49 protein-coding genes and 1 pseudogene (2 of these 50 only partly in view) are annotated in these 56,636 nt (G+C 66.7%); 26 read left to right on the top strand and 24 right to left on the bottom strand.

Annotated features, from left to right (window positions below; all coding sequences use genetic code 11):
* From QFZ47_RS07970 to QFZ47_RS07930, 9 genes are all read left to right on the top strand, one after another.
* Window positions 1-941, top strand: the 3' portion of a protein-coding gene (locus tag QFZ47_RS07970; RefSeq protein WP_307655133.1) for an ABC transporter substrate-binding protein. It extends 25 nt beyond the left edge of the window; only the last 941 of its 966 coding nucleotides appear in the window; its start codon lies beyond the left edge, outside the window; its stop codon occupies window positions 939-941.
* Between the two features lie 12 nt (window positions 942-953).
* The gene (gene chvE, locus QFZ47_RS07965) at window positions 954-2,024 is read left to right on the top strand and encodes a multiple monosaccharide ABC transporter substrate-binding protein (RefSeq protein WP_307655132.1); all 1,071 of its coding nucleotides are present in this window, start codon (window positions 954-956) and stop codon (window positions 2,022-2,024) included.
* Window positions 2,025-2,032: 8 nt separating this feature from the next.
* Complete coding sequence (gene mmsA, locus QFZ47_RS07960; RefSeq protein WP_307655131.1) at window positions 2,033-3,607, top strand: multiple monosaccharide ABC transporter ATP-binding protein; 1,575 nt, start codon at window positions 2,033-2,035, stop codon at window positions 3,605-3,607.
* On the top strand, window positions 3,594-4,817 hold the full coding sequence (mmsB, locus tag QFZ47_RS07955) for a multiple monosaccharide ABC transporter permease (protein ID WP_307655130.1): 1,224 nt from the start codon (window positions 3,594-3,596) through the stop codon (window positions 4,815-4,817). Before mmsA ends, mmsB begins: the two co-directional genes overlap by 14 nt.
* Before the next feature lie 4 nt (window positions 4,818-4,821).
* Entirely contained in the window at window positions 4,822-6,345 is a 1,524-nt protein-coding gene (locus QFZ47_RS07950) for a sugar ABC transporter ATP-binding protein (protein WP_307655129.1), read from the top strand.
* A gap of 145 nt (window positions 6,346-6,490) precedes the next feature.
* Window positions 6,491-7,525, top strand: a complete 1,035-nt coding sequence (locus tag QFZ47_RS07945; protein ID WP_307655128.1) for an ABC transporter permease — start codon at window positions 6,491-6,493, stop codon at window positions 7,523-7,525.
* Window positions 7,522-8,547 carry a galactofuranose ABC transporter, permease protein YjfF gene (gene yjfF, locus QFZ47_RS07940; RefSeq protein WP_307655127.1) on the top strand — a complete coding sequence of 342 codons (1,026 nt, stop codon included), beginning with the start codon at window positions 7,522-7,524 and terminating at the stop codon, window positions 8,545-8,547. Before QFZ47_RS07945 ends, yjfF begins: the two co-directional genes overlap by 4 nt.
* 27 nt (window positions 8,548-8,574) lie before the next feature.
* Window positions 8,575-10,323: an IlvD/Edd family dehydratase gene (locus tag QFZ47_RS07935; protein WP_307655126.1), complete on the top strand. Its 1,749-nt coding sequence runs from the start codon at window positions 8,575-8,577 to the stop codon at window positions 10,321-10,323.
* Between the two features lie 7 nt (window positions 10,324-10,330).
* Entirely contained in the window at window positions 10,331-11,248 is a 918-nt protein-coding gene (locus QFZ47_RS07930) for a dihydrodipicolinate synthase family protein (protein WP_307655125.1), read from the top strand.
* A 52-nt stretch (window positions 11,249-11,300) separates the two neighbouring features.
* Here QFZ47_RS07930 and QFZ47_RS07925 read toward each other — a convergent pair.
* Window positions 11,301-12,167, bottom strand: a pseudogene (locus QFZ47_RS07925) (LysR family transcriptional regulator); the annotation flags it as partial.
* 120 nt (window positions 12,168-12,287) lie between these two features.
* On the opposite strand from QFZ47_RS07925, the gene QFZ47_RS07920 reads away from it, so the two are divergent.
* Entirely contained in the window at window positions 12,288-13,067 is a 780-nt protein-coding gene (locus QFZ47_RS07920; protein ID WP_307655124.1) for an SDR family NAD(P)-dependent oxidoreductase, read from the top strand.
* Window positions 13,068-13,095: 28 nt separating this feature from the next.
* On the opposite strand, the gene QFZ47_RS07915 is transcribed toward QFZ47_RS07920, so the two are convergent.
* The 5 genes from QFZ47_RS07915 to QFZ47_RS07895 form a co-directional block, all read right to left on the bottom strand.
* A complete protein-coding gene (locus QFZ47_RS07915; RefSeq protein ID WP_012746204.1) occupies window positions 13,096-13,350 on the bottom strand; it encodes a hypothetical protein in 255 nt (84 codons plus the stop codon).
* Window positions 13,351-13,517: 167 nt separating this feature from the next.
* On the bottom strand, window positions 13,518-14,033 hold the full coding sequence (locus QFZ47_RS07910) for a hypothetical protein (RefSeq protein ID WP_307655123.1): 516 nt from the start codon (window positions 14,031-14,033) through the stop codon (window positions 13,518-13,520).
* A gap of 80 nt (window positions 14,034-14,113) precedes the next feature.
* Entirely contained in the window at window positions 14,114-14,527 is a 414-nt protein-coding gene (locus tag QFZ47_RS07905; RefSeq protein WP_307655122.1) for a hypothetical protein, read from the bottom strand.
* Between the two features lie 169 nt (window positions 14,528-14,696).
* Window positions 14,697-17,264: a cyanophycin synthetase gene (gene cphA, locus QFZ47_RS07900; protein ID WP_307655120.1), complete on the bottom strand. Its 2,568-nt coding sequence runs from the start codon at window positions 17,262-17,264 to the stop codon at window positions 14,697-14,699.
* 16 nt (window positions 17,265-17,280) lie between these two features.
* Window positions 17,281-19,527 carry a cyanophycin synthetase gene (locus tag QFZ47_RS07895; protein WP_307655119.1) on the bottom strand — a complete coding sequence of 749 codons (2,247 nt, stop codon included), beginning with the start codon at window positions 19,525-19,527 and terminating at the stop codon, window positions 17,281-17,283.
* A 139-nt stretch (window positions 19,528-19,666) separates the two neighbouring features.
* Here QFZ47_RS07895 and QFZ47_RS07890 point away from each other — a divergent pair, with 139 nt between their 5' ends.
* The 3 genes from QFZ47_RS07890 to queC are packed head-to-tail and all read left to right on the top strand — an operon-like array spanning window position 19,667 to window position 23,192.
* Window positions 19,667-21,946: a cyanophycin metabolism-associated ABC transporter gene (locus QFZ47_RS07890; RefSeq protein ID WP_307655118.1), complete on the top strand. Its 2,280-nt coding sequence runs from the start codon at window positions 19,667-19,669 to the stop codon at window positions 21,944-21,946.
* Window positions 21,946-22,422 (top strand): cyanophycin metabolism-associated DUF1854 family protein, encoded by a 477-nt coding sequence (locus tag QFZ47_RS07885; protein WP_307655116.1) that lies wholly within the window; start codon window positions 21,946-21,948, stop codon window positions 22,420-22,422. The genes QFZ47_RS07890 and QFZ47_RS07885 overlap by 1 nt, the downstream gene beginning before the upstream one ends.
* Before the next feature lie 56 nt (window positions 22,423-22,478).
* On the top strand, window positions 22,479-23,192 hold the full coding sequence (queC, locus tag QFZ47_RS07880; protein WP_307655114.1) for a 7-cyano-7-deazaguanine synthase QueC: 714 nt from the start codon (window positions 22,479-22,481) through the stop codon (window positions 23,190-23,192).
* Here queC and QFZ47_RS07875 read toward each other — a convergent pair.
* Window positions 23,189-24,985: an ABC transporter ATP-binding protein/permease gene (locus QFZ47_RS07875; RefSeq protein WP_307655113.1), complete on the bottom strand. Its 1,797-nt coding sequence runs from the start codon at window positions 24,983-24,985 to the stop codon at window positions 23,189-23,191. The two genes, queC and QFZ47_RS07875, sit on opposite strands and share 4 nt — an antisense overlap.
* Before the next feature lie 148 nt (window positions 24,986-25,133).
* On the opposite strand from QFZ47_RS07875, the gene QFZ47_RS07870 reads away from it, so the two are divergent.
* Window positions 25,134-25,268 (top strand): hypothetical protein, encoded by a 135-nt coding sequence (locus tag QFZ47_RS07870; protein WP_307655112.1) that lies wholly within the window; start codon window positions 25,134-25,136, stop codon window positions 25,266-25,268.
* A 103-nt stretch (window positions 25,269-25,371) separates the two neighbouring features.
* Window positions 25,372-26,625, top strand: a complete 1,254-nt coding sequence (locus QFZ47_RS07865) for an MFS transporter (RefSeq protein ID WP_307655111.1) — start codon at window positions 25,372-25,374, stop codon at window positions 26,623-26,625.
* A gap of 9 nt (window positions 26,626-26,634) precedes the next feature.
* Here the strand turns inward: QFZ47_RS07865 and QFZ47_RS07860 are convergent, their stop codons facing one another.
* The 14 genes from QFZ47_RS07860 to gspG all read right to left on the bottom strand — a co-directional run bounded on the left by QFZ47_RS07860 (window position 26,635) and on the right by gspG (window position 41,376).
* Window positions 26,635-28,839: a phosphocholine-specific phospholipase C gene (locus QFZ47_RS07860; protein WP_307655110.1), complete on the bottom strand. Its 2,205-nt coding sequence runs from the start codon at window positions 28,837-28,839 to the stop codon at window positions 26,635-26,637.
* 26 nt (window positions 28,840-28,865) lie between these two features.
* Window positions 28,866-29,060 carry a hypothetical protein gene (locus QFZ47_RS07855; RefSeq protein ID WP_307655109.1) on the bottom strand — a complete coding sequence of 65 codons (195 nt, stop codon included), beginning with the start codon at window positions 29,058-29,060 and terminating at the stop codon, window positions 28,866-28,868.
* Between the two features lie 201 nt (window positions 29,061-29,261).
* A complete protein-coding gene (locus QFZ47_RS07850; protein ID WP_307655108.1) occupies window positions 29,262-30,161 on the bottom strand; it encodes a 5'-nucleotidase in 900 nt (299 codons plus the stop codon).
* A gap of 24 nt (window positions 30,162-30,185) precedes the next feature.
* Window positions 30,186-31,421 (bottom strand): type II secretion system inner membrane protein GspF, encoded by a 1,236-nt coding sequence (gene gspF / locus QFZ47_RS07845; protein WP_307655107.1) that lies wholly within the window; start codon window positions 31,419-31,421, stop codon window positions 30,186-30,188.
* 18 nt (window positions 31,422-31,439) lie between these two features.
* The gene (locus QFZ47_RS07840) at window positions 31,440-32,831 is read right to left on the bottom strand and encodes a GspE/PulE family protein (protein ID WP_307655106.1); all 1,392 of its coding nucleotides are present in this window, start codon (window positions 32,829-32,831) and stop codon (window positions 31,440-31,442) included.
* 612 nt (window positions 32,832-33,443) lie between these two features.
* Window positions 33,444-35,750, bottom strand: coding sequence for a type II secretion system secretin GspD (gspD, locus tag QFZ47_RS07835; protein WP_307655105.1), 2,307 nt, complete (start codon window positions 35,748-35,750; stop codon window positions 33,444-33,446).
* A 2-nt stretch (window positions 35,751-35,752) separates the two neighbouring features.
* Window positions 35,753-36,553, bottom strand: coding sequence for a type II secretion system protein N (gene gspN, locus QFZ47_RS07830; protein WP_307655104.1), 801 nt, complete (start codon window positions 36,551-36,553; stop codon window positions 35,753-35,755).
* A 10-nt stretch (window positions 36,554-36,563) separates the two neighbouring features.
* Window positions 36,564-37,097: a type II secretion system protein M gene (locus QFZ47_RS07825; protein WP_307655103.1), complete on the bottom strand. Its 534-nt coding sequence runs from the start codon at window positions 37,095-37,097 to the stop codon at window positions 36,564-36,566.
* Window positions 37,094-38,305, bottom strand: coding sequence for a type II secretion system protein GspL (gene gspL, locus QFZ47_RS07820; RefSeq protein ID WP_307655102.1), 1,212 nt, complete (start codon window positions 38,303-38,305; stop codon window positions 37,094-37,096). The genes QFZ47_RS07825 and gspL overlap by 4 nt, the downstream gene beginning before the upstream one ends.
* A 136-nt stretch (window positions 38,306-38,441) precedes the next feature.
* The gene (gene gspK, locus QFZ47_RS07815) at window positions 38,442-39,443 is read right to left on the bottom strand and encodes a type II secretion system minor pseudopilin GspK (protein ID WP_307655101.1); all 1,002 of its coding nucleotides are present in this window, start codon (window positions 39,441-39,443) and stop codon (window positions 38,442-38,444) included.
* On the bottom strand, window positions 39,440-40,123 hold the full coding sequence (locus QFZ47_RS07810; RefSeq protein WP_307655100.1) for a PulJ/GspJ family protein: 684 nt from the start codon (window positions 40,121-40,123) through the stop codon (window positions 39,440-39,442). The genes gspK and QFZ47_RS07810 overlap by 4 nt, the downstream gene beginning before the upstream one ends.
* On the bottom strand, window positions 40,123-40,500 hold the full coding sequence (gene gspI / locus QFZ47_RS07805) for a type II secretion system minor pseudopilin GspI (protein WP_307655099.1): 378 nt from the start codon (window positions 40,498-40,500) through the stop codon (window positions 40,123-40,125). Before gspI ends, QFZ47_RS07810 begins: the two co-directional genes overlap by 1 nt.
* Window positions 40,497-40,961 carry a GspH/FimT family pseudopilin gene (locus QFZ47_RS07800; protein ID WP_307655098.1) on the bottom strand — a complete coding sequence of 155 codons (465 nt, stop codon included), beginning with the start codon at window positions 40,959-40,961 and terminating at the stop codon, window positions 40,497-40,499. Before QFZ47_RS07800 ends, gspI begins: the two co-directional genes overlap by 4 nt.
* Window positions 40,936-41,376, bottom strand: a complete 441-nt coding sequence (gspG, locus tag QFZ47_RS07795) for a type II secretion system major pseudopilin GspG (RefSeq protein ID WP_047783707.1) — start codon at window positions 41,374-41,376, stop codon at window positions 40,936-40,938. Before gspG ends, QFZ47_RS07800 begins: the two co-directional genes overlap by 26 nt.
* A 49-nt stretch (window positions 41,377-41,425) precedes the next feature.
* Here gspG and QFZ47_RS07790 point away from each other — a divergent pair, with 49 nt between their 5' ends.
* Window positions 41,426-42,070, top strand: a complete 645-nt coding sequence (locus tag QFZ47_RS07790) for a type II secretion system protein N (protein ID WP_307655097.1) — start codon at window positions 41,426-41,428, stop codon at window positions 42,068-42,070.
* An 18-nt stretch (window positions 42,071-42,088) separates the two neighbouring features.
* Here the strand turns inward: QFZ47_RS07790 and ilvA are convergent, their stop codons facing one another.
* Window positions 42,089-43,702: a threonine ammonia-lyase, biosynthetic gene (gene ilvA, locus QFZ47_RS07785; RefSeq protein ID WP_370880629.1), complete on the bottom strand. Its 1,614-nt coding sequence runs from the start codon at window positions 43,700-43,702 to the stop codon at window positions 42,089-42,091.
* Window positions 43,703-43,751: 49 nt separating this feature from the next.
* Between ilvA and QFZ47_RS07780 the strand changes: the two genes are divergently transcribed.
* Window positions 43,752-44,882 (top strand): site-specific integrase, encoded by a 1,131-nt coding sequence (locus tag QFZ47_RS07780; RefSeq protein WP_307655095.1) that lies wholly within the window; start codon window positions 43,752-43,754, stop codon window positions 44,880-44,882.
* A 91-nt stretch (window positions 44,883-44,973) separates the two neighbouring features.
* Here QFZ47_RS07780 and QFZ47_RS07775 read toward each other — a convergent pair whose 3' ends face one another.
* Window positions 44,974-46,116, bottom strand: a complete 1,143-nt coding sequence (locus tag QFZ47_RS07775; RefSeq protein WP_307658899.1) for a porin — start codon at window positions 46,114-46,116, stop codon at window positions 44,974-44,976.
* 267 nt (window positions 46,117-46,383) lie between these two features.
* On the opposite strand from QFZ47_RS07775, the gene QFZ47_RS07770 reads away from it, so the two are divergent.
* Window positions 46,384-46,833 (top strand): OsmC family protein, encoded by a 450-nt coding sequence (locus tag QFZ47_RS07770; RefSeq protein ID WP_307655094.1) that lies wholly within the window; start codon window positions 46,384-46,386, stop codon window positions 46,831-46,833.
* Between the two features lie 11 nt (window positions 46,834-46,844).
* Here the strand turns inward: QFZ47_RS07770 and coq7 are convergent, their stop codons facing one another.
* Entirely contained in the window at window positions 46,845-47,474 is a 630-nt protein-coding gene (gene coq7 / locus QFZ47_RS07765; RefSeq protein ID WP_307655093.1) for a 2-polyprenyl-3-methyl-6-methoxy-1,4-benzoquinone monooxygenase, read from the bottom strand.
* A gap of 282 nt (window positions 47,475-47,756) precedes the next feature.
* Here coq7 and QFZ47_RS07760 point away from each other — a divergent pair, with 282 nt between their 5' ends.
* From QFZ47_RS07760 to ygiD, 8 genes are all read left to right on the top strand, one after another.
* Window positions 47,757-49,001: a porin gene (locus tag QFZ47_RS07760; RefSeq protein ID WP_307655092.1), complete on the top strand. Its 1,245-nt coding sequence runs from the start codon at window positions 47,757-47,759 to the stop codon at window positions 48,999-49,001.
* Window positions 49,002-49,167: 166 nt separating this feature from the next.
* Entirely contained in the window at window positions 49,168-50,148 is a 981-nt protein-coding gene (locus tag QFZ47_RS07755) for an ABC transporter permease (protein WP_307655091.1), read from the top strand.
* A 1-nt stretch (window position 50,149) separates the two neighbouring features.
* The gene (locus QFZ47_RS07750) at window positions 50,150-51,415 is read left to right on the top strand and encodes a M20 aminoacylase family protein (RefSeq protein ID WP_307655090.1); all 1,266 of its coding nucleotides are present in this window, start codon (window positions 50,150-50,152) and stop codon (window positions 51,413-51,415) included.
* Between the two features lie 33 nt (window positions 51,416-51,448).
* On the top strand, window positions 51,449-53,035 hold the full coding sequence (locus QFZ47_RS07745) for an ABC transporter substrate-binding protein (RefSeq protein WP_307655089.1): 1,587 nt from the start codon (window positions 51,449-51,451) through the stop codon (window positions 53,033-53,035).
* Window positions 53,036-53,118: 83 nt separating this feature from the next.
* Window positions 53,119-54,030, top strand: a complete 912-nt coding sequence (locus QFZ47_RS07740; protein ID WP_307655088.1) for an ABC transporter permease — start codon at window positions 53,119-53,121, stop codon at window positions 54,028-54,030.
* A 22-nt stretch (window positions 54,031-54,052) separates the two neighbouring features.
* The gene (locus QFZ47_RS07735; protein ID WP_307655087.1) at window positions 54,053-55,123 is read left to right on the top strand and encodes an ABC transporter ATP-binding protein; all 1,071 of its coding nucleotides are present in this window, start codon (window positions 54,053-54,055) and stop codon (window positions 55,121-55,123) included.
* Window positions 55,120-56,148 (top strand): ABC transporter ATP-binding protein, encoded by a 1,029-nt coding sequence (locus QFZ47_RS07730; protein WP_307655086.1) that lies wholly within the window; start codon window positions 55,120-55,122, stop codon window positions 56,146-56,148. Before QFZ47_RS07735 ends, QFZ47_RS07730 begins: the two co-directional genes overlap by 4 nt.
* A 56-nt stretch (window positions 56,149-56,204) precedes the next feature.
* Window positions 56,205-56,636, top strand: the start of a protein-coding gene (gene ygiD / locus QFZ47_RS07725) for a 4,5-DOPA-extradiol-dioxygenase (RefSeq protein ID WP_307655085.1). The gene runs 501 nt beyond the window's last position; 432 of the gene's 933 nt are visible here — the first part of the coding sequence; the start codon lies at window positions 56,205-56,207; its stop codon lies off the right edge, out of view.

The following is a 56,636-nucleotide window of genomic DNA, read 5'->3' as shown; positions in this document are numbered from 1 at the left end:
ACATCGCGCTCGCCGCCGCCTCGCTCGGTGGGATGCTGCCCGCCACCGCGCTGGCGCAGAAAAAAATCGTGCTGGGCTTCAGCCAGGTGGGCGCCGAAAGCGAATGGCGCACCGCCAACACCGAGTCAATCAAGGCATCGGCCAAGGAAGCCGGCTTCGAACTCAAGTTCTCCGACGCGCAGCAGAAGCAGGAAAACCAGATCAAGGCCATCCGCTCGTTCATTGCGCAGAAGGTGGACGTGATCGCCTTCTCGCCGGTGGTCGAATCGGGCTGGGAAACCGTGCTGCGCGAAGCCAAGGCCGCGAAGATCCCGGTGGTGCTGACCGACCGCTCGGTGAACACCAAGGACGACTCGCTCTTCGTGACCTTCATGGGTTCCGACTTCGTCGAGGAAGGCCGCAAGGCGGGCCGCTGGCTGGTCGAGAAGATGAAGGACCAGAAGGACACGGTCAACATCGTCGAGCTGCAGGGCACCGTGGGCTCCGCGCCCGCCATCGACCGCAAGAAGGGTTTCGAGGAAATCATCAAGGCCGACCCCAAGTTCAAGATCGTGCGCTCGCAGACCGGCGACTTCACGCGCGCCAAGGGCAAGGAGGTGATGGAAGCCTTCCTGAAGGCCGAGGGCAAGAAGATCAACGTGCTCTTCGCGCACAACGACGACATGGCGATCGGCGCCATTCAGGCCATCGAGGAAGCGGGCCTGAAGCCGGCCAAGGACATCACGATCATCTCGATCGATGCCGTGAAGGGCGCCTTCGAAGCCATGATCGCCGGCAAGCTCAACGTGTCGGTCGAATGCAGCCCGCTGCTCGGGCCCCAGCTGATGAGCGCCGTGAAGGACATCAAGGCCGGCAAGCCGCTGCCCAAGCGCATCGTGACGGAGGAGACGATCTTCCCGATGGAAGTCGCCGCCAAGGAATTCCCTAATCGAAAGTATTGAGAGGCCACACCCATGAAACGCAACTTCCTCAAAGCCTCGCTCGCTGGCATCGCACTGGGCATCGCCGGCATCGCGCCGCTCGCGCATGCGCAGGACAAGGGCCCGATCGCCATCTCGATGCCGACCAAGTCGTCGGCGCGCTGGATCGCGGACGGCGCCAACATGGTCAAGTACTTCAAGGAAAAGGGCTACAAGACCGACCTGCAGTACGCCGACGACGACATTCCGAACCAGCTCGCGCAGATCGAGAACATGGTGACCAAGGGCTCGAAGGTGCTTGTGATTGCCGCCATCGACGGCACCACGCTGTCCGATGTGCTGCAGAAGGCGGCTGACAAGGGCGTGAAGGTCATCGCCTACGACCGGCTCATCAAGGGCTCGAAGAACGTCGACTACTACGCCACCTTCGACAACTTCCAGGTGGGCGTGCTGCAGGCGCAGTCGATCGAGGCATCTCTCGGGCTGAAGAGCGGCAAGGGCCCGTTCAACATCGAGCTGTTCGGCGGCTCGCCCGACGACAACAACGCCTTCTTCTTCTACAACGGCGCGATGTCGGTGCTGGACCCATACATCAAGAGCGGCAAGCTGGTGGTGCGCAGCAAGCAGATGGGCATGGACAAGGTCGGCACGCTGCGCTGGGACGGCGCGGTGGCGCAGGCGCGCATGGACAACCTGCTGTCAGCCTACTACAGCAAGGACCGCGTCGATGCGGTGCTGTCGCCATACGACGGTCTCTCGATCGGCATTCTGTCGTCGCTCAAGGGCGTGGGCTACGGCTCGGCTTCGCAGCCGATGCCCATCGTCTCGGGCCAGGACGCGGAGATTCCGTCGGTCAAGTCGATCCTGCGCAAGGAACAGACCTCGACCGTGTTCAAGGACACGCGCGAACTGGCGAAGGTCACGGTGGCCATGGCCGACGCCATGCTGTCGGGCAAGACGCCCGAGGTGAACGACACCAAGACCTACAACAACGGCATCAAGGTGGTCCCCTCGTACCTGCTCAAGCCCGTGAGCGTGGATGGCGGCAACTGGAAGCAGGTGCTGGTCGACAGCGGCTACTACAAGGAAAGCCAGGTCAAGTGAGCATTGGAATGGCAGCAGCAGCAGCAGCAGCAGCGGACGGCCGCAGCATCCTCGAGATGCGCGGCATCACCAAGACATTTCCCGGCGTGAAGGCGCTCTCCGATGTCAACCTGGCGGTGCGCGCGGGCGAGATCCATGCGGTGGTCGGCGAGAACGGCGCGGGCAAGTCGACGCTCATGAAAGTGCTGAGCGGCGTCTACCCGTGCGACTCGTACACCGGGGAGATCCACTTCGAGGGCGAGCTGCGCCGCTTCAAGGGCATTGCCGACAGCGAGAAGCTCGGCATCATCATCATCCACCAGGAGCTCGCGCTGGTGCCGCTGCTCTCGATTGCCGAGAACATCTTCCTCGGGAACGAGATCACGCGCGGCGGCGTGATCGACTGGTTCGCCGCCTATGCAAAGACGCGCGAGCTGCTCGCCAAGGTGGGCCTGAAGGAGCCGCCCACCACGCTGGTGACCGACCTGGGCGTGGGCAAGCAGCAGCTGGTGGAGATTGCCAAGGCCCTGGCCAAAGAGGTCAAGCTGCTGATCCTCGACGAGCCCACGGCCAGCCTCAACGAGAACGACAGCGACGCGCTGCTGATGCTGCTGCTCGAGCTGAAGCGCCAGGGCATCGCGTCGATCCTGATCTCGCACAAGCTCAACGAGATTGCCAAGGTGGCCGATTCCATCACTGTGCTGCGCGACGGCGCCACGGTGGAAACGATGGACTGCCGCGGCCAGCCGATCAGCGAGGACCGCATCATCCGCGGCATGGTGGGGCGCGACATGGCGCACCGCTATCCGCAGCGCCATCCGAAGATCGGCGAGACGGTGTTCGAGGTGCGCGACTGGCGCGTGCACCACGCGCTGCATGCCGACCGCGAGCAGATCAAGGGCGTGAACCTGCATGTGCGCAAGGGCGAGATCGTCGGCATCGCGGGCCTCATGGGCGCGGGGCGCACCGAGCTTGCGATGAGCGTGTTCGGCAAGTCCTACGGCCAGCGCATCAGCGGCTCGGTGCTGATGCACGGCCAGCCGGTGGACGTGGGCACGGTGCGCAAGGCCATCGACCATGGCATTGCCTATGTCACCGAAGACCGCAAGGGCCTGGGGCTGGTGCTGGAGGAAAACATCCAGAAGAACGTGAGCCTGGCCAACCTGGAGGCGGTCTCCCGTTCCATGGTGATCGACGACGCGCGCGAATTCAAGGTGGCGAGCGATTACCGCCGTGCACTCAACATCCGCTCTTCGGGCGTGGAGCAGCTGGTGGTCAACCTCTCGGGCGGCAACCAGCAGAAAGTGGTGCTCAGCAAATGGCTGTTCACCAAACCCGAACTTCTGATTCTCGACGAACCCACGCGCGGCATCGACGTGGGCGCCAAGTACGAGATCTACACCATCATCGACCAGCTCGCGAGCGAGGGCAAAGGCATTCTCATGATTTCTTCCGAACTGCCGGAACTGCTCGGCATGTGCGACCGCATCTACGTGATGAACGAGGGCCGCTTCGTGGCCGAATTTCCGGCTGCAGAGGCTTCGCAGGAGCGCATCATGCATGCCATCGTGAGCGCGGGGAGTTCCGTCCATGTCGCAGCCTGACGTCAACGCGGTGAACGCCGCGGTCCCCATGGCAGAGGCTGCCCCGAAGCTGCACGCCGGCTTCCTCAAGAACAACCTGCGCGAATACGGCATGCTGATCTCGCTGGTCGCGATCATGGTGCTGTTCCAGGTGCTGACAGACGGCACGCTGCTGCGGCCGCTGAACCTCACCAACCTGCTGCTGCAGAACAGCTACGTCGTCATCATGGCGCTGGGCATGCTGCTGGTGATCGTGGCGGGGCACATCGATCTTTCGGTGGGCTCGGTCTGCGGGTTCATCGGCGCGCTGGCGGCGGTGCTGATGGTGGAGTACGAATGGCACTTCGTGCCCACGGCCATCATCAGCATTGCGGCGGGCGCGGTCATCGGCGCCGCGCAGGGCTGGTTCGTCGCGTTCCGAAAGATCCCGTCGTTCATCGTCACGCTCGCGGGCATGCTGGTGTTCAAGGGGCTCACGCTGGCGCTGCTGGCGGGGCAGTCGGTGGGGCCGTTCCCGGTCGAGTTCCAGCGGCTGAGCTCGGGCTTCATTCCCGATCCGCTGGGCGGCCTCGATGGCGGCGGGCTGCGCACCACCTCGCTGGTGGTCGGTGCGCTGGCCGCCGCGGCGCTGGTGTTCTTCAAGCTGCGCGGGCGGGCCAAGCTCGCGGCGCACGGCATGGAAACGGAGCCGTATGCGTTCTTCCTCGTGAAGAACCTGTTCTTCGCGGCCATCATCCTGTTCTTCAGCTACCTGCTCTCGACCTACAAGGGCCTGCCCAACGTGCTGATCGTGATGGCGGTGCTGATCGTGGTGTACGACTTCGTCACCAACCGCACCACCATCGGCCGCCGCATCTATGCGCTGGGCGGCAACGAGAAGGCGGCGCGGCTGTCGGGCGTGAAGACGCAGCGGCTGGCCTTCCTGACCTTCGTGAACATGGGCGCGCTGGCCGCGCTCGCGGGGCTGGTGTTCGCGGCGCGGCTCAACACGGCCACGCCCAAGGCGGGGCTGGGCTTCGAGCTCGACGTGATCGCGGCCTGCTTCATCGGCGGCGCCTCGGCCTCGGGCGGCGTGGGCCGCGTGATGGGCGCGGTGATCGGCGCCTTCATCATGGGCGTGATGAACAACGGCATGTCGATCCTGGGCATCGGCATTGACTACCAGCAGGTCATCAAGGGACTGGTGCTGCTGGCGGCGGTGTTCATCGACGTCTACAACAAGAACAAGTAAGCCCATGAGCGAGAGCACTGCAACTCCTGTTGTTCTCGAACTGCGGGGCATCCACAAGCAGTTCGGCGGCATCTCCGTGCTGCGCGACGTGCAGCTGAAGCTCTACCCGGGCGAGATCCACGCGCTGATGGGGCAGAACGGCGCGGGCAAGTCGACGCTCATCAAGGTGCTCACGGGCGTGCTGCCGTCGAGCGGCGGCGAGATCTTTCTCGAAGGCCAGGCCATTCGCCCGCACTCGCCGCTGGAGGCGCAGAAGCTGGGCATCAGCACGGTCTACCAGGAAGTGAACCTGTGCCCGAACCTCTCGGTGGCCGAGAACGTGTTCGCGGGGCGCTATCCGCGCTGCGGCATGGTGCAGGGCTTTCGCATCGACTGGGCCGCGGTGAACCGGCGCGCCGAAGAATTGCTGGCACGCATCGGGCTGGACATCGACGTGAGCCGGTTGCTCTCGAGCTATTCGGTGGCGGTGCAGCAGATGGTGGCGATTGCGCGCGCGCTCGGCGTGTCGTCGAAGGTGCTGATCCTCGACGAGCCGACCTCGAGCCTCGATGACGACGAGGTGGAAAAACTGTTCGAGGTGCTGCGGCGCCTGCGCGGTGAGGGCCTTGCGATCGTGTTCGTGACGCACTTCCTGAACCAGATGTACGCGGTGTCGGACCGCATCACGGTGCTGCGCAATGGCAACTGGGTGGGCGAATGGCGCGCCGCCGACCTCGGGCCGCAGGCGCTGATCGCGGCGATGCTCGGGCGCGAGCTGGCCGCGCAATCGGCGCGGCCTGCCGCGTTGCCTGCGTTCGATGAAGCCGCGCCTGCCTTGCTGCAGACCGAAGGAATCGGGCAGGCCGGACAACTGCAGGCGACCGATCTGCGCGTGCGCGCCGGCGAAGTGGTCGGCATCGCGGGCCTGCTGGGCGCGGGACGCACGGAACTCGCGCGGCTGCTGTTCGGGCTGGAATCGCCGGACCGCGGCGTGCTCAAGGTCGATGGCCGCATCGTCAGCTTCTCGAACCCGGCCGATGCGATCCGCGAAGGCCTCGCGCTGTGTCCCGAAGAGCGCAAGACGGACGGCATCGTCGCCGAGTTGTCGGTGCGCGAGAACATCGCGCTCGCATTGCAGGCGCGGCTCGGCACGAAGCGATTTCTCTCGCATGCCGAGCAGACCGAGATGGCCGAGCGCTTCGTGAAGTCGCTGGGCATCAAGACCGCGAGCGTCGAAACACCCATCGGCCTGCTCTCGGGCGGCAACCAGCAGAAGGCCATGATCGCGCGCTGGCTCGCGACCGAGCCGCGCCTCCTGATCCTCGACGAGCCCACGCGCGGCATCGACGTGGCGGCCAAGCAGGAAATCATGGAAGAGATCCTGCGGCTCGCGAAGGCGGGCATGGCGGTGATCTTCATCTCGTCGGAGATGAGCGAGGTGGTGCGTGTCGCGCATCGCATCGTGGTGCTGCGCGACCGCAAGAAGGTGGGCGAGCTGCCGGGCGGCTCGACCGAGGACGAGGTTTACGAAATGATTGCAGCGGCATGAACCAGCGCGATATCTTGTCTTTCTCCCTCCCCCGCTGGGGGAGGGCCGGGGTGGGGGGCAGCGGCCTTCATTGCCGCGCAGTGTTCGAGGCCGCCTGCCCCCATCCCCACCTTCCCCCGGAAGGGGAAGGAGCAAGGCAGAACACATGACTCGCCTCTCATCTTTCATGAGCCACCGCCTCGCCTGGCCGCTGGTCACGCTGTTGCTGCTGCTCGCAGTCAACACCGCCTTCAACGCCAGCTTCCTGCATCTCGAATGGCGCGACGGGCATCTCTACGGCAGCCTGATCGACATCGTGAACCGTGCGGCGCCGCTGGTGCTGGTGTCGCTGGGCATGACGCTGGTGATTGCCACGCGCGGCATCGACATTTCGGTGGGCGCGGTGGTGGCCATTGCGGCAGCCGTCGCGGCCTGGATGATCGGCGGCTCGGTGGCGAGCGACGTGAGCCGCTTCCCGATGCCGCTCGCGATCCTCGCGGCCCTTGGCGTCGCGCTGCTCTGCGGCCTTTGGAACGGAATGCTCGTGGCCAAGGTCGGCATGCAGCCGATCATCGCCACGCTGATCCTCATGGTGGCGGGCCGCGGCGTGGCGCAGCTGATTGCCGACGGGCAGATCATCACCATCTACTACAAGCCCTTCTTCTTCCTCGGCAGCGGCTACCTGCTGGGCCTGCCGTTCTCGCTGTTCATCGTGGCGGCGGTGTTCGTGCTGCTCTACCTGGCCATCACGCGCACGGCGCTCGGGCTCTTCATCCAGGCGGTCGGCATCAACCCGACGGCCGCGCGCGTGGCGGGTGTGCAGGCACGCAGGCTCATCGTGGGTGCCTATGCGTTCTGCGGCCTGTGCGCGGGCGTGGCGGGCCTCTTGATCAGCTCCAACGTCAAGAGCGCGGACGGCAACAACGCCGGCCAGCTGCTGGAGCTCGACGCGATCCTGGCCGTGACGCTGGGCGGCACCGCGCTCACGGGCGGGCGCTTCAGCCTCATGGGCAGCGTGATCGGCGCGCTGATCATCCAGACGCTGACCTATGCGATCTACTCGCTGGGCGTGCCGCCCGAGATCAACCTCGTCGTGAAGGCCGTGGTGGTGTTCGCGGTGATGCTGCTGCAGTCGCCGGAGTTCAGGGCGGAGATCCGGGCGCTGGTGCAGCGGCCGGTGCATGAAGGAGCGCGGTCATGAGCGCGGTGATCGAAGTTGCACCCTCACCCCAGCCCTCTCCCGCGGGCGGGAGAGGGAGCAAGAGGCTGAACCCGAAATATCTGCCATTGACGGCGACCATCTCGCTGTTCGTGCTGGTGGCCACGCTGGGCTCGGTGTTCTACGAGGGCTTCTTCTCGGCGCAGGTGTTCCTCAACCTGCTGATCGACAACGCCTTCCTGATCGTCGTCGCGGTCGGCATGACCTTCGTGATCCTCTCGGGCGGCATCGACCTGTCGGTGGGCTCGGTGATCGCGCTCACCACGATGGTGTCGGCCTCGCTGGTCGAGAAGCACGGCTGGAGCCCGGCGGTGGTGATTCCGCTGGTGCTGGCCATGGGCACGGCATTCGGCGCGTTCATGGGCCTGCTCATCGAGCGCTTCAGGCTGCAGCCCTTCATCGTCACGCTGGCGGGCATGTTCCTCGCGCGCGGGCTTTGCTACCTGATCAGCATCGACTCCATCAGCATCACCAACGCGTTCTATGCCGAGGTCTCGCAGATCCGCATTCCGGTCTGGGGCGAGGCCTCGCTGTCGATCAGCGCGGTGATCGCCATCGGCGTGCTGCTGGCGGCGGTGTTCATCGCGCACTGCACGCCGTTCGGCCGCGCGGTGTACGCCATTGGCGGCAGCGAGCATTCGGCCATGCTGATGGGCCTGCCGGTGCGCCGCACGCTGGTCGGCGTCTACACGCTCTCGGGTTTTTGCTCGGCACTGGCGGGCGTGATCTTCACCTTCTACATGCTCTCTGGCTACGGCCTGCATGCGCTGGGGCTGGAGCTCGATGCGATTGCGGCGGTGGTGATCGGCGGCACGCTGCTCACGGGCGGCGTGGGCTATGTGGCGGGCACGCTGTTCGGCGTGCTGATGCTCGGAATCATCCAGACGCTGATCTCGTTCGACGGCACGCTGAGCTCGTGGTGGACGCGCATCGTCGTCGGTGCGCTGCTGTTCGTGTTCTGCCTGCTGCAGCGCTTCTTTACCTCGCGCGCACCTCGGCGCTGACTTTCAATTTTTTCCCAGGACACTCGCATGCCGGATACCCCTCCGAAGAAACTTCGCTCGACCGAATGGTTCGGCTCGGCCGACAAGAACGGCTTCATGTACCGCAGCTGGATGAAGAACCAGGGCATACCGGACCACGAGTTCGACGGCCGGCCGATCATCGGCATCTGCAACACCTGGTCGGAGCTCACGCCCTGCAACGCGCACTTCCGCAAGATTGCCGAGCATGTGAAGCGCGGCATCTCGGAAGCGGGCGGTTTTCCGGTCGAGTTCCCGGTATTCTCGAACGGTGAATCGAACCTGCGGCCCACGGCCATGCTCACGCGCAACCTCGCGAGCATGGACGTGGAAGAAGCCATCCGCGGCAACCCGGTCGATGCGGTGGTGCTGCTCACGGGCTGCGACAAGACCACGCCCGCACTGCTGATGGGCGCTGCGAGCTGCGACATCCCGGCCATCGTGGTCACGGGCGGGCCCATGCTCAACGGCAAGCTCGATGGCAAGAACATCGGCTCGGGCACGGCCGTGTGGCAGCTGCACGAGTCGCTCAAGGCCGGCGAGATCAACCTGCACCAGTTCCTTTCGGCCGAAGGCGGCATGTCGCGTTCGGCCGGCACCTGCAACACCATGGGCACGGCCTCGACCATGGCCTGCATGGCCGAGGCGCTGGGCACCTCGCTGCCGCACAACGCAGCCATTCCGGCGGTCGATGCGCGGCGCTATGTGCTCGCGCAGATGTCGGGCATGCGCGCGGTCGAGATGGCGAAGGAGGGGCTCACGCTGTCGAAGATCCTCACGCGCGAGGCTTTCGAAAATGCCATCCGCGTCAATGCGGCCATCGGCGGATCGACCAACGCGGTGATCCACCTGAAGGCGATCGCGGGGCGCATCGGCGTGGAGCTCGAACTGGAAGACTGGACGCGCATCGGCAGCAACACGCCGACCATCGTCGACCTGCTGCCCTCGGGCCGCTTCCTGATGGAGGAGTTCTATTACGCGGGCGGCCTGCCTGCGGTGCTGCGGCGCCTAGGCGAGAGCGGCCTCTTGCCGCACCCGGGCGCGCTCACCGTCAACGGCCGGTCGATCTGGGACAACGTGCGCGAGGCGCCGAGCCTCGACGACGAGGTGATCCGCCCGCTCGACAAGCCGCTGATCGCCGATGGCGGCATCCGCATCCTGCGCGGCAACCTGTCGCCGCGCGGCGCGGTGCTCAAGCCCTCCGCGGCATCGCCCGAACTGCTGAAGCACCGCGGCCGCGCGGTGGTGTTCGAGAACCTCGAGCACTACAAGGCACGCATCGTCGATGAAAGCCTGGATATCGATGCCAGCTCGGTGATGGTGTTGAAGAACTGCGGCCCCAAGGGCTACCCCGGCATGGCCGAGGTGGGCAACATGGGGCTGCCGCCGAAGCTGCTGCGCCAGGGCGTGAAGGACATGGTGCGCATCTCGGATGCGCGCATGAGCGGCACGGCCTACGGCACGGTGGTGCTGCACGTCGCGCCCGAAGCGGCCGACGGCGGGCCGCTCGCGGCGGTGCGCGACGGCGACTGGATCGAGCTCGACTGCGATGCGGGCCGGCTGCACCTCGACATCAGCGATGAAGAGCTGGCCTCGCGCCTCGCATCGTTGACCAGCACCGACGCGCAGCCCATGAGCACGCGCGGCGGCGGCTACCAGAAGCTCTACGTCAACCACGTGCTGCAGGCCGATGAAGGCTGCGATTTCGATTTTCTCGTCGGCTGCCGAGGCTCCGCCGTTCCCCGTCACTCCCACTGAACTCACCATGACCCCCAGATACCGCGGCATTTTCCCGGTGGTGCCGACCACCTTCACCGAACAGGGCGCGCTCGATCTCGAAAGCCAGAAGCGCTGCGTCGATTTCATGATCGACGCGGGCTCGGACGGGCTGTGCATCCTCGCCAACTTCTCCGAACAGTTCGTGCTCTCCGACGAGGAGCGCGAAGTGCTCACGCGCACGGTGCTCGAGCATGTGGCGGGCCGCGTACCGGTGATCGTGACCACCACCCACTACAGCACCCGCATCTGCGCCGAGCGCAGCCGGCGCGCGCAGGACATGGGCGCCGCCATGCTGATGGTGATGCCGCCCTACCATGGCGCCACCTTCCGCGTGCCGGAGCCGCAGATCTTCGAGTTCTATGCCGGCCTCTCCGATGCGGTGAACATCCCGATCATGATCCAGGACGCGCCCGCGAGCGGCACGCTGCTGTCGGCGCCGTTCCTCGCGCGCATGGCCAAGGAGATCGAACACGTCGCCTACTTCAAGATCGAGACGGCCGGTGCCGCATCGAAGCTGCGCGAACTGATCCGCCTGGGCGGCGATGCGGTCGAAGGCCCGTGGGACGGCGAGGAAGCCATCACGCTGCTGCCCGACCTCGATGCCGGCGCCACCGGCTCGATGACCGGCGGCGGCTATCCCGACGGCATCCGCCCGATCATCGAGGCGCACCGCGCGGGCGACCGCGACAAGGCCTTCGCGCTCTACCAGCAGTGGCTGCCGCTCATCAACTACGAGAACCGCCAGGCGGGCTTGCTGGCCTGCAAGTCGCTCATGAAGGAGGGCGGCGTGATCGCTTGCGAGGCACCGCGGCATCCGCTGCCGGCGATGCACCCCGAGACGCGCGCCGGCCTGATCGAGACGGCGAAGCGGCTCGACCCGCTGGTGCTGCGCTGGGGCCGTTGACAGCGGCGCCGCGCCCTTCGACGAAGTAGGGCGCGACGATCTCGGTCAGCCAGTCCATCACGGCCAGCACGCGCGGTGCGAGCTGGCGCCGGTTGGCATAGAGCAGCGAAACCGGCATCGGGCGCGCATTGAACTCCGGCATCACCTGCACCAGCGCGCCCGCGGCGAGGCTCGCCTCCAGGCCCGCGAACGGCGCCTGGACCAGGCCCAGGCCGGCCCGCGCGGCAGCCTGGTAGGCGTCGGTGCCGTTCACCGTGACGGTCGCAGGCACGGGCCATGTCTTGTACATGCCATCGGCGCGGTCGAGGTACTCCCAGCCTGCGTCGTTGGAGGAGAGCGTCTGCGCGAAATGAACGACCCGGTGCTGCGCTAGATCGTCGAGCGTGCGGGGCGTGCCGTGCGCGCGCAGATAACCGGCGCTCGCCGCATTGGCCATGCGCAGGGCGCCGAGCGGCCGCGCGACGAGTTCCGAATCTCCGAGCATGCCGACGCGCAGCACGCAGTCGAAGCCTTCGTGGACCAGGTCGACACGGCGGTCCGAGGTGCTGATGCCGACTTCGAGCGCGGGATGCCGCGCCAGAAATTCGGGCAGGCGGGGAATGACGAGGTCGCGCGCGATGGCGTTCGGCAGGTCGACGCGCAGCCGCCCGGTGAGGCCGCCGGCGTGCGAACGGAACATGGTGGCGAGCTGCTCGCCCTCGGCCAGGTAGTCCTTGCAGCGGTCGAGGAAGCGCCCCCCGTCCTCGGTGAGCCGCACGCTGCGCGTGGTGCGCTGCAGGAGCCGCGTGCCCAGCCGCTCCTCGAGCTGCTGCACGGCCACCGAGACGCGCGCGCGGGTCAGCCCGAGCTGGTCCGCGGCACGGCTGAAGCTCGCGAGTTCGGCCACCCTCGAGAAGATGCGCAATTCATCGGTATTCATGGCCGGGAATTGTTTCATTTTTGGATAACAGTGTGCGCAGTTTCTCTGAATTTATCTTTCTTCCGGTAACTTTTAAAGTCCATCCATCGACTCGCCGATCAACCCACCAAGGACTTTGAAATGACAGCTTTCACAACCGCCAACCCATCCCGCATCGCACTCATCACCGGCGGCAGCCGCGGCCTCGGCCGCAGCGCCGCGCTGGCGCTCGCCGCCGATGGCGTCGACGTGATCCTTACCTACATGTCGAACGACGCCAGCGCGCAGGCGGTGGTGGCGCAGATCGAGGCGAAGGGGCGCCGCGCCGCCGCCCTCCGGCTCGACGTCGGGGACAGCACGACCTTCGCCGCATTCGCGGACTCAGTGAAGGCGACGCTGGCTGCCACCTGGCAGCGCGAGCGCTTCGACTTCCTGGTGAACAACGCCGGCGTGGGCCTGCATGCGAACTTCGAGGACACGACAGAAGCCCAGTTCGACATGCTCTTCAACGTGCACTTGAAGGGCCCGTACTTCCTCACGCAGAAACTGCTGCCACTCATCAACGACGGCGGACGCATCGTCAATGTGTCGTCGGGGCTCACCCGGTTTTCGATGGCCGGTGCGTCTGCCTATGCCGCGATGAAGGGCGGCGTGGAAACGCTCACGCGCTACCTCGCGAAGGAACTCGGCGCGCGCGGCATTGCGGCCAACACGATCGCGCCGGGTGCGATCGAAACCGACTTCAGTGGAGGCATGGTGCGTGACAACCCGCAAGTGAACGCGATGGTGGCCGGTTTCACCGCGCTCGGACGCGCAGGCCAGCCGGACGATATCGGCGGAGCGATCGCGGGCTTGCTGGGGGAGGGCAATCGCTGGGTGAATGCCCAGCGCATCGAAGCATCCGGAGGGATGTTCATCTGAGTGCGCGGTGCACCCGGCAGATTGGGGCTCAGCTCTTCTCGAGCTCGCTCACTTGCAGGGACAGGTCGAACAGCTTCGACTTGCTTGCGTAGTAGCGGTCGAGCCGCCATTCCTTCAGGATGTCCATGGCCAGTTCGAAGCTCTTGTAATCGAGGCTGTAGAGCGTGACCAGTTCGAAGCTGCGTTCGGACTCGAGCGCCAACACGAGCTGGGCCAGAATCTTGGCCGATTCGTTGGCCGGGTCCGTTTCTATGAATCGGCGAGCGACCTTGATGGCATTCATGGGATAGTGTTCCTCGGTAGGCAGAGACCGAGAACTATAGCTAGCACGCCCTCTGGCTTTATGACGGTTTCATGACAAGCAGGGTCATCGCGACGCGCTTGTGGTGGCGTATGCGCGCCCGCCGTCGCCCGGAAGGGGCGACGGTGCCGCATCGACAGCTTGGTGCTTCAGCGAGCGGGCGGCATGGGCGCCGGCATCGGCTCCATGGGCGCCATCGGTGCCATCGGTTCGACCGGCGCGATGGCCGGTGGCGGAACCCGTGAAGGCGCGGGCATCGGCGCCGGCATCGTTGCAGGCGCCGGCATGACGACGGTGGTGACCGATTCGCGGATCACGCCGCCGCCCATCACGCTGCCATCGACATTGCCGCGGGTGTTGCCGCTGCCGCCCATTACGCGCGCCTCGCAGTCCGCACGGTCGGCCGGTGGCTGCAGGCCGCAGCGTGCGAGCGCGTTGCGCTGGTAATCGGGCGCGCTGGTCAGCCCGCCGCGCGCCGCTTCCTGGCGTGCGGCGCCGGCCTCGCGGATGCAGGCCGCGCGGTCTTGCTGGTTGCGGCCGCAGACCGAGAGTTCCTGCTGGTAGACGGAATCGCCGCGGCGCGGCTGGGCCGAGGCCGACGTGGCCGCGGCAAGGCCGCCCACGGCAATCAGGGCGGCAATCATCGAACGAGTGGTGCTGTTCATGGGGTGCTCCTTGGAGTGACCTGAGACATGAAACTGTTGGACAAGGCGGGCCGCATCGGGTTCCGCGCGGCCGATGTTCATCAGCGCGTGGGTGCGGCCGGTTGCGCCGGCAGCGGGGTCACTGTTTCGCGGATGACGCCGCCGCCCATCACGCTGCCTTCGGTGCTGGTGCGTGCGCCGCCCTGCAGACGGGCCTCGCAGTCCGCGCGATCGGCCGCGGGCTGTTCGCGGCAGCGCGCCATCGCATTGGCGTCATAGCGGCCGGGACTGGCGCTCGTGAGGCCGTCGCGCCCCGCTTCCTGGCGTGCAGCGCCGGCTTCGCGCAGGCAGGCCGCACGGTCCTGCTGCACGCCGTCGCAGGTGGCGCGCTCCTGCTGCGCGCGTGCGGCCGTGCCGGGCGCCTGCGCCTGGGCGAACGATGGGCTTAGAAAAAGAAAACCGCTCGCTGCAAAAAGCGCGGCAGCAGAAAAGGTGGAACGAACTCTTGTTGTCATCGGGTGCTCCTGGTTAGGGCGCGCCCTCCGAAAGCGCGACCGGACCCGCAGTGTGGTCCGGTGCAAGCCGTGCAAGGTGTGGGACTGCACAGACAGCAGACCCGGCCGGACGCGCCGATGCGTGTGGGACGTGTCCGGCATGGGCCGGCGTGGCCGGCCCCGGGGCGCGTCAGCCCGCCGCGATGCGCTGCGCGAGGTGCGCCAGCGCTTCCTCGACCTGGTCGACCAGGATCAGCGACAGGTCGCCCGGCTGCAGGCGCGCGAGCGCGGTGTCGATGGCGACGAACTCGCCGCGGATCTCGTCGATGTAGCGCGTGCGCGCCGCGCCCTGCAGGCCCTGGCGCAGCAGCGCCATCACCTCGCCGTCGGCGCGGCCGCGCTGGGCCGCGTCCTGGTAGAGGATCACGTCGTCGAAAGCCTGGCCGAGGATGGCGGTCTGGTCGCGGATGTCGGAGTCGCGCCGGTCGCCCGCGCCGCTGATCACCACCGAGCGCTTGTTGGCCGGCATGGTGTCCACGGCCGAGACCAGCGCGCGCATGGCGTCGGTGTTGTGGCCGTAGTCGGCGATCACGGTGGCGCCGCGGTAGTCCATGACGTTGAAGCGCCCCGGCACGCCGGCCGCGTCATTCATGAAGCTCGCGAGGCCGCTGCGGATGGTGTCCCAGTCGAGGCCCACGGCCCATGCGGCGGCCACCGCCGCCATCACGTTGTCGACCTGGAAGCCGATGGTGCCGCCGCGCGTGATCGGCACGTCGCGCAGCGCAATGCGCTCGCGCCAGGAGCCTTCGGCCGCCACCAGCGTGTCCTGGTCGACGTAGACGGTGCGCTTGCCCTGTGCGCGGTGCGTGGCCATCACCGGATGCTGGCGGTCGGCGGTGAAGAAGATCACGTGGCCGGGGCAGCCGGCGGCCATGGCGGCGACATTGACGTCGGCGGCATTGAGCACCGCGTAGCCGTCGGGCGCGACATTGCGCACGATCACGCGCTTGAGCACCGCGAGGTCTTCGACGGTGGTGATGTAGTTCAGGCCCAGGTGGTCGCCGCTGCCGATGTTGGTGACCACGGCCACTTGGCAGCGGTCGAAGCCGAGGCCCTCGCGCAGCACGCCGCCGCGCGCCACTTCGAACACGGCCGCATCCACGTCGGGGTGCATGAGCACGTTGCGCGCGCTCTTGGGGCCGCTGCAGTCGCCGCTGTCGGTCTGGCGGCCATCGACGTACACGCCGTCGGTGTTGGTCATGCCGGTGCGCAGGCCGCTCGACGAGAGCAGGTGGTTGACGAGGCGCGCCGTGGTGGTCTTGCCGTTGGTGCCGGTGACGGCCACCACCGGGATGCGGCCATCGTCGCCGTGCGCGAAGAGGGTGTCCATGACGGCTTCGCCCACCGCGCGGCCGCGGCCGAACGACGGCGAGATGTGCATGCGCAGGCCGGGCGCGGCATTGACCTCGACCACGCCGCCGTGCTGCTCCTCGAGCGGGCGCAGCACGTTCTCGCACACCATGTCGACGCCGCAGATGTGCAGGCCGACCATCTGCGCCGCATCCACGGCGCGCGCGGCCACTTCCGGGTGCACGGTGTCGGTCACGTCGGTGGCGGTGCCGCCGGTGGACAGGTTGGCGTTGTTGCGCAGCACCACGCGCTGGCCGCGCGCGGGCACGCTGTCGGGCGCGAGGCCCTGGGCCTCGAGGCGGCCGATGGCGATGTCGTCCAGGCGGATCTTGGTGAGCGAGGTGGCGTGGCCTTCGCCGCGGCGCGGGTCGAGGTTCACGGCATCGACCAGCTGGCGCACCGTGGCGCTGCCGTCGCCGATCACATGCGGCGGGTCGCGCCGCGCGGCGGCCACCAGGCGGTCGCCCACCACCAGCAGGCGGAAGTCGAAGCCCGGCAGGAATTTCTCGACCATGACTTCGCCGTACGCGGCGGCCGAGTCGTAGGCGGACGTGAGCTGCTCCTGCGTCGTGATGTTGACCGTGACGCCCTTGCCCTGGTTGCCATCCTGCGGCTTCACCACCACCGGCAGGCCGATTTCCATGGCCGCGGCCCAGCCGTCTTCTGCATCAGAGACGGGGCGGCCCAGCGGCACCGGCACGCCGGCGGCATTGAGCAGTTGCTTGGTGAGTTCCTTGTCCTGCGCGATCGATTCGGCCACGCCGCTGGTGCTGTCGACTTCGGCTGCCTGGATGCGGCGCTGCTTGGAACCCCAGCCGAACTGCACCAGGCTGCCGCTGGTCAGCCGGCGGTAGGGAATGCCGCGTGCCACGGCGGCATCGACGATGGAGCCGGTGCTCGGCCCCAGGCGCTCGGACTCGTCGAGGTCGCGCAGCTCGGTGATGGCCGCGGCGGCGTCGAAAGCGGTGTCAGCCTGCGCGGCCGCGATCAGCTGTTCGGCCAGTTCGATTGCGCGTCGGCCCACGGCTTCTTCGCTGTACTGAAAGACGACCTGGTAGACGCCGTCTTCCACCGTGCGCGAGGTGTGGCCGAAGTTGACCGCGCAGCCGGCCTGGGCCTGCAGCGCCACGGCGGCGTTCTCGAGCACGTGGGCGAGCGCCATCGGCTGGCCCAGCACCATCGGATGCAGCTCGCCGATGTTGGGAAACAGCGCGCGCAGGCGGACTTCGAAGCCCGGCAGGCGGCCGATGGCGTTCTCATCGCCTTCGCAGGCAACCACCGCTTCGATGGCGGTGTGGCGGCTCCAGAGATTGGGGCCGCGCAAGGCGCGGATACGGGTGACTTTCATGGGGCGGCAGTGCGCTTCAGGCGAGTTGCAGTTGAGGGGACGAAAGCGGCGGGGTCTGCGACAGCTGCAGCGACGCCAGCGCCGCCTGCAGGTCGGCCTCGAAGGCCTCGACGCCGGCGCCGATCAGGTTCAGCGGAATGCCCAGCGCCCAGGCCGCGGCCACCGCGGCCAGCAGGCTCTCCAGGCTGACGCCCGCGTGCGTGGCGCGCCAGACGGTCAGGCGGCCGAGACCGGGCAGGAAGGACTCGCTGCTGCCGTTGGCCAGCACCACGCGGTCCTGCCGCACCAGCACGGCCTTGCCGCCGGCGGCCTGGTGCGCGGCGAGCGCGGCGGCCTGCGGATCGACCGCATAAAGAATGACGGCGCCGTCGCACAGCGGCGCCAGGCCCGCCACGCGCGCATCGTCCGCATTGAGCACGGCCGTGCCTTCGCCGAGCACCACGTCGACCTGCGTGCGCAGCACCTTGACCATCTGGTCGCTCTCGGTGATGTCGTAGCCGGCCAGCGCCTCGGCCCCATCGAGGTCGGTCACGATGCCGATTTCGCAGCGGTCGTAGGCCAGGCCGTCGCGCAGGATGGTCTCGGCGCCGTTCTCGATCACCACCGCTTCCACCGCGCGGTTCACGAGCAGGCGGCGGCCGGCGTCCCAGTTGGCGCTGTCGCGCGCATCGACGCGGCGGCGCTCGAGGAACAGGCCGTCGCGGCAAGCCAGGCCGGTGTGGCGCCCGCCCAGGTTGATGAGCCAGGCGACCAGGCGCGCGAGCACCGCGGTGTCGCGCGAGCCGGCCACGCCGATCACGGGAATGCGGCCCGGCGCGTCATTGGGGAACAGGTGGTCGCAGATCGCGCGGCCCACCGGGCGCGGCGAGCCGACGGCCGGCTTCAGGTGCATCAGGAGGCCGGGCCCGGCATTCACTTCGACGATGGCGCCGCGCTGCGGGCCGAGCGGCTTGCCGATGTCCTGCGCCACCAGGTCGATGCCCGCGATGTCCAGGCCCACCACGCGTGCGGCCAGCACGGCGGCATGCGCGACTTCGGGATGAACCTGGTCGGTGCAGTCGTTGGCCATGTTGCCGTTGCGCTGGATCGTGACCACGCGGCCCGCGGCCGGCACCGAGGCGCCGTCGAGCTCCTGGCGCTTGAGTTCGAGCTGCAGCTTGGCGTCGGTGGCCAGCACGATCAGGTCGAGCGGATATTCCTCTTCGGCGCCGCGGCGCGGATCGCCGTTGAGCTGCTTCTCGATCAGCTCGGCGACGCTGCTCTTGCCGTCGCCCGTCACGGTGATGATCTCGCCGCGTGCGGCCGCCACCACTTCGCCGCCCACCACCAGCAGGCGGTGCTCGTGGCCGCGGATGAAGCGCTCGACCATCACGTCGCTGCCTTCGGGCTCGGCCACCGCGAAGGCGGCCATGACCTCTTCGCGTGTGGTGAGTTCGAGCGACACGCCGCGCCCGTGGTTGGCGTCCGACGGCTTCACGGCCACCGGCAGGCCGATGTCCTCGGCGGCTTCCCAGGCTTCCTCGGCGCTGGCCACCACCTGGCCCTCGGGCACCGGCACGCCGCAGCTCGCGAGCAGCGACTTGGTGAGCTCCTTGTCGCTGGCGATCGATTCGCCGATGGCGCTGGTGTAGTCGGTCTCGGCGGTCCAGATGCGCTGCTGGTTGGCGCCATAGCCCAGCTGCACCAGGTTGCCGCTGTTCAGGCGGATGTGCGGAATGCCGCGGTCGGTGGCGGCGGACACGATGGCCGCGGTGCTCGGGCCCAGGTAGCAGTCCTCCACCTTGGCCTTGACCGCATCGACCGCCTTCTGCACATCATTGGCGCTGAACGGGTCGTTGTTGATGGCCGCCATCAGCAGGCGGTGGCCTTCGGCCAGCGCCACGCGGGCCACCTGCTCGTCGCGCGCACGGAACACCATGCGGTAGACGCCGTGCTCCGAGGTGCTGCGGGTCTGGCCGAAGCCGGTCGGCATGCCGGCCAGGTTCAAGAGCTCGATCACCACGTGCTCCAGCACATGGCCCGACCAGGTGCCTTCGGTCAGCCGCTGGATGAAGCCGCCGCGCTCGCCGACGCCGCAGTGGTGCTCGATGAGCGCGGGCAGCAGGGCCGTGAGCCGATCGGTGAAGCCGTCGATCTTGTTGGAGGGGTAGTCCTCCAGCTGGCCCAGGTCGAGCCAGACTTCCAGCACGGGCCGGTAGGTCCAGAGATTGGGGCCGCGCAAATAGTTGATGCGCAGCAGGCGGATGTCGTCGAAACGGGTCATGCAAACGTTCGATGTGCTTTGGCCGAGCACCGCGGCGCCTTCAAGCGCGCCCATGGCAATCGGTCAGAATCGGCGCCCGACAAAGGACGCCATGGCGCGGTCCAAGCGGCCCGCGACGGGCAAGAGTCAAAGAAACACAATGCAACATCACGATCCAGTCGGCACCCGGGAGGGCGAAACCGAGGCGGCCTCAGACGCGCTGAAAAGCCGGCTCGCAGCCGCGGAAAACGTTCTGGTCACATTACCGGTTGACCTCGACGACGAACTTCTGTTTACCTTTGGGCTCGTCGCCCTGACCGATCGGCGCCTGCTGGCGCTGCAACCGGGCGGCCAGTGGTGTGAGTGGACACTATCAGATTCGGCCCTCCGTTTGCATCTGAGCGACCATTCGGGCGTTGGAACGCTCGATCTGGTGGGTGCCGAGGGCCGCCTGGCGCGCTGGCGCTACACGCTGGCCAGCCAGCCGGCCGCGCTGCGGCTGCTCAAGCTCTTTGGCCAGCGCGAGAACGGCACTGTCGCCGAGGCGACAGCCGAGCCCGATGGCGACGACCTGGCCCCGCCCGACGCCGAGCTCCAGACGCCGCCGTCGACCTGGGTGCTGCTGCGGCTGGGCCGCTTCGCCAAGCCCTACCGGAAGCAACTGATCACGGGATTTCTGCTGACCCTGATCTCCACGGCCGCGACCCTGGTGCCGCCCTATCTGACGATCCCGCTGATGGACGACATCCTGATTCCGTTCCAGAACGGGCAGAAGATCGACCCGGCCCGCGTCGTGCTCTACCTCAGCGGGCTGCTCGGCGCGGCGCTGGTCGGCTGGGGCCTGGGCTGGGCGCGCACCTACCTGCTGGCGCTGGTGTCGGAGCGCATCGGCGCCGACCTGCGCACCACCACCTACGAGCATCTGCTGACCCTGCCGCTCGACTATTTCGGCGGCAAGCGCACCGGCGACCTGATGGCGCGCATCGGCTCGGAAACCGACCGCATCAACGTGTTCCTTTCGCTGCACGCGCTCGATTTCGCAAACGACGTGCTGATGATCGTGATGACCGCGGTCATTCTTTTTTCCATCAATCCGCTGCTGGCGGTGGTCACGCTGGTGCCGCTGCCCTTCATCGCCTGGATGATCCACGTGGTGCGCGACCGCCTGCGCACCGGCTTCGAGAAGATCGACCGCGTGTGGTCCGAGGTGACCAACGTGCTGGCCGACACCATCCCGGGCATTCGCGTGGTCAAGGCCTTTGCGCAGGAGCGCCGCGAGGCCGAGCGCTTTCGCGTCGCCAACGCCTACAACCTGCAGGTCAACGACAAGCTCAACCGCACCTGGTCGCTCTTCACGCCCACCGTCTCGCTGCTGACCGAGATCGGCCTGCTCGTGGTCTGGGGCTTCGGCATCTGGCAGGTGGCGCGCGGCAGCATCACGGTGGGCGTGCTGACCGCGTTCATCGCGTACATCGGGCGCTTCTACACGCGGCTCGACTCGATGAGCCGCATCGTCTCCGTCACGCAGAAGGCGGCGGCCGGCGCCAAGCGCATCTTCGACATCCTGGATCACGTGAGCAACGTGCCCGAGCCGGCCAACCCGGTGAAGATCGAGCGCGTGCAGGGCCGCATCGAGATGAGCGGGCTGGGCTTTCGCTACGGCTCGCGCGCCGTGATCCACAACCTCGACCTGACCATCGAGCCCGGCGAGATGATCGGCCTGGTGGGCCACAGCGGCTCGGGCAAAAGCACGCTGGTCAACCTGATCTGCCGCTTCTACGACGTGACCGACGGTGCCATCAAGGTCGATGGCACCGACATCCGCCGCTTTGCCGTGGCCGACTACCGCCGCCACGTCGGGCTGGTGCTGCAGGAGCCGTTCCTCTTCTTCGGCACCATCGCGCAGAACATCGCCTACGGCAAGCCCGATGCCACGCGCGAAGAAGTGGTGGCCGCAGCGCGGGCCGCGCATGCCCACGACTTCATCCTGCGCCTGCCGCATGGCTACGACTCGCTCGTGGGCGAGCGCGGGCAGGGGCTGTCGGGCGGCGAGCGGCAGCGCATCAGCATTGCGCGCGCGCTGCTCATCGACCCGCGCATCCTGATCCTCGACGAGGCCACTTCGGCCGTGGACACCGAAACCGAGAAGGAGATCCAGAAGGCGCTCGACAACCTCGTGCAGGGCCGCACCACCATCGCCATTGCGCACCGGCTGTCGACGCTGCGCAAGGCCGACCGGCTGGTGGTGATGGACCGAGGCGAGGTGGTCGAGGTCGGTCCGCACGATGCCTTGATGGCCAGGCAGGGCGCCTACTGGCGGCTCTACCAGGCACAGCTGCGCCAGGGCGACGACGATGCGAGCGAAGGCGCCGTCGACGAACGCGCCGGCGCGCAGCTGCCGCTGATCAGCCATGCCGCCCACCCGGCCGGAGACGCATGATGAGCGACACCATTCCCACTTTCAATCTCGAGCGCGATGCCTTCGGCCGCCTGGTGCTGACCGATGCAGAGGGCGAGCGCCATGCGGGCGTGACGCCCGTGCGCGCCTTTCCGCTCAGCGCGCCCGGCGAGGGCGTGTCGCTGGTCGGCAGCGAGGGCCGCGAACTGGTCTGGATCGACCGCGTCGAGGCCTTGCCTCCGGCGACGCGGGCGCTGCTCGAACAGGAGCTGGCGGTGCGCGACTTCGCGCCCACGCTGCTGAAGCTGCATGGCGTGTCGAGCTTCGGCGTGCCCAGCACCTGGACCGTGAGCACCGACCGCGGCGACACCAGCTTCGTGCTCAAGGCCGAGGAAGACATCCGCCGGCTCGAAGGCGGCGCACTGCTGATCGCCAGCGCCCACGGCGTGCAGTTCCGCATTCCCGACCTGAAGGCGCTCGACCGCGCCTCGCGCAAGCTGCTGGAGCGCTTTCTCTAGCCTTGCGAAAATCGCAGCTTTGAACCGGCAACGGCCTTCCGTTGAAAGAGACAGACATGCCCCTGCACACCACCGCCCTCGTCCTGTTCTCCGGCGGCCAGGATTCGACCACCTGCCTCGCGGACGCGCTTTCCAAGTACCAGCGCGTCGAGACGCTGGGTTTCGACTATGGCCAGCGGCACCGCGTCGAGCTCGACGTGCGCGGCACCATCCTCGCGAAGATGCGCGAGCGCTTTCCCGACTGGGCACCGCGCCTGGGCGAAGACCACGTGCTCACGCTCGCGGCGCTGGCCCAGCTCGGCGGCTCCTCGCTCACGGAGGAAGTGGCCTTCGAGATGCAGGCCGATGGGCTGCCCAACACCTTCGTGCCCGGCCGCAACCTGCTGTTCCTCACGCTGGCCGGTGCGCTGGCCTACCGGCGCGGCCTGCAGGTGATCGTCACCGGCGTCTGCGAGACCGACTTCTCGGGCTACCCCGACTGCCGCGACGACACCATGAAGGCGATGCAGCTCGCGCTCTCGCTCGGTCTGGAGCGCCGCCTGGTCATCGAGACGCCGCTGATGTGGATCGACAAGGCCGAGACCTGGCAGATGGCGCACCGCCTGGGCGGCGAGCCGCTGGTCGATCTCATCGTGGAAGAAACCCACACCTGCTACCTCGGCGACCGCGAGCATCGCCAGGCCTGGGGCTACGGCTGCGGCGAGTGCCCCGCCTGTGACCTGCGCAAGAAGGGCTGGGAGCGCTACGCCTCGCGCCCCCTGCAATCCTAGGTGGCCGCAGTCTCCAGCCGGTAGCGCGCGCCGCCCGCGGGTGCGCCTTCGGGCTGGGGCACCAGCGTCCAGCGCTGGTTGTGGAAATCGCCGACCGCCGCGCGGTGCGCGATCGACACCATGGCGCCGCCTGCGGCCTTCACCCGGTCGGAGAGCCGCTTGTAGAGCACGCCCTCGGCCTCGGCGTCGAGCGCGCTGGTGATCTCGTCGGCAAAGAGCCATGACGGCTTCTTCAGCAGCACGCGTGCGATGGACAGGCGCTGCTGCTCGCCGCCCGAGAGCTTCTGGCTCCAGGCATCGCTGTCGTCGAGGCGGCTCGCAAGGTCGGGCAGCAGCGCGTCGACCAGCGCCTGGCGCAGCTCGGCATCGCTGTAGTTCTCGGCCGGATTCGGATAGGTCAGCGCGTTGCGCAAGGTGCCGTCCGGCACGTAGGGCCGCTGCGGCATGAACACCGCGCCGTCCGGCACTTTCACATGGCCGCGCGCAAACGGCCAGATGCCGGCGAAGGTGCGGAACAGGGTCGACTTGCCGCTGCCCGAAGGCCCCTGCAGCAGCACGCTGTCGCCCGGCTGCACCGAAAGCGTCGCTCCCGCGAGCAGCGAGGTGCCGTTGGGCAGTGCAATCGACAGATCGTCGGAGCGCAGGCCGATGGCACTGTCGCGCTCGAGCTGCTCGTTGGGCACTTCCTGGGCGCGCATGGCGTCATCGAAGCTGGTGAGCCGGTCGGCGGTGGCGCGCCAGATGGCGACCCGGTCGTAGTTCTCGACAAACCAGGAGAGCGCGTCCTGCACCGTGTTGAAGGCACGGGCGATCTGCATCATCTCGCCGAACTGGATTGCACCGCTGAAGAAGCGGGGCGCGGCGAGGAAGTACGGAAACACGATCGCCAGTTGCCCGAACGAGGCGGTGAAAGTGACCAAATTCTTCTGTTGCTTGATGAGCGCAAGGTAGTTGCGCAGCACGCTCGAAAAGCGCGTGTCGAGCTGGCCGCGCTCCACGCGGTCGCCGCGGTCAAGCGCGATGGCCTCGCTGTATTCGCGAACCCGTACCAGGTGATGGCGGAAATCTGCTTCGAGGCGCTGCTGCTGGAAGTTGAGTCCTATCAGCGGCCGGCCAATGAAGTGGGTGATGACCGTGCCCACGGTGCAGTAAATAACCGCGACCCAGACCATCAGCCCCGGCACGGTGAATTCATGCCCGCCCAGATTGAATGCGAACTGCCCTGACAGGCTCCAGAGGATGCCGACGAACGTCACCAGCGTCACCACCGAGTTCAAGATTCCCATCGAGAGCGTCACCGTGTAGTCGGTGAACAGCTGCATGTCTTCCTGGATGCGCTGGTCCGGATTGTCGGTATTAGCCGGCTGGCCTTCCGCGGTGGCGGCTTTCTGCGCGTAGCGCGCGAGCTCCAGCCGATAGAAGGTGCGGTTGGCCATCCATCGGCTCAGATAGCTGCGCGTCATCCAGGCGCGCCAGCGCACCTGGAGCAGCTGCGTCAGATAAAACTTGAAGACCGCGACACCGATGCCAGCCATCGCGATGTAGGTGAAGCGCAGCAGCTGGGTCCAGAAGACCGGCTCGTTCTTGTTCTGCAGGGCGTCGAAAAAGACTCGGCTCCAATCGTTGAGCAGCACCGCAACATAGACCGTGCCGAGGTTCAGCCCTATCACGGCCAGGAACAGGCTGCGGGCGCGCCACTTCTCTTCCGACTTGAAATAGGGCGCAGAGAGCGACAAGACGCGGCGCAGCACTTGGGCGAACGTGGCGGCTCGCGCCGTGGCAGATAAAGGCATGCGGATTTCCTGGCTGGGCGCGGGTGCGCCGGACTTCGTGAGGAAACGATGGTAGTCAAATGTTCCTTAGACGGGCCTGAAGCCGGCCCGGCACGGTCGGCGCGGCGTCCGACTTGACTTGCATGAAGGCGGGCATAGCATCCGCCGCATGAGAAGCACAGCCCTTGTTCTTCTGTTCTGCATCGGCCTCCTGACGGCCGGCTGCGACAACAAGCCCAAGCCCGGCGTGCCGGTGCCCAAGGCTTCTGCCGATGTCGTGATGCCGGTTCCGCTCGCGGGCTGATTCGCCCCTCGGGCGCGCAGGCGGCCATGCGCCGCCGGGCATTGCGCGCGCTCGCCTTCGCATATTCGCGCCCGGCGGTATCCTCGGCGCGGAGCAAAAAACAATGAAGACATCGGAGACAGGCGCCCACGAGGCGGATTCGCGCTACGCCATGCTGCGGCTTGGCCTCACGCTGCTGGTCATGACGGTCGGCAGCAGCGGCATGTACGTGGTCTCGGTGATGCTGCCCGCCGTGCAGGCCGAGTTCGGCATTGCGCGCGCCGATGCCTCGCTGCCCTACACCCTGCTGATGCTCGGCTTCGGCGTGGGCGGCGTGCTGATGGGGCGGCTGGCCGATCGATTCGGCGTGATGTGGCCCTTACTGATCGGCGCGCTGAGCCTCGGCGTGGGCTATGTCGCATGCGGCATGGCCGACGGCATCGTCTCCTTCATCGTGGCGCAGGCCATGCTGGTCGGCCTGCTCGGCAGCGCCGCGGCCTTTGCGCCGCTGGTGGCGGACACCTCGCTCTGGTTCGTCAAGCGGCGCGGTATCGCGGTGGCGGTGTGCGCGAGCGGCAACTATGTGGCCGGCGCCATCTGGCCGCCGATCGCGCAGCATTTCATCGAGGCGGTCGGCTGGCGCCAGACCTACATCGGCATGGGCGTGTTCTGCGGCCTCGCGATGGCGGCGCTCGCGCTCTGCTTTCGTGCACGGCCGCCGGCGCTGGCGGCCGCGCCGGCCGGCCATGCGGGCCATGCCGCTCGGCGGCGCGATCTGACACGGCCTTTCGGTTTCAGCATGGGCACGGCCCAGGGCCTGCTGTGCGTGGCGGGCGTGGCCTGCTGCGTGGCCATGGCGATGCCGCAGGTGCACATCGTGGCCTACTGCGGCGACCTCGGCTACGGCCCGGCGCAGGGCGCGCAGATGCTGTCGCTGATGCTGGGTTTCGGCGTGGTGAGCCGGCTGGTGTCGGGCGCGATCTGCGACCGCATCGGCGGGCTGCGCACGCTGCTGCTGGGCGGCGTGCTGCAGTGCGTGGCGCTGCTGCTGTTCCTGCCGTTCGACGGGCTGGTGTCGCTCTATGTGATCTCGGCGCTGTTCGGGCTGTTCCAGGGCGGCATCGTGCCGTCCTACGCGATCATCGTGCGCGAGCACTTTCCGCCCGAGGAAGCCGGTGCGCGCGTGGGCACGGTGCTGATGTTCACGCTGTTCGGCATGGCGCTGGGCGGCTGGATGTCGGGCAAGGTGTTCGACCTGACCGGCAGCTACCACGCGGCGTTTCTCAACGGCATCGGCTGGAACCTGCTGAACGTCAGCATCGCAGCGATGCTGCTGTTCAGGGTCCGGCAACTGCGGCTTCGCACCGCCGCGGCGTAGCTCGCGCCGTCAGAGATCGGCCAGACCCATGGCCGGGTCGCTCACCGAGTGCCGGCCGGTCTCGACGCGGCCGGCAAAGCGGCGCACGAAGCTCGTGTCCGCATCGCAGGCCACGGCAAAGTCGTACCACGCGCCGCTCGCCGACAGATCCCAGTGCAGCTCGGCCTTGGCGCCGCCTTCCACCGTCGCGGTCCACGGGCCGTCGGTTCGGTAGGCCTTGGCGCGCACGCTGAACTTGCAGGCGTTCTTGCCGTCGTTGCGCATTTCCAGGTACACGTTGCCGTTGGCGATGTCGTAGCACACGCGCACCTCGGGCACGGCCACGCCGCCGGCGCGAAGCGCGTTCAGGTCGCCCTTGAAGTGGCGGTGAAAGCCATTGGGCCCGAGCACCCACAGATCATAGAAACCGCTGTCGTCGCGCGTCGCGTTCCATGCATCGTCGAGCGTCTTGCCGGGTTCGACCAGGTAGCGGCGCGGCAGGCGGTCGAGGTTGAGCTTGTCGTAGACGTGGAACACCGCGCTGGCGGTGCCGGTGTTCGCGAAGATCAGCTGGAGCTTGCCGTTCACGGCATCGGCGCGGGCACTCGTGTGCAGCTCGTAGGGCAGCGCGCGCGAGGGGCGCGTGCCGGCGGCCTGGCGTGGCAGCAGCGGGTCGAGCGGCAGTGCCACCTGCGACAGCGCCTCCTGGTCGGCGCGCAGTTGGTCGGCCTGCGCCTTGGTCTTTCGGCCTGCGAGTGCCGGCAGTGCTTCGCTGTTCGGAGAAACGAAATTGAAGGCGCTCGTGAGATCGCCGCACACGGCGCGGCGGAAATCGCTGATGTTGGTCTCCTTCACCCCGAAGCGCGCCTCGACGAAGCGCAGCACCGAGGTGTGGTCGAAGGCCTGCGAGTTGACCCAGCCGCCGCGGCTCCAGGGCGACACCACATACATCGGCACACGCACGCCGGGGCCGTAGACGCGGCCGTCGGGCGGCGGCTGGTCGGTGGTGCCGGGCGGATTCGGGTGATTGAAGTACTCGGGCTTGAGCGCTTCGGGCGGCAGCGTGGTCTTTCCCGCGGGCGTTCCGTCGGCGTTGATGGAAGGCGCGGCCGGCGAAGGAATGTGATCGAAATAGCCGTCGTTCTCGTCGAAGTTGATGAACAGCACGGTCTTGCTCCACACCTCGGGCACGGCGGTGAGCGCATCGAGCGTTTCCTGGATGTACCAGCCGCCCTGCACCGGGCTCGACGGGCCGGGGTGCTCCGAATAGGTCGCGGGCGCGACGATCCACGACACCTGGGGCAGCTTGCCGTTCTTGATGTCCTGGCGGAACTGCTCGAGAAAGCCGCCGTCGGGCATGGTGTTGGCAATGCCCTTGTAGAGCGGATTGCCGGCGTCGTCGCTGGCCGGGTCGTAGGCGGGAGAGGCCACGTCGTTGCTCACGGGCTTGCCGGAGGCTTCGTTCGCGAGCCGGTATTGCCTGAAGCCGGCCAGCGAGTTGTCGCCGAAGTTCTCGGGCATGTTCTGGTAGACCATCCAGCTCACCTTGGCTTCCTGCAGCCGCTCGGGATAGGTCTTCCAGCTGTAGCCGTTGGCCGAGCTGTCGATCGAATCCCACTCGTTGTTGACCGTGGCCACGTTCGCGCCCGTGGGGCCGTTGGTGCCGGTCCAGAGGAACATGCGGTTCGAATTGGTGCCGGTGTGCATGCTGCAGTGGTACGCGTCGCAGAGCGTGAAGGCGTTGGCCAGTGCGAACTGGAACGGCAGTTCCGCTTCTTCGAGGTAGCCCATCGATTGCGTGAAAGGCGCCGTCCTGGTTTTCTTGTAGCGCACCCATTCGTACATGCGCCCGCCGGCCCACGCAGCCTGGCCGTCGCTCCAGCTGTGCGGCGTGCCGGCCACGCGCTGCGCATTGCCCTTCGAACCGTCGAGATGGTAGGGCAGCACTTCCTTGCCGGCATCGTCGAGTTGCTGCCAGACGCCACGGCCCTGGGGCAGCGGAATGGTGAAGCGGTCGCCGAAGCCGCGCACGCCCATGAGCGTGCCGAAGTAGTGGTCGAACGAGCGGTTCTCCTGCATCAGGATGACGATGTGCTCCACGTCCTTGATGGTGCCGGTCTTGTTGTTGGCGGGAATGGCGAGTGCGCGGCGGATGCTCGGCGGAAAGGCCGAGAGCGCGAGCGCGGCAGCACCGGTGGTGGCGGTGCCTGTCAGGAATTTGCGGCGTGAGTTCATGGTGTTGTTCTGGCGTTTCGTGGTGTTCAGGGGGCGCAGCGCATCTCGGGCTTGGTGCCGGCGTCGGGCGGCGGCGTGGTGGGCGTGGTCGGTGTCGGAGCGCCCACGCCAGGCAGGCCGCCGAAGAAACCACCACCGCCGTTGCCGCCGCCGCAGGCGGAAAGGACAGAGGCCAGGATCAGCGCGGGAACGAGCCGCGCAGGCAGGGATGAAAGTCGCATGGGGGATTCCTTGGGAGTCGTCGTTGCGTGGGCGCTCGGAAGCAGAGCGTCGAAAAAAGGCCGTGCGGGCTCGACGACGCGACGCAGCAAAGCATCGCGAGGCACCGCGCAGCGGACAGGCCGCAAGACTAGGGAGATCGCGTTACATCGCCATGAACGAGCGATGACAAGGCAGCGGCGCAGGGCGCGCCGCGGGAGCGCTCAGCGCTCGTTGCTGATGCCGCTCGAGACGTGGCCCGCGGGCACGTGGCGTGCCGCGGCATCGACGTGGCCGGTCTGGTCGTCGAAGAAGAAATCGGGTTCGAACTCGCGCAGGAATTCACCCTTCGGAAGGCCGCCGAGGAACATCGCCTCGTCGACGCGGATGTTCCACTTCATGAGCGTGCGGATCGCGCGCTCGTGCGCCGGGGCGCTGCGCGCGGTGACCAGCGCAGTGCGGATGCGCATCTGCGCGTTACCTGCCATCTGCAGGCGATGCAGCGCCATCAGCAGCGGCTTGAAGGGACCTTCGGGCAGCGGCAGGTCGGCCTTGCTGAGCTCGTGCGCCTGGAAGGCGTCGAGGCCCTCGGCCTGGAACACGCGCTCGGCCTCGTCGGAGAACAGCACCGCATCGCCGTCGAAGGCAATGCGAACTTCGTTGGGCCATGCATCGCTGGCCTTCACCGATTCGACCAGCACCCGCGCGGCCGGAAAACCCGCGCTGAGCGCTTCGCGCACGTCCTGCGCATTGACCGAGAGGAACAGGTGCGCGCGCAGCGGCCGCAGATAGCCGAAGGGCGGCCGCCCCTGCGTGAACACGCCGCGCTGCAGCTTGATGTCGGCGGCCGCGCTCGAGCGGAAGATCCGCATGCCCGAGACCGGATCGTTGCGCGAGAGGATCACCACCTCGACGCGCTGCACGCCGTCGTCGTTGAAGCGCAGCAGCTTGCGGATCAGCGAGTACGCGATGCCCGGCGCGGCCGGCACGTCGATGCGGTCGAGCTGCAGCTTCATGTAGCCCTCGTTGTCGCCGGCCTCGAAGATCCTGTTCTCTTCTTCGAGGTTGAACAGCGCGCGCGACGAGATCGCGACCACGAGTTTGTCTTCGAGCGTGACGGGCATGGCGTGCAGTGCTTCCTGGCGGCGTTACTTGACGAACTGGTTGAGCTGGATGATAGGCAGCATCACCGCCAGCACAATGAGCATCACCACGCCGCCCATGGCCACGATCAAGAGGGGCTCGAGGATAGTGGCCAGGTGCATCGCGCGGCGCTGCACTTCGGCGCCCAGCTGGTTGGCCGCGCGCTGCAGCATCAGCGGCAGCGTGCCGGTCTGCTCGCCCAGGCGCGCGAACATCGAGACCAGTCCGGGAAAGCGTTTTTTCTGCGCCAGTGCCGAGGCCAGCGGCGCGCCTTCGCGCACCAGCACCAGTGCGTCGAGCGCATCCGCGCGCATGGCGCGGTTGCCCAGCGTTTCGGAAGCTGCCTGCAGCGCGCGCAGGATCGGCACCCCGGCGGTGGCCAGCATGGCCAGCGTGCTGGCAAAGCGCGCCGCGTTGTAGCCGCGCGCGAGCTTGCCCACCAGCGGCAGCCGGAGCCAGGCGGCATCGAACTTCAGGCGGAAGGCCTCCTGCGCCAATGCCAACCGCGCAGCGATGGCGGCGAGCACCACGCCGCCCAGCATCCACCACCCGTAGTTGCGCACCGCCGCGCTCAGCGACAGCATGACGGTGGTGAGGAAGGGGAGCGAGCGCTTGGTGCCCGCGAACACCTGCGCCACCTGCGGCACCACGTAGCTCACGAGAAAGATCACGATCACGATCGCCACCAGCGTGACGATGGCCGGATAAAGCGCGGCGCCGATGAGCTTCTGCTGCAGCGCCTGCCGCTCCTCCAAGTCGTCGGCGAGCCGGTCGAGCACGAGGCCGAGGTTGCCGCTCTGCTCGCCCGCGCCGATCACTGCCGTGTAGATGGGCGAGAACTCGCGCGGATGGGCCGCGAGCGCACGCGCGAAAGGCGAGCCCGCGTTGACCTCGGCGCGCAGCGACGCGACCAGGTTGCGCTGCGGCTCGGTCTCGGCTTCGTCGGTGAGCGCGGTCAGCGCGCGTTCGAGCGGCAGGCCGGAGGACACGAGGCCCGCGAGCTGACGCGTCCAGACCGCAAGACCGGTCGAGCTGAAGATCCTCGCGCCGCCGCCCAGCCAGCGGCGCAGGCCGCCATTGCCGGTGCCGTTGACGTGGCTGCTGCCCACCGGTGTGACCGACAGCGGAATGAGCGCCTGCGCGCGCAGCAGGCTGCGGGCGCTGCGCGCGGTGTCGGCCTCGAGCACGCCTTCGCGCGACTGGCCGCTGGCATCGATGGCTTCGAAGGAATAGGCGGGCATGGAAGAAAGGCCGTCGGGCTATTCGCGCGTGACCCGCACCAGCTCGGCGCGCGAGGTAATGCCGGTCTGCACCAGCCGCTCGCCGTCCTCGCGCATCGAGCGCAGGCCGCCGCGCGCGCCGGCTTCGAAGAGTCGGCTCTCGGCGGCCTTGCCATGAATGAGCGCCTGCACTTCGTCGTTGGCCACCAGCAGTTCGAAGATGCCGGTGCGGCCCTGGTAGCCGGTTTGCCCGCACACATCGCAGCCGGCGCCGCCGCAGGCCGTGCAGACCTTGCGCACCAGGCGCTGCGCGAGCACGCCCAAAAGCGACGAGCTCAAGAGGAACGGCTCCACGCCCATGTCGGTCAGCCGCGTGACGGCGCTGACCGAGTCATTGGTGTGCAGCGTCGCAAGCACGAGGTGGCCGGTGAGCGAGGCCTGGATGGCGATCTGCGCGGTTTCGAAGTCGCGGATTTCGCCGATCATGATCACGTCCGGGTCCTGCCGCAGGATGGCGCGCAATGCCTTCGCGAAGGTGAGCTCGATCTTGGCGTTGATCTGCGTCTGGCCCACGCCCGGCAGCTCGTATTCGATCGGGTCTTCCACCGTCATGATGTTGCTGCGGCTGGCGTCCAGCCGCGCCAGCGCGGCGTACAGCGTGGTGGTCTTGCCCGAGCCCGTGGGGCCGGTCACCAGGATGATGCCGTGCGGCTGCGAAATGAGCTTCTCGAAGCGCGCGAGCGTGTCGCCCTGCATGCCGACCGATTCGAGCGTGAGCTTCGATTCGGTCTTGTCCAGGAGGCGCAGCACCGCGCGCTCGCCATGCGCGCTTGGCAGCGTGGAGACGCGCACGTCGACCGCGCGCGTGCCGATGCGCAGGCTGATGCGTCCGTCCTGCGGCAGCCGCTTCTCGGAGATGTCGAGGTCGGCCATGATCTTCAGGCGCGAGATCAGCGCGGCGTGCAGCGCGCGGTTGGGCTGCACCACCTCGCGCAGCGTGCCGTCGATGCGAAAGCGCACGGACGAGGTGCGCTCGTAGGGCTCGATGTGGATGTCGCTTGCGCCGTCGCGCGCGGCCTGCGTGAGCAGCGCGTTGAGCATGCGGATGATGGGCGCGTCGCCGGCGCTTTCCAGCAGGTCTTCCACCGCCGGCAGCTCCTGCATCATGCGCGAGAGGTCGGCGTCGCTCTGCACCTCGCTCACCACCGCGGCGGCGCTCGATTCGCCCTGCGCATAGGCCGCGCTGATGCGCTGCGCGAGCGGGCCGTCGGCCAGCACCTCGAAGGCCTGCACACCGTATTTGCGCGTGACCTCGCCGACCGCGCTGCGCGAGGGATGGCTCGACATCCACAGCGTGTGGCTGCCGTCGTCGGCTGCTTCGAGCAGCAGCTGCTGGCTGCGTGCGAACGCGTAGGGCAGGGGGTGTCTCATTATTTAATCAAATGCCATCACTAATGGCTCGGGGGCTTGATTCTCTGTTAAGGCCGACGATCTCGTGCTCATTGAATAAAAGGTGCTTGGCCGACCAAAATTCGACTTTAATTTGTTGTATTTCGAATTTTGGTCGTATTTGTGAAATAAGATTAATTTCCTCTGTATTCCACTATGTATCTGTATGGCCCGGCCTGATAACAAGGAGGGGTGTTGTTAAAATTGCCGATGTATTGAACGGGCCACCAATTAGGTATATTGCTCAAGCTGCAGACTTCGACTCTGGAACCCCATGTTCTTCCGTTGAGATTTTCCCAAGTATATAAAATTCCATAAGGTACGCCGCAACTCCAATTGCCCTCAATCCGCACTAATGCCCAGCCTACCGGAATTGATCCATTCGGCCCGTACCCTGAGCAGGACGTCACCCGTTCGCCAGTTGCATGCGCTGAAAATGCACAAAAAAGCAATGCGATTGCACTGTATTTGAAGATATTCATTTGAATTCCCTTGATAATGATATTGGATTTGGTTTTTTTATGGATATCAAATTGTGATGAGGTATTTCTCTGCTTTGGTCTCCCTTCAGGTTGTTGGTTGGCACTATTGAAGTTAAGGTAATTCTTGTTTACTAGCTGGGTCCGCAGTAGGCGGTGGTGCACCGCGCAAAGGATTTGGACTTAGGTCGGATTTTGCAGCGGGGGATGGTGGAGGAATAAGCACGGTGCCCTCCATTCGAAGATTCCCTGTTTGCTCACGCGAGCGCGGACTTGATCTTTCGGGTAACACCGGCGCGGCATCCACGTTGCGTAACATTACGTTGGCGGGATCGGGTTGCGCTTGTCGCTGAAGAGTGCGAATTTCGTCATACCGATCATTGGCGAAAGTCTCTGTTGCCATCCCATCTCGCATCACAACGGGACGCAAGAACATCATGAGGTTTTTCTTGTCGCGCGAACGGACTTCATTCTTGAAAAGATTGCCAAACAGAGGAATATCTCCAGCTATTGGAATTTTCTCGGTAGTATTTCCATACGTGTCTGATAGCAGGCCGCCAAGCATCACGAGACCACCATCATCGACTAAGACGCTGGATTCGATTGATCGTTTATTTGTTGTTGGGCCATTAGGGTTTGAGAGAGTGGTGCGGTCAACATCCGAGGTTTCTTGAAAAATGACCATCTTCACGGTGCCATTCTCATTGATTTGCGGTCGAACTCGTAGCGTTAAGCCTACATCTTTGCGTTCGACGGTAGTAAACGGACTAATACCAGGGACCCCGGTTGTACTGGCATAGGAGCCGGTGGGGAAGGGCACATTTTGCCCGATCACAATCTTCGCCTCTTCATTGTCAAGGGTGAGAAGATTAGGTGTCGAGAGAATGTTGGCATCGTTATCGCTGCTAAAGAAATTTGCGATCGCGCCCAACACATAGTTGCCACCGATTTTGCCAGCGATGCCTAAATTCAATCCTGGGGATGGCAGTGAGTTTTGACTAATAACGCCGGTCGCTAGTGCCTGAGTTAAGGCTAAGATGTTGGTGCTGGCTAGACTGGAATTAGTGCCAACAACCGCGTTGCGACCGAGCGCGCTTTGCCATTGGACGCCAAAGTTAGCGGCTTTGACTGCGTTAACTTCGACGATCAAAGCCTCGATCATGACTTGCGCGCGGCGGCCATCAAGTCTGTCTATCACGGCTCGCAACTGTCGATATTGAGGTTCGGGCGCCGTGATGATGAGCGAATTAGTTGAGGGGTCAGCCTGTATCTGACCCCCAACAGATGGCTGGTTAGCGTTGTTAAGCGGCGTGTTGGCCGCTGATGAACCTCCACCACCTTGCTGGCCGAAATTAACTGGAAACGGAGACGGCGCATTGGCTTGTGGTTGCGACGTTGGTGTGCCGCCGGCCGCGCCCGGCGTGCCCGGCGTGCCGGGCAGCTGGTTGGCCGCCATGGCGGCGCGCAGCGTGGCCGCCAGCCGCACCGCATCGGCATTCTTCAGGTAGACCACGTAGATGTTGCCGGCCGCGCCGTTGCTGCTCTCGGCAGGCGCGCGGTCGAGCTTGTCGACCAGTGTGCGCACCAGCGCCGCGCGCGCCGGATTGGCCGCGCGCAGGATCAGCGCGTTGCTGCGCGGATCGGCCAGCAAGGTGGTGCGGAACGACGCATCGGCCGTGCCCGGCGCGGCCGCGCCCGGTGTGGCGCCCGAACCGCTGCCGTCGACCAGCCGGGTGATCAGCGGCAGCATGTCGGTGGCGATCGAATGCTTGAGCGGGATCACCTCGATGTCCGACGCATTGGGCACGTCGAGCGCCGCGATGATGCGCGCCAGCCGGCGCATGTTGTCCGCGTAGTCGGTGATCACCAGCGAGTTGTTGCCCGGGTTCACGTTGATTGTGTTGTTGGGCGGAATGAGCGGGCGCAGCACCGGCAGCAGGCTGTTCGGCGACTCGTAGTTGAGCCTGAAGATCTGCGTGACGATCTGGTTGCCGCCCACCGAGCCGGCGCTGGGTGTCGCGGTGTTGACCGTCTGGGTCTGGAGCTTGGCGTCGGCTTCGGGCACCACCTTGTAGAGCCCTTCGGCCTCCACCACCGCAAAGCCCTGCAGCCGCAGCGCGGACGCGAACTGGTTGAACGCCGCGGCCGGCGCGATGGCGCGGTCGGTGACGAGATTCATCGTGCCCTTGACGCGCGGGTCGACCACCACGTCGCGGCCGGTGACCACCGCCATGGTGCGGGCCACGGCCTCGATGTCGGCGTTGGCGAAGTTGAGCGTGATGGGCTCGCCCCGGCGCGGCGCATCGCCAGTCTGCGCGAACGCGGGCGGCGCGGCCTGCAGCAAGGTGGCGGCAACCAGCATCTGCGCTGCGAGTGCAACGACGGCGAGGCGGCTGCCGGTCGAAGTCAGTGGCTTCATCATGATCAACCCAGGGTGATGATCGAACGCGCGTTGTCGCGCCGTCCGATGATGTTCAACAAATTGGAAAGCGCGTCTTCGCGGCCGGCCGCGGCGCTGGCTTCGCCATTGAAGCGAAAGGCGGTGCCGCTCCAGCTGCCGCTGCCGTTCAGTTGCAGGCTGCCTTCGCGCGTGCTCAGCAGCAGGCTCGGACGGCTGCCGCCTTCGAGCGTGAGGCGGTAGCTGCCCATCGGCTTGAGCGTCGAGAGGCTGGACGACACATCGGTGGCGTCGAGCGTGGCCTGGCCCGCGATGCGCAGCACGGGGCCGTCCCACTGCATGGAGAGGGCCCGGGTGGAGAGGTCGAGCGTGCCTTCGAGCTTGAGCGTGTTCCAGGGCGCGCCCAGGCCGGTCAGCAAGGTGGCGGGCCAGCGCGAACTGCCGTCGCCCCACTGCAGCTGCATGCCGCCCGCACGCGGGCTGGCCTTGAGCTGGAGCGGCCGGGCCGCGCAGCAGGGCAGATCGAGCACGGCGGACAGGCCGCTCCAGGCGGGCCGCATGCGCCAGTTGAGCGCGCCGGGCAGCGACACCGCTTCGGCGCCGCCAGCACCGCTGGCAAGCACCACGGCCGCAGTGCCGTTCCAGACCGTGCCGCGCGGGTTCACGAGCAGCAGCCGGCCCTGGCTCCAGCTCGAGAGCGCCGTGGCCAGCCAGCGGGCCGGCGCGAACAGCACCAGCGCCAGCAGCGCTCCCAGCACGATGCCGAGCAAGGCCCAGCGCCAGCCGCGGCGCGGCGCGGATTCGGCAAGGGGGGAGCGCGTCACCATGCGGCCGTGCTCAACGGGCTGCGGGCAGCGCCATCACGAGCGTGCCCTCCCAGCGCACCTTCGCAGGCTGCGGGTCCTTGCCGCCGGCGGCCGGCGGGGCGGCGGCCACACGGGTCAGGTGGGCCTCGCGCGGCACGGCGTGGGCATTGCCGCGCGCCTGCGCCAGCCACTGGGCCACGGCATCGGCGGGCGTGGCACGCATCGTGAGGGTGGCGGCGCCATCGCCACTGGCCGTCATGAGCTGGGCATTGGTGCCCAGGCTCTGGCGCACCGAGGTTTCGAGGGCGCGCAGCGCGTCGTCCCGGTTCAGCCGGGGCTGGGCCTGCAGCGCCTTGGCGCGGTTCTGCAGCAGAGCCATCTGCTGCAACTGCGCGTCGAGCTGCGCGTGGTCGGCCGGCGCCGCGGCCAGCGTGCGCAGCGCGGGGGCGAGCGCAATCCACCACAGCAGCGCGAGCGCCACGAGCGCGGCCGCGATGGCGACCATGCGCCGCTCGCGCCGTTCGAGGGTGGCCCAGCGGGCCCGGAGCTGGTCGCTGAAGTTCATCGCGCCGCCTCGGCCTGCACCAAGAGCAGATCGCCCTCGGCGCGCACGCTGTAGCCGCGCGGGCCCATCGCGCCGGACAGCCGTGTGAGCTCGGACGGCTGCAGGCCCAGCCCGCGCAGGCGCAGCTGGCCAGCGCTGTAGTCGATGGCGCTGGGCGTTTTGCCCGGCGGAAGATGGGGGGCGAGGGCGCCGATCATCGGTTCGAGATCGCTGCCCGCGACATCGCCCACGGCCTGCTGCAGCGCCGCGACTTCGCGCGCCATCTGCAACGGCGCATCGACCACGAGTTTCACGGAGGGGAAGGTCTGGGTCAGCATGGTCTTGACGGCCTGGCGCTTGGCCTCGAGTGCATTGCGCTCCTTCCAGGCCCAGGCATTGAGGCCGATCAGCTGGGTCAGCAGCAGGGCAACGACGCCCCAGCGTGCGGCGCGCCACTCGGGCGCATGGCGCAAGGTCTGGACCAACGATGCAAATTTCTTGCCGGCGCGCGCGCGGCCCGTCACGGCAAGGTCGAACTGCGCGAGCTCCCAGGGCGAGCGCGCGGCCTGAAGCCAGCGTTGCGGCGCCTGCACGATGGGCACGCGGCGTTCGAGCAGACGCTCGGCGGCTTCGGCGACGGCGGGTTCGGCGGCGATCACGGCGGTGTCGAGCGGCAGGCTGCCGGACAGCGCCAGCCCGGCGCCCGCGAGCGGCAGCGAGACCACGCCGTCGGCATCGCACACCGTGAGTTGCGGCGCCTCGGCTTCGCCGGTGACCTGCAGCAGGGGCGGGCCATCGGCAGGCTGCGGCGCGAACTCGGGAACGATGCGCACCACGCGCCGCCCCGCCGACTCCAGGCCCTGTACCAGCGTGCGCAGCCAGATGCGGTTGCAGGCCGCCACCCAGACCGGCGCGCCGGCCCGGGCCTCGGGCTCGAGCGCGAAGTGCAGGGCCTCGGGTTCGTCGAGCAGATGCTCTTCGAGCAGGCCGTCGAGCACGGCGCGCAGCTTCGATGCGCTGCTCATGCTGCCCTTGGGCAGCGTGACGCGGTGCCAGGAAAGCGCCGCGGCCGGAATGCCGAGCGTGACCTCCGCGCTGGCCGGAAGCAGCGCGAGCAGCGCGCGGCCGTGGTTGCGCAGGGCGATGCCGTCGTCGCCTGCCTGGGCCCAGTCGTACTCGCCCGCGGCGTCGGCCGGGGGGAGGGGGGCGATGAGCAGCAGCGGGGTCATTTCGATTTCAGGAGGGCGGGTGATTGTAGGGGTGCGTCCATGGTGCCATTGCTACTTTATTTGTAGCGTTTGACGTAGGTGCGACGGGCTCTGGACGATGTATTGATGCAACAGAAATGAAGAAAGCAAGCCGCACTCAGGGTTTAGCCGGAGTGGCCGTGGCAAGGCCGGCGCCGCGGTTGCGCCAGATCGTCTTCACGGTCACGCCATCGCGCTGCAGCAGCGAGCGTTCCTCGACCCAGGTGCGGTCCAGCCGCAGCCTGCCGTAGACCTCGAAGAACTGGGTGCCCACGCTGTGCTGGTTGGCGTTGAATTGCGTGCCGCCGCTCGGGAGCGCGGCATTCGCATCGGCAATCTGCTTGAAGAACGAGCGGGTGCGCTTCTCGACCAGCTGGCGCGCGTCGCTGATGCTCAGCGACGGCAGGCTGGCGCTGATGGCTTCGGCGCTCGCGGTATTGATGTTGAGCGGCGTGCGTATGGGAAGAATCGTCACGTAGGGCTCGAGCGCGGCCACGGTCGCGGGCGAAAGGCCGAGCCACACCAGCTGCGAAACCTCCTGCGGCATCAGCGGCGCCGCGCCGGCATCGCCGCCGCCTGCGGCATCGGTGCCGGTGGCCAGCGCGCGCACCAGCGAGGCCGTCATCGCGCTGAGCTCCGAGGCCGGCAGGCCCAGGATGTTGAACAGCTTGGCGAAGGTGGCGATGCTCGCCGGCACCGGCTTGTTGCCGTCGACCAGCGACAGCACGTTGAGCTTCGATTGTGCATCGACCACGCGGCCCGACAGGAAGGCATCGGGCAGTCCTTCGAGGTTGTCGCTGGCCACGTTCTTCTCGGCCGACAGAAAGCTCGTGAGCCGCGCTTCCGCGAGCGGCACGGCCCAGGGCTCGGCCAGGTGGTCGGGGCCGCCGGTGAGTGCGTCCTCGCGCAGGATCAGGCGCGACCAGTCGAGCGCGCCGATCAGCACCCACGCCGCCTGCACGCGCCCGCGCTCGGCCGCCTCGACTTCGGATGCGCGCCATTGCTGCCACAGTGCCGCGGCGGAGAAGGTCGCGACCAGCATCACGGTCAGCATGGCCGCGAGCAGCGCGGCGCCGCGCTGGCGTTGCCCGTTGGTTCGAAAGACCGTGGAGGCGGTCATGAGCGCGGCGCTCCCACCGTGGGCTTGACCCAGTCGCGCGTGAGCGTGCCCGCCAGTCCTTCGCCGGGAGACAGGTTCAGCACCAGGCGAACGCCGTCCGGCATGGCCACGAGGGCGCCGGCCGGGTTGGCCGGGTTCGCCGGATTGGGCGCGCTGGCCGGCAGCTCGCCGGCGGGCGTCCAGGCGTTCTCGCGGAAGTAGTAGAGCTGCCAGTCGGAGACCGGCATCAGCGCGACGTCGCCGCCGCCGCCTTCCTGCGCCCACGAGGCGGCCATGTTCCACGCCTGCTGCCATTCGCCGCGCGTGGTGAAGGGCGGCGACTGCCAGCGCCGCCAGCGGGTGCCGTCGGCACCGGAGCGAAGCGTCCATGCCACCACCAGCATTGCGGGGGCGCCCGCATCGCTGCCGCGCCGCGTGAGCCGCAGCACGCGGCCGTTCCAGTCGATGGGGCGGGTCTGCGCGATCGGGGTCACGGCGTCGAGGTCGGCGCCCCATTGCGAGAGCGTGGTCTGCAATGTCAGCACCGCGTCGGCGCGCTGCTGGTTCTGCGTGGTGGCGCGCGACATGTTGTCCAGGCCGCGCCAGCTCACCAGCGCCAGCAGCGCCATCACCGAAATGGCCACCAGCAGCTCGATCAGCGTGAAGCCGCGGCGGGTTCGCGGGCTTGCGAAGCGGCGCATCAGAAGCGGCCCACCACGGTCGAGACGCGCAGCACCGACGCATTGGCTTCGTCGCGCACCTGCACGTCGACGCGGCGGAAGTTGGGGTTGAGCGTGGCGATGGTGGAGCTGGTCACGTTGAACGAGACGCCGGCCTGCACGCAGATCGAGCCCGAATCGCCCACGGCCGGCATCTGCCTGGCCAGCCGCGCCTTGGCAAGCTCGTTTTCCGCGCACAGGTCGGCCAGCAGCAGGTCGGACTGGCGCTGCGCATTGCGTGTCAGCGACATCGTGGCCTGCGAGCCCGCCGCGAGCGCGAGCGCGACGATGCCCAGCGCAATCAGCACTTCGATCAGCGTGAATCCGCTGCATTCGAAGCGGCGCCGGGCTGTTCTCATGGCGCGGTCACGGTGAACGGCCGCAGGCCGTCGGTGGCAATACGCAGTGACCGCGCGGGCGGGCCTTCGGAATACAGCACGATCTGCTGCGCGGCAATGATCGGGTCGGGGCCCAGTTGCACCGCCGCAATCGGCGCGCCGCCAGCCAGCGAAGCCTGGGCGCTGATGCCGCTGGCGGCCCAGCCGCTCGGCAGCGCATCGGGCGGCAGGCCGTCGAACACGAAGCTGCCGCCCTCCACGATGCGCCACCGCACCGCAACGCCGCTCGCCCGCGACTGGGCGCGGGCCGATTCGAGCAGCGCGGCCAGCCGGTCGGCCTCGCGGTCGAGCCGGGCCGCGTTGCTGTCGCGCAGCGCGAAGCTCACGCCGGCCGTCGCGATCGCGATGATCGCGATCACCACGATCAGTTCGAGCAGCGTGAAGCCGCCCGTGCGGCTACTGCCAGCTGCCGATGTCGGCATTCTTGCCCTCGCCGCCGGCCTGGCCATCGGCGCCGAGCGAGAGCACGTCGATTTCGCCCTTGATACCCGGATTCATGTACTGGTACGGATGGCCCCACGGATCGTTCGGCAGCTTCTCGACGTAGGGCTTCCAGTTGGGCGCGGCCGGGCCGACGGTGGGTCGCACCAGCAGCGACTGCAGGCCCTGCTCGGCCGTCGGGTAGCGCTGGTTGTCCAGGCGGTAGAGCTTGAGCGCCTGCATCAGGTTGTTGATGTCGGTCCTGGCGGCGGTCACGCGCGCGTCGTCGGCGCGCTCGATCACGTTCGGCACGATCAGCGCGGCCAGCACGCCGATGATGACCAGCACCACCATCAGCTCGATCAGCGTGAAGCCGCGCTGGGCAGCGCGGGTGGCGTCGCGTAGGATTTTTTTCATAGCTTGGATGACATGGTTCGGAAGGCCCGCTGCATGATAATCCGCGGCCATGACAAGTCCCTATTCCGCCGCGCGCTGGCACGCCCCTGTTGCAACCACGGGACTCTGGGCGCTGGCCGCCGGCGCGGCGGTGTTCTGGGGGCTGCGGCTCGCGGCGCCGCCCGAGCCCGTGGCCGCGGCGGCCACCATGCCCCAGGCATCGGTCTCGGCCGAGGCGGATGCGGTCGCGCGGCTGCTCGGCGTGATGCCGGCCAACGAAGCGGCGCCCGCCGCACCCGAGGCGGCCAGCCGCTTCGCGTTGTCGGGCGTGGTGGCGGATCCGTTCAACCAGGGCGCCGCGCTGATCTCGATCGACGGCAAGCCGCCGCGTCCGTTTCGCGTCGGTTCGCAGGTTGGCGACAACTATGTGCTGCAGTCGGTCGGGGTGCGCGCGGCGACGCTCGGCGCCAGTGCGCAGGGTCCGGCGGCCTTCACGCTGCAGTTGCCGGTGCGCGCGCCGATCAGTGTCGGCAGTCCTGCTGCTTCGGGGGTGCCGGCCTCGCCAACGCCGACCGCCAGGCCCAGCGGGCTTTTTCCGGCCACGGTGCCTCCCGTGGTGGCGCCATCCGCCGGCGGGACTGCACCGCCGCAGGCGCCGTCATCGCCGCCGCCGGGGTCTGTGCAGCAGCCCTCCGCGCAGCCCGAGCAGCAATAAAACCGGGGCGGCCTTTCTTCAGGCCTGAAGGAACAGCCGATACGCCGGATTCGCCGTTTCCTCGACGTACGGATAGCCCAGCGTCTCGAGGAAGTCGTCGAAGGCCGCCGCATCGCCGGCCGGCACCTGCAGGCCCACCAGGATGCGGCCGTAGTCGGCGCCCTGGTTGCGGTAGTGGAAGAGGCTGATGTTCCAGTTCGGCCGCATCAGGCTCAGGAACTTGAGCAGCGCCCCGGGGCGTTCCGGAAACACGAAGCGCAGCAGCCGCTCGTCATGCGCGAGGCCCGTGCGTCCGCCCACCAGGTGCCGCAAATGCTCCTTGGCGAGCTCGTCGTGCGTGAGGTCGAGCGCATCGAAACCATGGGCAATGAAGGTCTGCGCGATGGTCGTCGACTCGCCGCGCGTCGAGGTGGTCAGGCCCACGAACACATGCGCCTTGGCTGCATCGCTGATGCGGTAGTTGAACTCCGTCACATTGCGCGGCGCGCCGCCGATCGAGCCTGTTTCCTGCGACTCGCTGGCCGGCATCTCGCCGACCAGTTCGCAGAAGCGGCGGAAGCTGCCGCGCTCTTCGGGAATCGTCACCGCGAATAGCGCCTCGCGCTCCTCGCCGACCTCTGCGCGCTCGGCCACGAAGCGCAGCCGGTCGAAGTTCATGTTGGCGCCGCACAGGATGGCCGCGTAGGTCTCGCCATGGCGGCCGTGCCCGGCCACGTACTGCTTGATGGCGGCCACCGCGAGCGCGCCCGCCGGCTCCACGATGCTGCGGGTGTCGACGAACACGTCCTTGATGGCCGCGCAGACGGCATCGGTGTCGACCGCGATGTATTCATCGACCAGGTTGCTGGCGATGCGAAACGTCTCTTCGCCCACGAGCTTGACGGCCGTGCCGTCCGAGAACAGCCCGACATCGGACAGGCTCACGCGCTGGCGCGCCGCCACCGATTGCATCATGGCGTCGGAGTCGTTCATCTGCACGCCGATCACCTTGATCTCCGGGCGCACTGCCTTGATGTAGTTGGCCACGCCCGAGATGAGTCCGCCGCCGCCGATGGCAACGAAGACAGCATCGAGCCGGCCCTGGTGCTGGCGCAGGATTTCCATGGCGATGGTGCCCTGGCCCGCGATCACGTCGGGGTCGTCGAAGGGGTGCACGAAGGTCAGGCCCTGCTGCGCCTGCAATTCGAGCGCATGCAGGTAGGCATCGGAATAGCTGTCGCCATGCAGCACCACTTCGCCGCCGAAGCCGCGCACCGCATCGACCTTGAGCCGAGGCGTGGTCACCGGCATGACCACCACCGCGCGCGCGCCCAGCTTGCGCGCGCCCAGTGCCACGCCTTGCGCGTGATTGCCGGCCGATGCGCAGATGACGCCACTCGCCAGCTGCTCGGCCGAGAGGTGCGCCATCTTGTTGTAGGCGCCACGCAGCTTGAAGCTGAAGACCGGTTGCTGGTCTTCGCGCTTGAGCAGCACGTTGTTGCCCAGCCTTTCGCTGAGCGCTTTGGCTTTCTCTAGCGCAGTTTCGACCGCCACGTCGTAGACGCGGGCGTTCAGGATTTTTCTGAGATAGTCGGCGGGCGTCAGTGCCGGCACAGGTACGTCGCGCACGGTTTTTTCCAAGGGAGGCTCAATTGTTAAATAGCAATGATAAGAGGCATCGGGATTGCATACGGGACATGGCATGGACACAAATGTCATAAACCTCATTCAAAGAGCCCCGGCCGCGAACGATTCAGGATTTTTTGCGCGCACCTATCCCGCGATCCATACGTCCGCCAATCATTTAACAAACGAGCAAAATCTGTTAACCGTTTCTGTCAGCGACCTTTCCAAAGGACTGATGCAGGCAGAAGCAGCGCGCGTGCAGCGCGGTGAAATCGGACGAGCCACCTGGCAAGTGATGGGCAACAGATTGCGCGCCCATGTGCTTCCGCTGCTGGGTGCCGTGCCGGCGCAGGCATTTGCCACGCCCGATGCGCAGCGGCTGATCGACCATCTCGGCGCGCAGGGCTTCACCAGCACGACGATTGCGCAATACCTCGTGCTGCTGCGAAAGGTGGTGATGCATGGCGTGAACATCGGCGTGCTTCGCGATGCGCCGCTCTTCCCGAAGGTCAAGGTGCGCAGCCAGCCGCGCGGCAGCTTCAGCGTTGCGGAGTACCGGGCACTCGTGGCGGCCGCGCGAAAGTTGCGCGGCCAACAGCACCCGGTGCTCGACCGACTGGCGTCCGGTGAACGCTTCTGGATTGCGCGCGAGCTGCTCGTCATGCCCGAAGAACTGCCCTGGTTGATCCGCTGGATGGTCAACACCTTCGTTCGTCCGAGCGACATCAAGCTCATGAAGCACAGGCACATCGAAATCGTGCGCGGCAAGCATGTCTACCTGCGCATGAACCTGCCCGAAACCAAGCGGCACAGCCAGCCCATCGTGAGCTTGCGTCCGGCGGTGCGGGTCTATGAATGCCTGCTCGCTCACCGCCGCGAGCAGGGCTTTGGCAATGCAGACGACTACATCTTCATGCCGCAATTGAAGAACCGTGAACACGCGCTGGCCGTGCTCAATTTTCTTTTTCATTGGACGCTGGAGGCAACGTCGCTCCAGAAAGGGCCGCTGGGCCAGTCGAGGACGCTTTACTGCCTGCGCCACACCGCCATCACCTTGCGGCTCCTGTATGGGCAGGGCATCGACATGCTGACCTTGGCGCGCAATGCACGCACGAGCGTGAACATGGTCGAACGCTTCTACGCTTCGGTTCTGAGCGGAGAAATGAATGTGGGACTGCTGCAAAGCAGGCGCGGCCGCGCGAACTGAGCAAAGCCAAAAAGCCGCCCGGCTTGCGCTGGGCGGCTTGATACTGAATTGATTCGAACTGGCTGAAGCCAGCATTTGGAATCAGCCGCGATCAGAAGGCGTGGCGGATGCCGAAGTCGTAGCCGGTTGAGGTCCTCGGGGTGAAGACGCCCCCGGTGACAAACTTGGGGCCGCCAACGGTCAGCGCTGCTTCGTTCTTGTTGCTCACGCGAGCGATCGTTGCGTACAGGGCCGTGCGCTTCGACAGGTTGTGAACGTAGCCCAGCGCCAGCTTGTTGGCCTTCGGGTCGTCGAGGAACGGATTGTCCGTCTTGTACTTCACAGCCGAATACGATGCACGGATCAAGCCGGCGCCCACGGGAGCCGTCACACCCAGCAGCCAGCCGTTGAGCTTGGTCGATGCCACGGTAGCCGATTGGGAAGAGAACGCGCTGTCGAAGTCGGTCTTCCGCTTGGCTTGAGACAGTTCACTGAAGAGCTTCACGGGACCGAAGTCATACGAAGCACCGAGATTGAAGATGTTGACCTTGTCGGTCGTGCCGGCGAAGTAGTCGTCATCCACGGTGCTGCTGCCATAAGCCAGCGCAACGTCCAGCGGTCCGTTGGCATAGCCGAAGCGGCCACCCACGTAACGGCCGGCGCGCGAATTGTCGGTCGCGAGAATCGTGGCCAAGCCAGGGCTGTACTTGGTCTTCTCGTTGAAGGCGTACATCAGCTGGCCGTAGAACCCACCGAGGTTCGCCGGCAGGAAGTAGCTGACCGAGTTGCTGGAGCGAGTGGGCTGGCCAAACGAGCTCGCGGCCGTCTGGATCAGGTTGGTGCCGACGCCGTTGGTGCCGAACGGATCGAACGTGGAGTTGTTGTGGAAGGTCGGCGTGAGGTCGCGGCCGAGGCGGACTTCACCGAAACCGCCCGACAGGCTCACGGTCGAACGGCGAGCGAACGTCACGACGCTGCTTTCGCCGTCGTCATTGGCAACGGGGGCTTCGAGCCAGAAGCTGGCTGCCAGGCCGCCACCGAGGTCTTCCGTGCCGCGGAAGCCCAGGCGGCTCGAGTTGTAGCCCGAGTTCGTCAGCTCACGGCGGCTGACATTGACGCTGCCCCGGTTGAGGGCGGGCGGGTTGCGCAGGTCACGCGAAGTGTTCGAGTAGCCGCTGATGGAAACGTCGACCACGCCGAACAGCGTGACGGAAGACTGAGCCGAGGCAACACCGGCAACAGCCAGGGCAGCCAGAGCAACTGCCCTTTGGACCCCCAGGAAACTAGAGTGGCCGCAGAGCGGCAGGCCCGGAAAAGAAAAAAGCCCCAAGCCTTGCGGCTCGGGGCTAAATCCACCAATTGGAAGGGTGGAGGAGACAACCTGTGCACACGGTTTCGTGTGCGATGAAATAAAGTATATCGGTTGTTTGCTGCGTTGCAACAAGCAAATGACGCTTTTCCCACACACAAATCGATGTCAGCGTGCTTTTTTTGCTGAACATTCTGAATGGATCTGACGAAGATGGAATGCACAGTAAGTTGGACCGGCGACGCCGGAACGCGCTCGGCCATGGGTTTTGTGGCCGAAACCGGCAGCGGCCATGTCTTGATGATGGACGGTGCGCCGGATGCCGCGAAACCCGAGAACGGCGGCCAGAACCTGGCGGCCAGGCCCATGGAAACCGTGCTCGCGGGCACAGGGGGCTGCACCGCCTACGACGTGGTGCTGATATTGAAGCGCGGCCGCCACCGCGTCGAGCGCTGCAGCGTCAAGCTCACCAGCGAACGCGCGGAAAAAGACCCCAAGGTCTTCACCAAGATCCATATGCATTTCACCGTGGCGGGCAAGGGCATTCCTGCCGCCGCCGTCGAGCGCGCGATTGCCATGAGCCACGACACCTACTGCTCGGCCAGCGTCATGCTCGCGAAGACCGCCGAGATCACCACCAGCTTCGATCTGATCGAAACCTGATCCGCAAGGCCTCAGATCCGGTGCGCCACCGTGGTCATCACGCGGGAGGCGAACCGCATCAGGGCCTTGGCAGGGGCCGGCAATTCCGCCGCGCCGGCACCGATGGCCTGTGCGGCGTGCCGTGCCTCATCGATCTTCATCTGCTCGACCACCGCCCTCGATGCGCTGTCGGCGGGCGGCAGGCGACCCAGATGGCTCTCCAGGTGCGCTTCCACCTGGCGTTCGGTTTCTGCAACGAACCCGAGGCTCAGCGGATCGCCCAGGCGTCCGGCCACCAGGCCCAGGCTGAAGGCGCCCGCATACCAGAGCGGGTTCAGAACCGAGGGCCGAGCGCCGAGCTCGTCCAGCCGCTGGCGCGTCCAGGCCAGGTGATCGGTTTCTTCGTGAGAGGCTTCGAGCAAGCGGGCGCGGAGGACCGGGTCGCGTGCCACCGCGGCCTGGGCGGTGTAGAGCGCCTGCGCGCACACCTCGCCCACGTGGTTCACCCGCATCAGTGCGCCGGCCTCGCGCCGCTCCGAATTGGTCATGTCGCCCGGCGGCTGGACGGGCGCAGGCGTGGACCGCGTTGCATGGGGCCGGGCAAAAAGAGTGCGCAATGCCGCATCAGCCGCAGTCAGAACGGGGTCGAGCGTGAAAGTCATGCCCGTATTTGAACGTATGCGAAAAGAGCCGGGCGAAACAGTTGCTTCATTTCATATGGTGGTTTGTGAGCGCGCCAAAGTCCTTTGTTGCAGGACTGCAACGAAACGCGCGGGCCACCAGAGATTTCGGGCGATTTGTTTTGCCCTGCCGCAGCGGCTCTGGTGCAATAGCATCAACTTCCCAAAAGGAGGTTGGCCCGGGGTCCGGTGGGAGCACAAAAGTGCCAGTCACGGTGAGCCCTTCGCACCGGAGCCCTATGTTTAACCTTGGAGAAACTTGCAATGAAAAAATCTCTAGTTGCTCTGGCTGCCCTGGCTGTTGCCGGTGTTGCCTCGGCTCAGTCGTCCGTCACGCTGTTCGGCGTGGTCGACGCGTCGATCAGCGGCTATTCGAGCACCTCGCGTGACCTGAACGGTGCCACGCTCCTGAACCCGTTCTACCTGAACCAAGGCAGCGTCAAGGTCAGCCGTCGTGAACTGGCTAACTCGGGCTACAACTCCAGCCGTCTGGGCTTCCGTGGTACGGAAGACCTCGGTGGTGGCCTGGCAGCCAGCTTCTGGCTCGAAGCCCCGATCAAGAACGACGACGGCTCGGAAGGTGTTGCCACCTTCGCTCGCCGCTCGACCGTGAGCCTGTCGGGTGGTTTCGGTGAAGTCCGCCTCGGCCGTGACTACACCCCCACGTTCTGGAACGACACCGTGTTCGATCCGTTCGGCACCAACGGCGTTGGCACCAATCTGATTTCGAGCGCCAGCGGCACGTTCGGCGCTTTCGGTACCCCTACCGCTGCTGTCGGCTCGTTCACCAACATTGGTGCCAACAACTCCACCCGCGCCAGCAACTCGATCGGCTACTTCCTGCCGCCGAACCTGGGTGGTTTCTACGGTCAGCTGATGTACGCCTTCAGCGAAAAGACCAAGTACGATCCGGGCCTCGCCACGCCTGCCACCGCAAACGCTTCGCGCCAAGGCCGTTACGTTGGTGGTCGCTTCGGCTACGCCAACGGTCCTCTGGACGTTGCAATCGCTTACGGCAGCAGCACGGTTGGCGATCAGTACTACGTCGGCACGACCACCAAGGTCAACACGCTGAACCTCGGCGCTTCGTATGACTTCGGTCCCGTGAAGCTCTTCGGTGAAGTGTCGAAGGCCAAGAACAAGATGGACTTCGAAGTCGAACCGTTCGCTGGCGGCCGTCCTGACATCGACCTCACCGGCTACCTGCTCGGCGTGACCGTGCCGGTCGGTGCTGGCCTGATCCGCGCTTCGTACTCGCACGTCAAGTATGACAACAACGCTCCTGTGGTGTTGTTCGCACCTGAAGTTGCTGACCCCAAGGCCAACAAGCTGGCTCTGGGCTACGTGCACAACCTGTCGAAGCGCACGGCTCTGTACGCAACGATCGCTCGCGTGAGCAACAAGAACGGTGCAGCCCTGACCGTTGGCGGCCCGGCCTTCATCAGCAACGGCGTCTTCACCCCGAAGACCTCGACCGGCTACGACTTCGGTATCCGTCACGCTTTCTGATCTGACGCTGGCGTAAGCCAGCTTTGAATCGAAAGACTCAAAAGCCACTCGACGAAAGTCGAGTGGCTTTTTTATTTGTGGCGCACCATCCGCGTGCACCCCCGGGGAACCACCGTGCGGGCACGCACCTTGCACTGCTAGCATGCCTGTTCACTTTGTTTGCTGAATGATTGCTTTCGTCCTGCGCCGCCTGATCCAGGCCGTGATCGTCATGATCGCGGTCGCGTTCATCGCCTTTCTTCTCTTCCAATATGTGGGCGACCCCGTCGTCTTTCTGTTGGGCCAGGATGCCAAGCCCGAGCAGATCCGCGAGCTGCGCGCCGCATTGGGGCTCGACCAGCCCTTCTTCGTGCAGTTCTGGCACTTTCTCGTCAATGCAGCCCAGGGCGAATTCGGCCTGAGCCTGCGCCAGGGCGCGAAAGTCTCGCGCCTCATCGGCGAGCGCTTTCCGGCCACGCTCGAACTCGCGCTCGTGGCGGCCGTGCTGGCCTTGTTCATCGGCATTCCGATGGGCGTGTACACCGCGCTGCGCCGCGGCACTTTCCTGAGCCAGGTGTTCATGACCGTGTCGCTGCTCGGGGTGTCGCTTCCCACCTTCCTGATCGGCATCCTGCTGATCCTGGTGTTTGCAGTGCTGCTGGGCTGGTTTCCGAGTTTCGGGCGCGGCGAGACCGTGCAGTTCGGCTGGTGGAGCAGCGGCCTGTTCCGGGCCGACGGATGGCATCACATCGTCCTGCCGGCCGTGACGCTCGCGATCTTCCAGCTGACCCTGATCATGCGGCTGGTGCGCGCAGAGATGCTCGAGGTCCTGCGCACCGACTACATCAAGTTTGCGCGCGCCCGCGGCCTGACGAACCGCGCCATCCATTTCGGCCATGCACTCAAGAACACGCTGGTGCCGGTGATGACCATCACGGGCCTGCAGCTTGGCGGCCTCATCGCCTTTGCCATCATCACCGAGTCGGTGTTCCAGTGGCCCGGCATGGGGCTCTTGTTCATCCAGGCCGTGACCTTTGCCGACGTTCCGGTGATGGCGGCCTACCTGTGCCTCATCGCCCTGATCTTCGTGGTGATCAACCTGGTGGTCGACCTGCTCTATTTCGTGGTCGATCCGCGGCTGCGCGTCGGCAAGGCGGGAGGACATTGAAATGACGGTTGCCGCAGCACCGCGACTGCAAGCCTCGGGACGGGCGTTTGCGCACATCGCGAGCTTCTATCCGGAGATCACGGCCTTTCGCCGCGACCTGCATGCCCACCCCGAGCTCGGCTTCGAAGAGGTCTACACGGCCGGCCGCGTGCGCGAGGCGCTGCGTGCCTGCGGCGTGGACGAGATCCACGACGGCATCGGCAGGACCGGCGTGGTGGGCGTCATCCGCGGCCGGTCCACGGCGAGCGGGCGGATGATCGGCCTGCGCGCAGACATGGACGCGCTGCCCATGCGCGAAGACAACGACTTCGGCTGGCGCTCCGCCAACGACGGCCTGATGCACGGCTGCGGACACGACGGGCACACGGCCATGCTGGTCGGCGCGGCGCGCTACCTGGCCGAAACCCGCAGCTTCGACGGCACCGCGGTGCTGATCTTCCAGCCCGGCGAAGAGGGCTTTGCCGGCGCGCGCGTGATGATCGAGGACGGCCTGTTCGAGCGCTTTCCGGTCGAGTCGGTCTATGCGATGCACAACTGGCCCGCCATGCCCGCCGGCACCGTGGGCATCAACCGCGGCGCCATGATGGCCGCGGCCGACCGCGTGACGATCGAGATCAAGGGCAAGGGCGGCCATGGCGCGCATGCCTACCAGACCATCGACCCCGTGGTGGTGGCCGCGCACATCATCACCGCCGCGCAAACCATCGTGTCGCGCAGCGTGCGGCCCATCGACGCGGCGGTCGTCAGCATCTGCGCGGTGCAGGCCGGCGACCTGGGTGCGATGAGCGTGATCCCGGGCGAGGCCACGCTGGTGGGCACCGTGCGCACCTTCAGCGCACGCGTGCAGGCGCAGGTCGAGCAGCGCCTGACCGAACTGTGCACGGCCATCGCCGCCGGCTTTGGCGCGACCGCCACGATCAAATACGAGCGCATCTACCCGGCCACCATCAACACCGCGCCCGAGGCGATGTTCGCGGCCGACGTGGCCGAGTCGCTGGTGGGTGCTTCCAACGTCGACCGCAGCATGGAGCCCAGCATGGGCGCCGAAGACTTCTCCTTCATGCTGCAGAAAAAGGCCGGCGCCTACCTGCGCATTGGCCAGGACGCCAAGTGCGGCGCCTTCCTGCACAACAGCCGCTACGACTTCAACGACGAGATCCTGCCGCTCGGCGCCGCATTGCATGCGGGGCTGATCGAGCAGGGCATGCCGCTGGCTGCTACCCGCAGCGAGCAGCCCCTGAAAGACGCCGCTACCGCGACGCCTTGACGTATTTCCGATTCCAACCCGAGGAGTGTTCCCATGAGTTTCCAGAAGAAGGCGGCTGCGGTCGCGGTTTTGTGCCTGCTGGGCGCCACCAGCCTGATGGCCGGCGCGCAGACCATCCGCGTTGCGAACCAGGGCGATGCGCTGTCGCTCGACCCGCACTCGCTCAATGAATCGCTGCAGCTGAGCACCACCGCCAACGTCTATGAAACGCTGGTCGGCCGCAACAAGGACCTGAGCGTTGCACCGCTGCTGGCCACCAGCTGGAAGCAGACCTCGCCCACCGTGTGGCGCTTCGAACTGCGCAAGAACGTGCAGTTCCACGACGGCACGCCTTTCACGGCCGACGACGTGATCTTCAGCTTCGCGCGCGCCTCGGGCGACGGCTCGGACATGAAGTCCAACACCACCGACATCAAGGAAGTCCGCAAGGTCGACCCGCACACCATCGAGATCGAGACCAAGGGGCCGTTCCCCATTCTTCCGGACGTCATCACGCAGCTCATGATCATGAGCAAGAAGTGGTGCGAGGAGAACAAGGCCGTCACGCCGGTCGACCGCCGCAAGGGCATCGAGAACACCGCCTCGTTCAAGGCCAATGGCACCGGCCCGTACCGTGTGCGCGAGCGCCAGCCGAACGTGCGCACGGTGTTCGTGCGCAACCCGACCTACTGGGGCAAGATCGAAGGCAACGCGCAGGAGATCATCTTCACGCCGATCGCCAACCCGGCCACGCGCGTCGCCGCGCTGATCTCGGGCGAGGTCGACGTCATGGAGCCGGTGCCTGTGCAGGACATCGCGCGCGTCAACGCCAGCCCGACGGCGCGCGTCATCTCCGGCCCGGAGCTGCGCACCATCTTCCTGGGCATGGACCAGAAGCGCGACGAGCTGCTGTACTCCAGCGTCAAGGGCAAGAACCCGTTCAAGGACAAGCGCGTGCGCCAGGCCTTCTACCAGGCCATCGACATCGCAGGCATCCAGCGCACCGTGATGCGCGGCGCCTCGCGGCCCACCGGGCTGATGGTCGGCCCCGGCATCAACGGCTGGACCGAAGCCCAGGACAAGCGCCTGCCCTACGACGTCGAGGCCGCAAAGAAGTTGCTGGCCGAAGCCGGCTACCCGAACGGTTTCGAGGTGACGATGAACTGCCCGAACGACCGCTACGTGAACGACGGCCAGATCTGCCAGAGCGTGGCCTCCAACCTCGCGAAGATCGGCGTCAAGATCAACCTCGCGGCCGAGACCAAGGGCACCTACTTCCCGAAGGTGCTGCGCCGCGACACCAGCTTCTACATGCTGGGCTGGACCCCCACGACCTATGACTCACACAACGCGCTGACCGCGCTGACGGCCTGCCCCGACGACAAGACCGGCGCCGGCCAGTTCAACCTGGGCGCCTACTGCAATCCCAAGGTCGACGAGCTGACCAAGAAGATCCAGTCGGAAACCGACAAGTCCAAACGCGACGCGATGATCAAGGAAGCCTTCGACCTGCACGCCGCCGACATCGGCCACCTGCCGCTGCACCAGCAGACGCTGGCCTGGGGTGTCAGCAAGAAGGTGGCGCTGACGCAGATGGCCGACAACTACATGCCTTTCAAGTGGATGAGCATCAAGCCGTGATCCTGCCGGCCGCTCATCAATGGGCGGCCTGAGCGGCTCGATTCTGGGCCCGCTTCTTGCGGGCCCATCCTTTTTTCCTCACGATGAAAAAAACATTCGCCCGCTGGCTCGACAGCGATGTCGGCTACAGCTTTCGCACTTCGCCCGTGGCCGTGGCGGCGGCGCTCATTGCGCTGGCCTGCGTGTTCTGCGCGGTCTTTGCCGGATGGGTGTCGCCGCACAACCCCTTCGACCTCGCAACGCTCGAACTCGGCGACGCGCGCCTGCCGCCCGCGTGGAGTGCCGAGGGTTCCTCCAAGTACCTGCTGGGCACCGACGACCAGGGCCGCGACATTCTCTCGGCCGTGATCTACGGCGCGCGCATCTCGCTGATCGTCGGCATCGTGTCGGTGGTGCTGTCGATCACGGTGGGCGTGGTGTTCGGCCTGCTGGCCGGTTTCCTCGGCGGTTGGCTCGACTCGTTCCTCATGCGCCTGTGCGACGTGATGCTGTCGTTCCCGCCCATTCTGGTGGCGCTGCTGATTGCCGGCGTCGGCCGCGCGCTATTCCCCAATGCGCATGAGTCGCTGGCCTTCGGCGTGCTCATCATCTCCATCTCGCTGACGGGCTGGGTGCAGTACGCGCGCACCGTGCGCGGCTCCACGCTGGTGGAGCGCAACAAGGAATACGTGCAGGCCGCGCGCGTGACCGGCGTGGCGCCGCTGCGCATCATGCTGCGCCACGTGCTGCCCAACGTGATGGGGCCGGTGATGGTGCTGGCCACCATCCAGGTGGCCACTGCGATCATCACCGAGGCGACCCTGTCGTTCCTCGGCGTCGGCGTTCCGCCGACATCGCCTTCGCTGGGTACGCTGATCAGCATCGGCAACCAGTACCTGTTCTCTGGCGAATGGTGGATCACCGTGTTTCCGGGCCTGATGCTGGTGCTGATCGCGCTCAGCGTGAACCTGCTGGGCGACTGGCTGCGCGACGCGCTGAACCCGCGTCTGCGCTGATGGAAAAAAGGACAACGCCACCATGACGCTGCTCCAGGTCAAGAATCTCGTCGTCGAGTTCCCGCACCGCCGCGGCACGCTGCGCGCGCTCGACGGAATTTCATTCGACATCGCGCCCGGGGAAATCCTTGGCGTGGTGGGCGAATCGGGTGCCGGCAAGTCGCTCACGGGCGCGGCCATCATCGGGCTGCTCGAACCGCCGGGCCGCGTGGCCAGCGGGGAAATCCTGCTCGAAGGCCAGCGCATCGACAACCTCGGCTTCGACGCGATGCGGCCCATTCGCGGCCGCAAGATCGGCGCGATCTTCCAGGACCCGCTGACCTCGCTGAACCCGCTCTACACCGTCGGCCGGCAGCTGGTGGAAACCATCCGCGCCCACCTGCCGGTGACGGAAGCCGAAGCGCGCAAACGCGCCATCGGCCTGCTGCAGGACACCGGCATTCCGGCCGCTGAGCAACGCATCGAGCACTTCCCGCACCAGTTCTCGGGCGGCATGCGCCAGCGCGTGGTGATTGCACTGGCGCTGGCGGCCGAGCCCAAGCTCATCGTGGCCGACGAGCCGACCACGGCGCTCGACGTGTCGATCCAGGCGCAGATCATCCAGCTGCTCAAGCGCATCTGCAAGGACCGCGGCGCGGCCGTGATGCTGATCACGCACGACATGGGCGTGATCGCCGAAACCTGCGACCGCGTGGCCGTGATGTACGCGGGCCGCATCGCCGAGATCGGCCCGGTGCACGAAGTGATCCACCAGCCGGCGCATCCTTACACCTCGGGCCTGATGGCCTCGATTCCCGACATGACGAGCGACCGCGAGCGGCTCAACCAGATCGACGGCGCCATGCCGCGGCTCAATGCGATTCCGCAGGGCTGCGCCTACAACCCGCGCTGCCCGCGCACCTTCGCGCGCTGCCTGACCGAGCGGCCCGAGCTCATGCATGCCGGCGCCACGCGCGCCGCATGCTGGCTGCACGATGCCACCGATCCGCACAAGGGCCAGGCCGAGTTGGCCGCCCAGCACCACGATGCGCAGCTGGCCGGCGAGCGCGCCGTGCCCGATGCGGCCGCACCGCTGGCCGAGGTGACCCGATGAGCGCCGTGATCGAACCCCGCAAGGCGGAAGGCGGCGAGCCGCTCGTGGTGGCGCACGACCTGGCCCGCACCTTCGATGTCTCGCCGCCCTGGCTCAACCGCGTGCTCGAACGCAAGCCGCGCGTGCTGCTGCATGCGGTGGACGGCGTGAGCTTTTCGATCGAGCGCGGCAAGACGCTGGCGCTGGTGGGCGAATCGGGCTGCGGCAAGAGCACCGTGGCGCGGCTGCTGGTCGGCCTTTACGCACCCACGCGCGGCGGCCTGCAGTTCGACGGGCAGGACGCGCACGCCGCGTTCAAGACCCCCGAAGGCCGCAAGCTGCGCCGCCGCATCCAGATGATCTTCCAGGACCCGTATGCGAGCCTGAACCCGCGCTGGATCGTGGAAGACATCGTTGGCGAGCCGCTGCGCGAGCACGGCATCCTCAGCGGCAAGGCCGAGCTGCGCGAGCGCGTGGGCGAACTGCTCAAGTCGGTCGGCCTCTCGCCGCTGGACATGAGCAAGTACCCGCACCAGTTCTCGGGCGGCCAGCGCCAGCGCATCTCCATCGCGCGCGCACTCGCCACGCAGCCCGAGTTCCTGGTGTGCGACGAGCCCACCTCGGCGCTCGACGTGAGCGTGCAGGCGCAGGTGCTCAACATCATGAAGGACCTGCAGCGCCAGCAGGGCCTGACCTATCTCTTCATCTCGCACAACCTCGCGGTGGTGCGGCACGTGGCCGACCAGGTCGGCGTGATGTACCTGGGCCGGCTGGTCGAGGTGGCCGACAAGCAGAAGCTCTTCGCCGAGCCGCAGCATCCCTACACGCGCATGCTGCTCGACGCGATTCCGCAGATGAAGCACACCGGCCGCGCGCGCACGCCGGTGCAGGGCGAAGTGCCGAATCCGCTGAACCCGCCGACCGGCTGCGCTTTTCATCCGCGCTGCCCGCACGCGAATGCGCGGTGCTCGGCCGAGCGGCCTAAGCTGCTGAGCATCAGGGGCGTGCAGGTGGCCTGCCATGCAGTGGAAGAAGGCCGCATTTAGCTGAAAGCGTGCGTAAACGCACTGACGTGCGCGGCCAGCCTGCGCAGAGTGCAGCCATGACCATGAAGAAGAACACAGGCACCGGCGGCAGTCCGGCGATCCAGTCGGCGCTGGGCCGACGCGGCTTTCTCATGGGTTCCGCGCTCGGAGTCACCGCAACGCTGGCTTCTCTTTGCTCGCTGTCGCATGCCGCCGCCGGTGCGCCGCCGCAGCGGATGCCGGTCATCTTCATCGGCCACGGCTCGCCCATGAATGCGCTGGCCGACAACGCCTTCACGCGCCGGCTGTCCGCCTGGGGCAGGGAGCTTGCGCGGCCCTCGGCCATCCTGAGCGTTTCGGCCCACTGGCTGAGCCGCGGCGCGACCGGCGTGGGGATGCAGGAGCGGCCGAAGACGATCCACGATTTCGGCGGCTTTCCGCAGGCGCTTTTCGACATCGAGTATCCCGCGCCGGGCCATCCCGCGCTCGCGCGCGAAACCGTCGGCGCG

This window comes from Variovorax paradoxus, assembly GCF_030815975.1.
GTDB lineage: Bacteria > Pseudomonadota > Gammaproteobacteria > Burkholderiales > Burkholderiaceae_C > Variovorax > Variovorax paradoxus_N.
The sequence above is the reverse complement of the archived record's forward strand: the minus strand, read 5'-3'. Positions and strand labels throughout refer to the sequence as shown.

Bases quoted from the DNA above. Each gene is read 5' to 3' on its own strand.
- chvE (WP_307655132.1), top strand. From the start codon at position 954: ATGAAACGCAACTTCCTCAAAGCCTCGCTCGCTGGCATCGCACTGGGC.
- mmsA (WP_307655131.1), top strand. From the start codon at position 2,033: ATGGCAGCAGCAGCAGCAGCAGCAGCGGACGGCCGCAGCATCCTCGAG.
- mmsB (WP_307655130.1), top strand. From the start codon at position 3,594: ATGTCGCAGCCTGACGTCAACGCGGTGAACGCCGCGGTCCCCATGGCA.
- QFZ47_RS07950 (WP_307655129.1), top strand. From the start codon at position 4,822: ATGAGCGAGAGCACTGCAACTCCTGTTGTTCTCGAACTGCGGGGCATC.
- QFZ47_RS07945 (WP_307655128.1), top strand. From the start codon at position 6,491: ATGACTCGCCTCTCATCTTTCATGAGCCACCGCCTCGCCTGGCCGCTG.
- yjfF (WP_307655127.1), top strand. From the start codon at position 7,522: ATGAGCGCGGTGATCGAAGTTGCACCCTCACCCCAGCCCTCTCCCGCG.
- QFZ47_RS07935 (WP_307655126.1), top strand. From the start codon at position 8,575: ATGCCGGATACCCCTCCGAAGAAACTTCGCTCGACCGAATGGTTCGGC.
- QFZ47_RS07930 (WP_307655125.1), top strand. From the start codon at position 10,331: ATGACCCCCAGATACCGCGGCATTTTCCCGGTGGTGCCGACCACCTTC.
- QFZ47_RS07920 (WP_307655124.1), top strand. From the start codon at position 12,288: ATGACAGCTTTCACAACCGCCAACCCATCCCGCATCGCACTCATCACC.
- QFZ47_RS07915 (WP_012746204.1), bottom strand. From the start codon at position 13,350: ATGAATGCCATCAAGGTCGCTCGCCGATTCATAGAAACGGACCCGGCC.
- QFZ47_RS07910 (WP_307655123.1), bottom strand. From the start codon at position 14,033: ATGAACAGCACCACTCGTTCGATGATTGCCGCCCTGATTGCCGTGGGC.
- QFZ47_RS07905 (WP_307655122.1), bottom strand. From the start codon at position 14,527: ATGACAACAAGAGTTCGTTCCACCTTTTCTGCTGCCGCGCTTTTTGCA.
- cphA (WP_307655120.1), bottom strand. From the start codon at position 17,264: ATGAAAGTCACCCGTATCCGCGCCTTGCGCGGCCCCAATCTCTGGAGC.
- QFZ47_RS07895 (WP_307655119.1), bottom strand. From the start codon at position 19,527: ATGACCCGTTTCGACGACATCCGCCTGCTGCGCATCAACTATTTGCGC.
- QFZ47_RS07890 (WP_307655118.1), top strand. From the start codon at position 19,667: ATGCAACATCACGATCCAGTCGGCACCCGGGAGGGCGAAACCGAGGCG.
- QFZ47_RS07885 (WP_307655116.1), top strand. From the start codon at position 21,946: ATGAGCGACACCATTCCCACTTTCAATCTCGAGCGCGATGCCTTCGGC.
- queC (WP_307655114.1), top strand. From the start codon at position 22,479: ATGCCCCTGCACACCACCGCCCTCGTCCTGTTCTCCGGCGGCCAGGAT.
- QFZ47_RS07875 (WP_307655113.1), bottom strand. From the start codon at position 24,985: ATGCCTTTATCTGCCACGGCGCGAGCCGCCACGTTCGCCCAAGTGCTG.
- QFZ47_RS07870 (WP_307655112.1), top strand. From the start codon at position 25,134: ATGAGAAGCACAGCCCTTGTTCTTCTGTTCTGCATCGGCCTCCTGACG.
- QFZ47_RS07865 (WP_307655111.1), top strand. From the start codon at position 25,372: ATGAAGACATCGGAGACAGGCGCCCACGAGGCGGATTCGCGCTACGCC.
- QFZ47_RS07860 (WP_307655110.1), bottom strand. From the start codon at position 28,839: ATGAACTCACGCCGCAAATTCCTGACAGGCACCGCCACCACCGGTGCT.
- QFZ47_RS07855 (WP_307655109.1), bottom strand. From the start codon at position 29,060: ATGCGACTTTCATCCCTGCCTGCGCGGCTCGTTCCCGCGCTGATCCTG.
- QFZ47_RS07850 (WP_307655108.1), bottom strand. From the start codon at position 30,161: ATGCCCGTCACGCTCGAAGACAAACTCGTGGTCGCGATCTCGTCGCGC.
- gspF (WP_307655107.1), bottom strand. From the start codon at position 31,421: ATGCCCGCCTATTCCTTCGAAGCCATCGATGCCAGCGGCCAGTCGCGC.
- QFZ47_RS07840 (WP_307655106.1), bottom strand. From the start codon at position 32,831: ATGAGACACCCCCTGCCCTACGCGTTCGCACGCAGCCAGCAGCTGCTG.
- gspD (WP_307655105.1), bottom strand. From the start codon at position 35,750: ATGATGAAGCCACTGACTTCGACCGGCAGCCGCCTCGCCGTCGTTGCA.
- gspN (WP_307655104.1), bottom strand. From the start codon at position 36,553: ATGGTGACGCGCTCCCCCCTTGCCGAATCCGCGCCGCGCCGCGGCTGG.
- QFZ47_RS07825 (WP_307655103.1), bottom strand. From the start codon at position 37,097: ATGAACTTCAGCGACCAGCTCCGGGCCCGCTGGGCCACCCTCGAACGG.
- gspL (WP_307655102.1), bottom strand. From the start codon at position 38,305: ATGACCCCGCTGCTGCTCATCGCCCCCCTCCCCCCGGCCGACGCCGCG.
- gspK (WP_307655101.1), bottom strand. From the start codon at position 39,443: ATGACCGCCTCCACGGTCTTTCGAACCAACGGGCAACGCCAGCGCGGC.
- QFZ47_RS07810 (WP_307655100.1), bottom strand. From the start codon at position 40,123: ATGCGCCGCTTCGCAAGCCCGCGAACCCGCCGCGGCTTCACGCTGATC.
- gspI (WP_307655099.1), bottom strand. From the start codon at position 40,500: ATGAGAACAGCCCGGCGCCGCTTCGAATGCAGCGGATTCACGCTGATC.
- QFZ47_RS07800 (WP_307655098.1), bottom strand. From the start codon at position 40,961: ATGCCGACATCGGCAGCTGGCAGTAGCCGCACGGGCGGCTTCACGCTG.
- gspG (WP_047783707.1), bottom strand. From the start codon at position 41,376: ATGAAAAAAATCCTACGCGACGCCACCCGCGCTGCCCAGCGCGGCTTC.
- QFZ47_RS07790 (WP_307655097.1), top strand. From the start codon at position 41,426: ATGACAAGTCCCTATTCCGCCGCGCGCTGGCACGCCCCTGTTGCAACC.
- QFZ47_RS07780 (WP_307655095.1), top strand. From the start codon at position 43,752: ATGGACACAAATGTCATAAACCTCATTCAAAGAGCCCCGGCCGCGAAC.
- QFZ47_RS07770 (WP_307655094.1), top strand. From the start codon at position 46,384: ATGGAATGCACAGTAAGTTGGACCGGCGACGCCGGAACGCGCTCGGCC.
- coq7 (WP_307655093.1), bottom strand. From the start codon at position 47,474: ATGACTTTCACGCTCGACCCCGTTCTGACTGCGGCTGATGCGGCATTG.
- QFZ47_RS07760 (WP_307655092.1), top strand. From the start codon at position 47,757: ATGAAAAAATCTCTAGTTGCTCTGGCTGCCCTGGCTGTTGCCGGTGTT.
- QFZ47_RS07755 (WP_307655091.1), top strand. From the start codon at position 49,168: ATGATTGCTTTCGTCCTGCGCCGCCTGATCCAGGCCGTGATCGTCATG.
- QFZ47_RS07750 (WP_307655090.1), top strand. From the start codon at position 50,150: ATGACGGTTGCCGCAGCACCGCGACTGCAAGCCTCGGGACGGGCGTTT.
- QFZ47_RS07745 (WP_307655089.1), top strand. From the start codon at position 51,449: ATGAGTTTCCAGAAGAAGGCGGCTGCGGTCGCGGTTTTGTGCCTGCTG.
- QFZ47_RS07740 (WP_307655088.1), top strand. From the start codon at position 53,119: ATGAAAAAAACATTCGCCCGCTGGCTCGACAGCGATGTCGGCTACAGC.
- QFZ47_RS07735 (WP_307655087.1), top strand. From the start codon at position 54,053: ATGACGCTGCTCCAGGTCAAGAATCTCGTCGTCGAGTTCCCGCACCGC.
- QFZ47_RS07730 (WP_307655086.1), top strand. From the start codon at position 55,120: ATGAGCGCCGTGATCGAACCCCGCAAGGCGGAAGGCGGCGAGCCGCTC.